Origin of the sequence: Brevibacterium ammoniilyticum (genome assembly GCF_038429965.1) — a bacterium.
Taxonomy (GTDB): Bacteria; Actinomycetota; Actinomycetes; order Actinomycetales; family Brevibacteriaceae; genus Brevibacterium; species Brevibacterium ammoniilyticum.
The window spans coordinates 1-56,614 of the sequence record NZ_BAABNP010000016.1 but is presented as its reverse complement, the minus strand read 5'-3'; the positions used below and the strand labels follow the sequence as shown (position 1 = coordinate 56,614).

Annotated in this window: 51 protein-coding genes and 1 tRNA gene (1 of these 52 cut by a window edge); 33 read left to right on the top strand and 19 right to left on the bottom strand. The window is 68.7% G+C overall.

Going from position 1 to position 56,614, the window contains the following annotated elements:
• The 3 genes from AAHA49_RS15480 to AAHA49_RS15470 form a co-directional block, all read right to left on the bottom strand.
• Positions 1–60, bottom strand: partial view of a winged helix-turn-helix domain-containing protein gene (locus AAHA49_RS15480; protein WP_342038915.1) — the 5' portion only. The gene continues 288 nt to the left of window position 1, outside the view; 60 of the gene's 348 nt are visible here — the first part of the coding sequence; it begins with the start codon at positions 58–60; the stop codon falls past the left edge of the window.
• A gap of 33 nt (positions 61–93) precedes the next feature.
• Positions 94–513, bottom strand: a complete 420-nt coding sequence (locus AAHA49_RS15475) for a hypothetical protein (RefSeq protein WP_342038914.1) — start codon at positions 511–513, stop codon at positions 94–96.
• Between the two features lie 104 nt (positions 514–617).
• The gene (locus AAHA49_RS15470; protein ID WP_342038913.1) at positions 618–1,067 is read right to left on the bottom strand and encodes a flavodoxin family protein; all 450 of its coding nucleotides are present in this window, start codon (positions 1,065–1,067) and stop codon (positions 618–620) included.
• A 63-nt stretch (positions 1,068–1,130) separates the two neighbouring features.
• On the opposite strand from AAHA49_RS15470, the gene AAHA49_RS15465 reads away from it, so the two are divergent.
• From AAHA49_RS15465 to AAHA49_RS15455, 3 genes are all read left to right on the top strand, one after another.
• Entirely contained in the window at positions 1,131–2,069 is a 939-nt protein-coding gene (locus AAHA49_RS15465; RefSeq protein ID WP_342038912.1) for a Sir2 family NAD-dependent protein deacetylase, read from the top strand.
• A complete protein-coding gene (locus AAHA49_RS15460; RefSeq protein ID WP_342038911.1) occupies positions 2,066–2,644 on the top strand; it encodes a TIGR03085 family metal-binding protein in 579 nt (192 codons plus the stop codon). The genes AAHA49_RS15465 and AAHA49_RS15460 overlap by 4 nt, the downstream gene beginning before the upstream one ends.
• Positions 2,645–2,774: 130 nt before the next feature.
• A complete protein-coding gene (locus tag AAHA49_RS15455; protein ID WP_342038910.1) occupies positions 2,775–3,191 on the top strand; it encodes a DUF4190 domain-containing protein in 417 nt (138 codons plus the stop codon).
• A 10-nt stretch (positions 3,192–3,201) separates the two neighbouring features.
• Here the strand turns inward: AAHA49_RS15455 and AAHA49_RS15450 are convergent, their stop codons facing one another.
• The 8 genes from AAHA49_RS15450 to AAHA49_RS15415 form a co-directional block, all read right to left on the bottom strand.
• Positions 3,202–4,857, bottom strand: coding sequence for a polyamine aminopropyltransferase (locus AAHA49_RS15450; protein ID WP_342038909.1), 1,656 nt, complete (start codon positions 4,855–4,857; stop codon positions 3,202–3,204).
• 24 nt (positions 4,858–4,881) lie between these two features.
• Positions 4,882–5,307 (bottom strand): DUF350 domain-containing protein, encoded by a 426-nt coding sequence (locus AAHA49_RS15445; RefSeq protein WP_259801404.1) that lies wholly within the window; start codon positions 5,305–5,307, stop codon positions 4,882–4,884.
• Positions 5,308–5,385: 78 nt separating this feature from the next.
• The gene (locus tag AAHA49_RS15440) at positions 5,386–5,991 is read right to left on the bottom strand and encodes a hypothetical protein (RefSeq protein ID WP_342038908.1); all 606 of its coding nucleotides are present in this window, start codon (positions 5,989–5,991) and stop codon (positions 5,386–5,388) included.
• Positions 5,991–6,557 (bottom strand): DUF2617 family protein, encoded by a 567-nt coding sequence (locus tag AAHA49_RS15435; protein WP_342038907.1) that lies wholly within the window; start codon positions 6,555–6,557, stop codon positions 5,991–5,993. Before AAHA49_RS15435 ends, AAHA49_RS15440 begins: the two co-directional genes overlap by 1 nt.
• Positions 6,557–7,174 carry a DUF4178 domain-containing protein gene (locus AAHA49_RS15430; protein WP_342038906.1) on the bottom strand — a complete coding sequence of 206 codons (618 nt, stop codon included), beginning with the start codon at positions 7,172–7,174 and terminating at the stop codon, positions 6,557–6,559. The genes AAHA49_RS15435 and AAHA49_RS15430 overlap by 1 nt, the downstream gene beginning before the upstream one ends.
• Before the next feature lie 31 nt (positions 7,175–7,205).
• Entirely contained in the window at positions 7,206–8,276 is a 1,071-nt protein-coding gene (locus AAHA49_RS15425; protein ID WP_342038905.1) for a GNAT family N-acetyltransferase, read from the bottom strand.
• A gap of 74 nt (positions 8,277–8,350) precedes the next feature.
• A complete protein-coding gene (locus AAHA49_RS15420) occupies positions 8,351–8,596 on the bottom strand; it encodes a hypothetical protein (RefSeq protein WP_342038904.1) in 246 nt (81 codons plus the stop codon).
• The gene (locus AAHA49_RS15415; RefSeq protein ID WP_342038903.1) at positions 8,596–9,258 is read right to left on the bottom strand and encodes a DUF1707 SHOCT-like domain-containing protein; all 663 of its coding nucleotides are present in this window, start codon (positions 9,256–9,258) and stop codon (positions 8,596–8,598) included. Before AAHA49_RS15415 ends, AAHA49_RS15420 begins: the two co-directional genes overlap by 1 nt.
• A 77-nt stretch (positions 9,259–9,335) precedes the next feature.
• Here AAHA49_RS15415 and AAHA49_RS15410 point away from each other — a divergent pair, with 77 nt between their 5' ends.
• Genes AAHA49_RS15410 through AAHA49_RS15400 form a run of 3 tightly spaced genes read left to right on the top strand, consistent with a single transcriptional unit; the run spans position 9,336 to position 14,054 of the window.
• A complete protein-coding gene (locus tag AAHA49_RS15410; RefSeq protein ID WP_342038902.1) occupies positions 9,336–13,124 on the top strand; it encodes a DNA polymerase III subunit gamma and tau in 3,789 nt (1,262 codons plus the stop codon).
• 5 nt (positions 13,125–13,129) lie between these two features.
• Positions 13,130–13,726 (top strand): recombination mediator RecR, encoded by a 597-nt coding sequence (gene recR / locus AAHA49_RS15405; protein WP_342038921.1) that lies wholly within the window; start codon positions 13,130–13,132, stop codon positions 13,724–13,726.
• A 46-nt stretch (positions 13,727–13,772) separates the two neighbouring features.
• On the top strand, positions 13,773–14,054 hold the full coding sequence (locus tag AAHA49_RS15400) for a hypothetical protein (protein ID WP_342038901.1): 282 nt from the start codon (positions 13,773–13,775) through the stop codon (positions 14,052–14,054).
• A 219-nt stretch (positions 14,055–14,273) separates the two neighbouring features.
• Here AAHA49_RS15400 and srmL read toward each other — a convergent pair whose 3' ends face one another.
• A complete protein-coding gene (gene srmL, locus AAHA49_RS15395; protein ID WP_342038900.1) occupies positions 14,274–15,392 on the bottom strand; it encodes a PheS-related mystery ligase SrmL in 1,119 nt (372 codons plus the stop codon).
• 542 nt (positions 15,393–15,934) lie between these two features.
• Between srmL and AAHA49_RS15390 the strand changes: the two genes are divergently transcribed.
• From AAHA49_RS15390 to AAHA49_RS15340, 11 genes are all read left to right on the top strand, one after another.
• Positions 15,935–17,254, top strand: a complete 1,320-nt coding sequence (locus AAHA49_RS15390; RefSeq protein ID WP_339393249.1) for an aspartate kinase — start codon at positions 15,935–15,937, stop codon at positions 17,252–17,254.
• Entirely contained in the window at positions 17,251–18,303 is a 1,053-nt protein-coding gene (locus AAHA49_RS15385; RefSeq protein WP_342038899.1) for an aspartate-semialdehyde dehydrogenase, read from the top strand. Before AAHA49_RS15390 ends, AAHA49_RS15385 begins: the two co-directional genes overlap by 4 nt.
• Positions 18,304–18,473: 170 nt before the next feature.
• Positions 18,474–19,493: a metal ABC transporter solute-binding protein, Zn/Mn family gene (locus tag AAHA49_RS15380; RefSeq protein WP_342038898.1), complete on the top strand. Its 1,020-nt coding sequence runs from the start codon at positions 18,474–18,476 to the stop codon at positions 19,491–19,493.
• Positions 19,493–20,422 (top strand): metal ABC transporter ATP-binding protein, encoded by a 930-nt coding sequence (locus AAHA49_RS15375; RefSeq protein ID WP_342038897.1) that lies wholly within the window; start codon positions 19,493–19,495, stop codon positions 20,420–20,422. The genes AAHA49_RS15380 and AAHA49_RS15375 overlap by 1 nt, the downstream gene beginning before the upstream one ends.
• The gene (locus tag AAHA49_RS15370; RefSeq protein WP_339393253.1) at positions 20,422–21,327 is read left to right on the top strand and encodes a metal ABC transporter permease; all 906 of its coding nucleotides are present in this window, start codon (positions 20,422–20,424) and stop codon (positions 21,325–21,327) included. The genes AAHA49_RS15375 and AAHA49_RS15370 overlap by 1 nt, the downstream gene beginning before the upstream one ends.
• Positions 21,328–21,390: 63 nt before the next feature.
• Positions 21,391–22,293, top strand: coding sequence for a metallophosphoesterase (locus AAHA49_RS15365; RefSeq protein ID WP_342038896.1), 903 nt, complete (start codon positions 21,391–21,393; stop codon positions 22,291–22,293).
• Positions 22,294–22,348: 55 nt separating this feature from the next.
• Positions 22,349–24,730, top strand: a complete 2,382-nt coding sequence (locus AAHA49_RS15360; protein ID WP_342038895.1) for a transglycosylase domain-containing protein — start codon at positions 22,349–22,351, stop codon at positions 24,728–24,730.
• A gap of 270 nt (positions 24,731–25,000) precedes the next feature.
• Positions 25,001–25,156 (top strand): Sp36 family protein, encoded by a 156-nt coding sequence (sp36, locus tag AAHA49_RS15355; RefSeq protein ID WP_096158366.1) that lies wholly within the window; start codon positions 25,001–25,003, stop codon positions 25,154–25,156.
• Positions 25,157–25,228: 72 nt separating this feature from the next.
• Entirely contained in the window at positions 25,229–25,702 is a 474-nt protein-coding gene (locus AAHA49_RS15350) for a RidA family protein (RefSeq protein WP_342038894.1), read from the top strand.
• On the top strand, positions 25,692–26,666 hold the full coding sequence (locus tag AAHA49_RS15345) for an NUDIX hydrolase (protein WP_342038893.1): 975 nt from the start codon (positions 25,692–25,694) through the stop codon (positions 26,664–26,666). Before AAHA49_RS15350 ends, AAHA49_RS15345 begins: the two co-directional genes overlap by 11 nt.
• The gene (locus tag AAHA49_RS15340; protein WP_342038892.1) at positions 26,663–27,427 is read left to right on the top strand and encodes an MBL fold metallo-hydrolase; all 765 of its coding nucleotides are present in this window, start codon (positions 26,663–26,665) and stop codon (positions 27,425–27,427) included. The genes AAHA49_RS15345 and AAHA49_RS15340 overlap by 4 nt, the downstream gene beginning before the upstream one ends.
• Before the next feature lie 106 nt (positions 27,428–27,533).
• Here AAHA49_RS15340 and AAHA49_RS15335 read toward each other — a convergent pair whose 3' ends face one another.
• Positions 27,534–28,211 (bottom strand): Crp/Fnr family transcriptional regulator, encoded by a 678-nt coding sequence (locus AAHA49_RS15335; RefSeq protein ID WP_040342444.1) that lies wholly within the window; start codon positions 28,209–28,211, stop codon positions 27,534–27,536.
• 199 nt (positions 28,212–28,410) lie between these two features.
• Here AAHA49_RS15335 and nth point away from each other — a divergent pair, with 199 nt between their 5' ends.
• Together nth and AAHA49_RS15325 are read left to right on the top strand one after the other, a co-directional pair.
• Positions 28,411–29,151 (top strand): endonuclease III, encoded by a 741-nt coding sequence (gene nth / locus AAHA49_RS15330; RefSeq protein ID WP_425286527.1) that lies wholly within the window; start codon positions 28,411–28,413, stop codon positions 29,149–29,151.
• The gene (locus AAHA49_RS15325; RefSeq protein WP_342038891.1) at positions 29,148–29,969 is read left to right on the top strand and encodes an NUDIX hydrolase; all 822 of its coding nucleotides are present in this window, start codon (positions 29,148–29,150) and stop codon (positions 29,967–29,969) included. The genes nth and AAHA49_RS15325 overlap by 4 nt, the downstream gene beginning before the upstream one ends.
• A gap of 77 nt (positions 29,970–30,046) precedes the next feature.
• On the opposite strand, the gene AAHA49_RS15320 is transcribed toward AAHA49_RS15325, so the two are convergent.
• Together AAHA49_RS15320 and acs are read right to left on the bottom strand one after the other, a co-directional pair.
• Positions 30,047–30,454: a phage holin family protein gene (locus AAHA49_RS15320; RefSeq protein WP_339393263.1), complete on the bottom strand. Its 408-nt coding sequence runs from the start codon at positions 30,452–30,454 to the stop codon at positions 30,047–30,049.
• A gap of 93 nt (positions 30,455–30,547) precedes the next feature.
• Positions 30,548–32,482: an acetate--CoA ligase gene (gene acs / locus AAHA49_RS15315; RefSeq protein ID WP_342038890.1), complete on the bottom strand. Its 1,935-nt coding sequence runs from the start codon at positions 32,480–32,482 to the stop codon at positions 30,548–30,550.
• Positions 32,483–33,054: 572 nt separating this feature from the next.
• On the opposite strand from acs, the gene AAHA49_RS15310 reads away from it, so the two are divergent.
• The 6 genes from AAHA49_RS15310 to AAHA49_RS15285 all read left to right on the top strand — a co-directional run bounded on the left by AAHA49_RS15310 (position 33,055) and on the right by AAHA49_RS15285 (position 40,056).
• Positions 33,055–35,766: a hypothetical protein gene (locus AAHA49_RS15310; RefSeq protein ID WP_339393265.1), complete on the top strand. Its 2,712-nt coding sequence runs from the start codon at positions 33,055–33,057 to the stop codon at positions 35,764–35,766.
• A 229-nt stretch (positions 35,767–35,995) separates the two neighbouring features.
• Positions 35,996–37,003, top strand: coding sequence for a septum site-determining protein Ssd (ssd, locus tag AAHA49_RS15305; RefSeq protein WP_339393266.1), 1,008 nt, complete (start codon positions 35,996–35,998; stop codon positions 37,001–37,003).
• Positions 37,000–38,169, top strand: coding sequence for a TadA family conjugal transfer-associated ATPase (locus AAHA49_RS15300; protein ID WP_339393267.1), 1,170 nt, complete (start codon positions 37,000–37,002; stop codon positions 38,167–38,169). The genes ssd and AAHA49_RS15300 overlap by 4 nt, the downstream gene beginning before the upstream one ends.
• Positions 38,166–38,843 (top strand): type II secretion system F family protein, encoded by a 678-nt coding sequence (locus AAHA49_RS15295; RefSeq protein WP_339393268.1) that lies wholly within the window; start codon positions 38,166–38,168, stop codon positions 38,841–38,843. The genes AAHA49_RS15300 and AAHA49_RS15295 overlap by 4 nt, the downstream gene beginning before the upstream one ends.
• Entirely contained in the window at positions 38,807–39,409 is a 603-nt protein-coding gene (locus AAHA49_RS15290; protein WP_342038889.1) for a type II secretion system F family protein, read from the top strand. The genes AAHA49_RS15295 and AAHA49_RS15290 overlap by 37 nt, the downstream gene beginning before the upstream one ends.
• Before the next feature lie 35 nt (positions 39,410–39,444).
• On the top strand, positions 39,445–40,056 hold the full coding sequence (locus AAHA49_RS15285) for a GNAT family N-acetyltransferase (RefSeq protein ID WP_339393270.1): 612 nt from the start codon (positions 39,445–39,447) through the stop codon (positions 40,054–40,056).
• 315 nt (positions 40,057–40,371) lie between these two features.
• On the opposite strand, the gene AAHA49_RS15280 is transcribed toward AAHA49_RS15285, so the two are convergent.
• On the bottom strand, positions 40,372–41,697 hold the full coding sequence (locus AAHA49_RS15280) for a D-serine ammonia-lyase (RefSeq protein ID WP_339393271.1): 1,326 nt from the start codon (positions 41,695–41,697) through the stop codon (positions 40,372–40,374).
• 321 nt (positions 41,698–42,018) lie between these two features.
• Here AAHA49_RS15280 and AAHA49_RS15275 point away from each other — a divergent pair, with 321 nt between their 5' ends.
• The 3 genes from AAHA49_RS15275 to AAHA49_RS15265 are packed head-to-tail and all read left to right on the top strand — an operon-like array spanning position 42,019 to position 42,972.
• On the top strand, positions 42,019–42,267 hold the full coding sequence (locus tag AAHA49_RS15275; protein ID WP_339393272.1) for a DUF4244 domain-containing protein: 249 nt from the start codon (positions 42,019–42,021) through the stop codon (positions 42,265–42,267).
• 1 nt (position 42,268) lies between these two features.
• Positions 42,269–42,658 carry a TadE family type IV pilus minor pilin gene (locus AAHA49_RS15270; RefSeq protein ID WP_339393273.1) on the top strand — a complete coding sequence of 130 codons (390 nt, stop codon included), beginning with the start codon at positions 42,269–42,271 and terminating at the stop codon, positions 42,656–42,658.
• Positions 42,655–42,972: an Rv3654c family TadE-like protein gene (locus tag AAHA49_RS15265; protein ID WP_339393274.1), complete on the top strand. Its 318-nt coding sequence runs from the start codon at positions 42,655–42,657 to the stop codon at positions 42,970–42,972. Before AAHA49_RS15270 ends, AAHA49_RS15265 begins: the two co-directional genes overlap by 4 nt.
• A gap of 8 nt (positions 42,973–42,980) precedes the next feature.
• Here the strand turns inward: AAHA49_RS15265 and AAHA49_RS15260 are convergent, their stop codons facing one another.
• On the bottom strand, positions 42,981–45,257 hold the full coding sequence (locus AAHA49_RS15260) for a DEAD/DEAH box helicase (protein ID WP_339393275.1): 2,277 nt from the start codon (positions 45,255–45,257) through the stop codon (positions 42,981–42,983).
• 41 nt (positions 45,258–45,298) lie between these two features.
• On the opposite strand from AAHA49_RS15260, the gene AAHA49_RS15255 reads away from it, so the two are divergent.
• Both AAHA49_RS15255 and topA read left to right on the top strand, forming a co-directional pair.
• Positions 45,299–47,035, top strand: a complete 1,737-nt coding sequence (locus AAHA49_RS15255; RefSeq protein WP_339393276.1) for a methyltransferase — start codon at positions 45,299–45,301, stop codon at positions 47,033–47,035.
• A gap of 165 nt (positions 47,036–47,200) precedes the next feature.
• Positions 47,201–49,954 (top strand): type I DNA topoisomerase, encoded by a 2,754-nt coding sequence (gene topA / locus AAHA49_RS15250; RefSeq protein WP_339393277.1) that lies wholly within the window; start codon positions 47,201–47,203, stop codon positions 49,952–49,954.
• 189 nt (positions 49,955–50,143) lie between these two features.
• Here the strand turns inward: topA and AAHA49_RS15245 are convergent, their stop codons facing one another.
• The gene (locus AAHA49_RS15245) at positions 50,144–50,878 is read right to left on the bottom strand and encodes a lipoate--protein ligase family protein (RefSeq protein WP_422614443.1); all 735 of its coding nucleotides are present in this window, start codon (positions 50,876–50,878) and stop codon (positions 50,144–50,146) included.
• Between the two features lie 183 nt (positions 50,879–51,061).
• Between AAHA49_RS15245 and tmk the strand changes: the two genes are divergently transcribed.
• Together tmk and AAHA49_RS15235 are read left to right on the top strand one after the other, a co-directional pair.
• A complete protein-coding gene (gene tmk / locus AAHA49_RS15240; protein WP_342038888.1) occupies positions 51,062–53,776 on the top strand; it encodes a dTMP kinase in 2,715 nt (904 codons plus the stop codon).
• A complete protein-coding gene (locus AAHA49_RS15235; RefSeq protein WP_339393279.1) occupies positions 53,773–54,930 on the top strand; it encodes a DNA polymerase III subunit delta' in 1,158 nt (385 codons plus the stop codon). Before tmk ends, AAHA49_RS15235 begins: the two co-directional genes overlap by 4 nt.
• A 75-nt stretch (positions 54,931–55,005) precedes the next feature.
• Here the strand turns inward: AAHA49_RS15235 and AAHA49_RS15230 are convergent, their stop codons facing one another.
• Entirely contained in the window at positions 55,006–56,124 is a 1,119-nt protein-coding gene (locus tag AAHA49_RS15230; RefSeq protein WP_339393281.1) for a M20/M25/M40 family metallo-hydrolase, read from the bottom strand.
• Positions 56,125–56,376: 252 nt separating this feature from the next.
• Between AAHA49_RS15230 and AAHA49_RS15225 the strand changes: the two genes are divergently transcribed.
• Positions 56,377–56,449 (top strand) — tRNA-Thr (locus AAHA49_RS15225).
• Positions 56,450–56,614 lie beyond the last annotated feature (165 nt).

Here is a 56,614-nt window from a genome sequence, read left to right as displayed (position 1 = left end):
GCCGAGGTGGGGGATCGTCTCATCCGCATCGTCCGTCGATGGGGCGGGGGTGGCATTCATCGTTGACTCCTGTCTCACTCGTGCACACTGGCCTCAGCGGCGCAGGCCGAGGAGAGCGAAGACCAGCGAGGCCGCCCAGATGACTCCGGCCGCGGCGAAGGTGACCCACGAACCCGGGGACATCGAATCGGCGACGACGCCGGCGATGAACGCGAGGGCAGTGACCGGCAGCCATGTGACGAGGAGGAACGTCGAACGGCGGCTCCAGCTCAGCGCCGAGGTGAGGTAGACGACGAACGCGGGGATCATCCATGCCGCAGCGGCGCCGAGGATGACGAGCTGCGTCGTCGGATCGTCGATGACGGCCATCGCGAAGAGGCCGATCGAGGCAGCGGTGCTGGTGACGATGAGGAGGATGACGAGCGGCCATGCGTCGGTGCTGCGGGCCTGCTTCTGGGTCGAATCGATCTGCGCGAGGAGGTCGGTGGCTTGCTGCGGGGTGGGCGTGGTCATGGCTGCTCCTTCGGAGGGATCCTGGGAAAGCTCGCTTCCGGGGTGGAAGTGATTTCAGCCTACCAACTACTTTCCATATTGGAAAGTACTTTCGCAAAACTTTATCACAGCGCCGAGGCGGCCACCGTCGCCGCGAGCTCCGTGGCCGTCTCGAGGTCGGCCTCGGTGACCTCTCCCGTGCGGATGAGCGGGTCGAAGACGAGCGACCAGCCCAGCCCCGTCGTGATCTGACCCATCGCCGTCTCAGCCCCCGTCGTGTCATAGCCGCCGTGGATCCAATAGGAGAACGGACGTCCCGCGGTCGGCTCGCGCACCGCGTAGTACGTGGTGTCGAAGAAGTGCTTGAGCGCCCCGGAGATGTAGCCGAAGTTCACCGTCGTCCCGAGCACGTAGGCATCGGCGGCGAGCACATCGTCGACCGTGGCCTCAAGGGCGGGCCGGATGACGACGTCGACCTCGCCGAGCTCGGGCAGGCGCAGACCCGCCTCGGCCGCCTCGGCGATTCTCTTCGTGGCAGGCGACGGAGAGTGATGAACGAGCAGTACGCTGACCATGGGACCACCCTAGACCCGGGCCCTGGGAAGGGGTGGCGCGCACACGGCCGACCGGGGGAGCCCATGAGCGAGGAACCAGAGGAGACCATGGCAGTCATCGTCGATCCGCTGCGCGGCCGGACCCGGCCCGTGGCCAGCCACCCCGACGCCGAGATCATCGACGTCCTCACCGGGGACCACGACGCCTCCGACTGGGCGGTGCTCACCGGGGCAGGCATGAGCACGGACTCCGGGATCCCCGACTACCGCGGGCCCGACGCCGCCCCGCGGCAGCCGATGACGATCCAGACCTTCCTCTCCACGCCCGAACAGCGCGCCCGCTACTGGGCCCGGTCCTGGGTGGGCTGGCCCCGGATGCGGTGGGCGAAGCCGAATGCCGGACACCTCGCCCTGGCCTCCCTGCCGGTCGCGGGCATCATCACCCAGAACGTCGATGGCCTCCATCAGGCCGCTGCCGAGGAGGTCGGCAGTCCCAGCCCCGTCGTCGACCTCCACGGCAGCCTCGACCGGGTCGTGTGCCTGAGGAACGGCCACACCTTCGACCGCGACTGGGTGCAGGAGCAGCTGACCGCACTCAACCCGGACTTCGCGGCCCTGACCGGTCTCGACCCCATCGACGTCGAGACCGCCCCCGACGGCGACGTCGACCTCGAGGAGACCGCGCACTTCCGTGTCCTCGACTGTCCGATCTGCGGGGGACTGCTCAAACCCGACGTCGTCTACTTCGGTGACGCCGTCCCGCCGGCCCGGGTGGACGCGGCGAACCGGATCTGCGAGGCGGCCTCCGGGCTCGTCGTCCTCGGCTCCTCCCTCGCGGTGCTCTCGGGCCTGCGCTTCGTCCGCGCCAGCGCCAAGGCCGGCAAGCCCGTCGTCATCGTCACCGACGGCCCCACCAGGGGGGATGATCTCGCAACCTATCGTTCGACCTCCCGGGTCGGGGACTTCCTCGCCCAGTGGGCGTCCAGAGGAATCCAAGGCGACACTGAGAGACTGCTCCCATGACCAGTCTTGCTCGCACCGAACGACTGCGCCTCGTCGCCGCTGCCCGCGCCGCCGGTGAGGACGCCCCGACACTCTGCGAAGGATGGACGACCCGGGACCTCGCGACCCACCTCGTCATCCGCGAACGCGAACCCGTCGCCGCCCTCGGCATCGCGCTGCCCGCGTTCGCCGCACGCCTGGCGGACAAGGAACGCGACTACGCGTCGCTGCCGTATTCGGAGCTGCTCGGGCTCGTCGGCGCCCCACCGAAGTGGACGCCCGGAGCGTGGCCCGGGGTGGGCGCGGTGATGAACACGACCGAGTACCTCGTCCACCACGAGGACATCCGCCGTGCCCAGCTCGAATGGTTCCCCCGTCGTTTGAGCCGGAAGGACAACGAGACCGTGTGGGCGCAGTGCCGAATGGCGCTCGTGCCGGCAGCGGCGAAGGCGAAGGGCCGCACCGAGATCGTCAGCCCGGGCTTCGGCCGGCACGCCGCCGGACGCGGGGAGACGACGACGGTGACCGGTGAGCCCGTGGAGATCCTGCTCTGGCTCCTCGGCCGGAGAGACCACGCCCTCGTCGACGTGCGCTGAGCGCAACGTGCGCTGAGCACGGTCGGGGTGGGGTAAACCCCCGCCGAGGTCGATGGTTACGTCCATTCCGCTCGCTCGTGCCGATTCCTAGGCTGAGGGCATCAGCCGGATCACAGAGAAGGGCACGACGATGAGCACTCCACTCGCACCGCAGGACAACCAGCACACAGGCCAGCGCGCAGGCCGGCCGCAGTTCGACCGACCGCAGTTCGACCAGCACAGGGACCATTACACCGGCCCGCAGCCGCTCTACGCACCGCAGACCCAGATGCAGTCCCGCACGAACGAGGATCCCGGGAAGGTGCTCGGCATCATCTCGCTCGTCGCCACGCTCTCGACGTTCCTCGGCTTCAACTTCCTCGGCCCCGCCGTCGGCATCGTCACCGGCTACATGGCCCGCCGCGCCTCGAAGGAGGGCGGCTTCGGTGACAACGAGATGGGCAAATGGGGATTCATCCTCGGCATCGTCTTCATCGGCATCGCCGTCGTCGGTGCGATCCTCGGCATCTCGATCAGCGCGATCGCCGCGATGATGGGCTACTTCTGAGCGGTCCGGCTCAATAGCCGACCCACGCCCCGCGCTCCTGATCGAGGACGCGCGGGCGCAGGAGCGTCGAGGGTTCGACCGTGCCGACGGAGGCGCGGTTGCGGTCGGGAGGGAACGTCGTCGAGGCGGCGAGCACCTCGGCGGTGGCGAACTTCAGCCCCGACGGAGCGTCGGCGGGCATCGTCACGACGGGCCCGCCGTCCTTCGTCGTCGTCACGGCTGGGTCACCCGGAGCAGCGGCGAGGAAATACCCCCAGTCGCCGAAGCTCGGCACATCGACGTGGTAGGGCGTGGTCGTCATTCCCGCCTCGGCGACGGCCTCCCCGATGCCCCAGTACGCGGCCGGGGCGAAGTACGGTGAGCCTGCCTGGACGACGAGGCGGGCGCCGGGGGCCATGACCTGCCGGATGAGTCCGTAGAACTCGATGCTGTAGAGCTTCGAGGTCGCGACGTCGTCGGGGTCGGGCAGGTCGGCGATGATCGCATCGTAGGCCGGGTGCTTGGCCTCCCGCAGCCAGGTGAACGCGTCGGCGGCGATCGTTCTCACCCGCGGATCGTCGAGCGAGTCCTTGTTGAACTCCGTGAAGCGCTCCGAGGTGCGGGCGAGTTCGAGGATCCGGGGGTCGAGGTCGACGAGAGTGACCGATTCGACGTCGGGGTACTTGAGGATCTCCCGCACCGCGAGCCCATCCCCGCCGCCGAGGACGAGGACGTTGCGCTTCGAGCCGTTCATCAGTGGTGTGACCAGTGATTCGTGATACCGGTACTCGTCGGCCGAGGCGAACTGGAGGTCCCCGTTGAGATAGAGGCGGGTGTCGCCGGTCAGCGGTGCCTCGGTGACGACGATCTCCTGATAGTCGGTGCGCTCGGAGATGACGATGGGGTCGCGGTAGAGGCGCTGCCGGGCGGTGACCTCGATGTCGTCGGTGAAGACCCAGACCACGGTGAGCCCTGAGACGATGAGGACGAGGAGGCCTGCGAGGATGACCTGCGTGCGACGGCGCACCTCGGCGCGGAAGAGCCAGAGGACGATGAGGATGCCGACGACGGTGTTCGTGATCCCCACCGCGAGCGCCCCGCGGGTGAGCCCGAAGACGGGCAGGAGGACGAACGGGAACGCGAGCCCGCCGACGAGCCCGCCCACATAGTCGGCGGCGAAGAGGTCGGCGACCGCGCTCGAGGCCCGTTGGGCGCGGATGCGCTGGACGAGTTCCATGAGCAGGGGGATCTCCGCGCCGATGAGCGCGCCGATGACGAACGCGAGGGCGACCATCGCGACGGTGTAGACGTCGGCGAAGGCGAAGGCGAGATAGAGGAGGATGACGGAGAGTCCGCCGATGACGCCCAGGGCCGCCTCGATGAGGGCGAAGGCGACGGCCGCGAAATGCGTCAGCCGCTTCGTCGCGAGCGACCCGATGCCCATCGCGAAGACCATGACGGCGAGCACGATCGAGGCCTGGACGATCGTGTCGCCGAGCAGGTACGAGCCCAGGGCGACGAGCGCGAGCTCGTAGACCATGCCGCAGCTCGCGCAGATGAAGACGGCGAGGAGGACGAAGAAGCGGGCAGGTCCGGGGCTGAGCGGAAGCGACAGGGGCGCGCTCGCGGTCACAGCGCCGGGTTCGGTGGGCGCGGGCCCGGGTTCGGTGGGCACCGGCGCGGTCACAGTGCGAGGCTCACAGTGCGGGGCTCACAGCAGTGCGGCCGCCATGATGCCGGCGATGCCGATGTGGGCGGACGCGTTGACCCACACCTCGGGGTGGAGCTGGTCGGAGTGGACGATGTCCCCGCGCTTGCCCGGGGTGAGCGCGTCGATGAGGAGGAAGCTCACGGCCATGAGGGCGATGCCGATGAGACCGAAGATCAGGGTGGTGAGGATGCCGGCGACGAGGTCGTCCGCGCTCGCCCGGATCGCGGCGATGACGATGATCGCGACGCCGATGAGGTCCGAGGCGACGAGCACCGCGGCATTGCGCGACTTCTGCTCCCAGAGGACGATGTGGAGTTTGCCGGGGGTGAGGAGGTCGACGACGAAGTAGCCGACGAACATGAGGACGACGCCGCTCACCGCGTAGGAGAGGACGACCCCGATCTCAATGAGGAGTTGTATCAACATGACTGCCTTTCCTGGTGCTGGTCGTCCGCCTGGTCATGTGCGCTCGGGCCGCGCTGTTCGCTCGAGTCCTGTCATCGCTCATTTGCCCGACCCCGGTCCGCCGCCGCGGAAGCCCGAGCCGTCCCCGTAGTTCGAGCCGGTCCCGCCGCTACCGCCGCCGAAGAAGAACGGGAAGAAGAAGAATCCGCCACCGCCGGAACGGGAGGTGTCGCAGCCGACGTAGTCGTAGCTGTCGCCGTTCTTCTCGTAGTCGCCGGCGTTCGGGGCCGAGACGTACTGTCCGTTCTCGAGGTTGTAGTCCCCGCAGTCGGCGTTGCCCGAACCTCCCGAGCAGCTCTGGATGAGCAGCCCGATGAGGAGGAGGACGACGACGAGGGCGACGATCGTCCCGCACCCGAACTTCCGACCCGACCGGCCCGAGCCGCCGCCCGGACGACCGGGTCCGCCTGGGCCGCCGGGACCATTCGGTCCACGCCCGCCGGAACCGTTGTTCCACGGCCCGCCGGGACCTCCCGGGCCGCCGGGTCCACCGGGACCTCCCGGTCCTCCGGGGCGGCCCGGTCCTCCGGGGCGGTTGCCGCCGGGGCCACCAGGTCTGCCGGGGCCGTTCGGTCCACCTCGGCGATGTTCGGCGTCGAAGTCGAAGCTGCCGCCGCCCATCGAGATGTTCGGATCGTTCGACATCACAGCCCACCCCTCGCCGAGGCGGCTGTGAGTCGGCTCGTGCTGTGGACGATCTCGTGGTGCTGGGGGTAGGCGTGCCACGTCTGCCAGCACACCTCACCGGGGCCCGCCGAGATGAGCGCGAGTGCGGTGAGCGCATCCGGGTCACCGGGGAACCCGACGAGGAGATGACGGTCGTGGGAGCGGACCGAGTCGAGCGCCTCGGCGAGGCGGGAGCGGAACGTCGCGGGATCGGCCGACCGGTGGGCGCGGAACTCATGCCGACTCAGCCCGGCCCAGGCGCCGGTCGTGCTCACCGTCTCGTCCCACCGGGGAGTCTCGGTGGGGACGGTGTCACCGGTCTCGGGCAGGCACGCGAAGGTCTCGATGAGGAGGTCGCGGTCCGCCTCGGCGAGGACGACCTGGTGGGAGGACCCGATGACGTGGAGTTCGAGGCGCAGACCGGGGAGGGCGAGGTCGACGATCTCCGTGGCCAGGGGCGCGATGCGGGGGCGGGACAGGGAGAAGCGGAGCTCCGCGGAGCTCGTGTCGGCGAAGGCGACGTCGAGGGGAAGGGCGAGGCTCATCAGCTGCTCGAGTAGATCGTGAAGGAGCCGACGGGGATCGACTCTCCCGTGCTCACTTCCCAGCGGCCGTGGTCGAAGCGCTCGAAGGCGAGCATCTTCCCGTTCGGGGCTTCGTAGTCGACGTAGTCGAGGCCGCCCTTCTCATTCAGTCCCGTCGTGCCCTCGGAGCGGTAGGAGGCGGTGCCGTGCTCGACGATCGAGTAGTCGGTGCCGTCGATCGTGATCGACTTGCTCGTCGGTTCGATGTCGAGGTCGGGGCGGTCGCGCCAGCGGGAGACCTGCAGGTCCGGGTCGTGTTCGACGGTCAGCCACAGGCGGGTCGCGGAGTCGTCGGACTGGAAGAAGTGCTCGGCCCAGTCGTAGCCGCCCTCGGAGATGCGCAGGGTGCCGCGGACGAAGAACTTCTCATTGCCGAACTCGAGGAGGTCGCCGGCCTTGATCTGGGCAGGGTCCCCGCCGGTGTTCTGATCGGCGGCGAACGGGTCGCGGGGAGTCGCAGGGGCCGCCTGGGCCTCCCTCTCCCGTTTCGCCTTCGCGGCCCGGCCGCGCACGATGAGGATCGTCACGAGCGCGACGACGACGAATACGACGATCATGATGATGACGTTGGAGGACACGGTAGCCTGCTTCGCTTCGTTGCCGGTGCGGTCACTGGTCAGTGTAGTCGAGAACGGGGCCTTCGAGGGCGGTCATCGTGTCGGCGACGACGAAGCCGAGATCCTCGTTGAGGGCAAGCATCGCTGTGTTGTCGACGGCGGTGTAGGTCTGCAGCCAGCGGGACCCGTCGGCCTCGGGAACGTCGTGGAGTTGACGCATGTTCGCGACCTTGAGCGCACGGCCGATGCCGTGGCCGCGATGGGCGCGATCGACGAGGGTGTCCTCCTGGATCGCGATCGTCGGATCGTGCCGGGAGACCATGATCTCCGTGTAGCCGACGGCAAGCGGCGCGGACTCGGCGCCGGATTCGGCCGCGTCGATCTGCGCCATCGAACTCACGAGCACCCACCCCTGCTCGTCCATCCGCTCCTCGTGCGTGCGGATCGCCGCGACGTCGGCATGGTGGTCGGGGCGGGTGAGGTCGCCCAAGGGGACGTCCTCGTCCATCTGCGTCCGCAGCCTCGCCCACGCCTCGACGAGGTCCTCCGGGCACATCCCGATCCACGAGGTGATCGTCCAGTCGGGGTCCGGTCGCACCGTCGTCGGATCGGCCGGACCGACCGGCGGGGTGGGGGTGCGCGGGCGTTTGTACCGGTTCGCATCGGCGTCGAGGTAGGCGGGCAGGTCGAGGAGGAGACGCTGCTCCCGGTTGCCCACATGCATGCCCCGCGCCTCGGCGAAGGCGATGCCCGCAGGCGTGTACGTCTCGGTCTGGACGACCTCGGCGGGGGAGTCGCGGAGGATCAGGTCGACCGCCTCGGCGAGGGCCGTGCCGTGACGCGTGCGTCGGTGCGGTGAGAGGACGGTGAGTTCGACGTCGGCGGGGGAGTCGGTGATGAGGGTGACCTCCGCGGCCGCGACGGCCTCCTCGCCGAGGTGGGCGATGAGTGCGATGTCCGTCTTGTCCCGGCGGGGCAGGGCGAACTGGGTGAGCATCGCCTCCTCGCTCAGCCACCAGGGTGCGGTGCGGTCGGCACCGTAGCCTTCGCGCATCACCGCATGCCACTGCTTGAGGCCGCGGACATCATCGGACGTCACACGGGTGATCCGGAGCTCGGCCATGGAAGCAGTGCATCACGCACCGACCCGGTTTTCAAGATGTGCGATCGTCGGGGTCGTCGGTCCCGGCGTTCGGTTCAGCGCTTGGGATCCCCGCCGAGGTGGTCGTCCCCGTCGTCCTGGTCGGGTCCCTCGTCAGGGTCGTCGCGGGGGTCGCGGTCGGGGCGGGGGCCGGGGTCGGAGTCGGGGTCGTGCTTGGGCAGGCGGGAGCCGATGTGCATGCCCGGTTTCGTCATCACCGTGTAGACGAGGAAGAACCCGATGGTGAAGACGACGATGATCGCGAGGGTGAGGAAGATGATCGCCCCGAGTCCGGGAGGCATCACTTGGCCATTCGCCGGCGATCGAAGTAGTTCGCGAAGCGGGCGCGGAACGAGCCCATGCCCACCGAGCCGCTGACGATGACGGTGGGAGCGCCGCCCGCGGGCACGGCGCTGACGGCCGAACGCACGCTGCCCCACGACTTCGAGAGCTCGGCGACGTCGACGCCCCAGTCGTCGGGGACCACGACGACGACGGTGCCGGCGCCGGCGATGACGTCGATGTCGATGGTCTTCAGATCGGTCTCGACCTCGAGGAAGTTGAGTTCGATCGTCGACATCGAGGGTTCGCAGCGGATGTAGGGCGGGACGTTCCACCGGCCGCGGCGGTGCTCGGACTCCCAGCCGGCCTTGACGACGAGCGGGTCGATGGGGTTCCAGCCGCGGGCCTGCTGGGCGGGAGGCAGGCTGCGGACCACCTCGGCGCGCGGGCGGTAGCGGTCCGAGGGCAGGTCCGTGGTCAGGTCGGCGAGAACGGCGTCGAGGTCGACGGGATACTTCGCCTTCTGCACGGCCTCCATCCGCTCGTCGAGTTCGTCGACGGTGATGCGGCCATCGCCGACGGCTTCGCGGAGCAGCTCGATCGCCTCGTCGCGCTCCTTGTGTCCGATGCGGAACGTGCGGGCGGGATCGGAGTCCTCGGGTCGGGGTTCGGCGTCGCTCATACCGCCTATCGTGCCCGAAACGAGTGTGCGGTCACAACGACCTGTGTCGTGTCATGGGGTGGCATTAGGCTAGGGGCGTGTCCACCGCACTGTACAGACGATACCGCCCAGAGACCTTCGACGAGGTCATCGGTCAAGAGCATGTGACCGAGCCGCTCAAGGCCGCGATCGAACGTGGTCGCATCAACCATGCCTACCTGTTCTCCGGGCCCCGCGGCTGCGGCAAGACCACCTCGGCGCGCATCCTCGCCCGGTGCCTCAACTGCGAGAAGGGACCCACGCCGGTCCCCTGCGGGGAGTGCCCGAGCTGCCTCGACCTCGCCAACGGCGGACCCGGCTCGCTCGATGTCGTCGAGATCGACGCGGCCAGCCACAACGGCGTCGACGACGCCCGTGACCTGCGTGAACGCGCGATCTACGCGCCGGCCCGCGACCGTTACAAGGTGTTCATCCTCGATGAGGCGCACATGGTCACCTCGCAGGGCTTCAACGCTCTGCTCAAGATCGTCGAAGAGCCCCCGCCGCACATCAAGTTCATCTTCGCGACGACCGAACCCGAGAAGGTCATCGGCACGATCCGTTCGCGCACCCACCATTATCCGTTCCGGCTCGTCCCGCCCGAGGCGCTGGGCAACTACCTCGAAGAGCTGTGCCGGCGTGAGGACGTCCAGGTCGACAAGGGCGTGCTCCCGCTCGTCGTGCGCGCCGGCGGGGGATCGGTCCGCGACACCCTCTCCGTGCTCGATCAGCTCATCGCCGGTTCGGGTCCCGGCGGCGTCGATTACGCCACGGCCGTGGCCCTGCTCGGCTACACCCCGGATTCTCTGCTCAGCGACATCGTCGATGCGTTCTCCGCCGGCGACGGTGCCGGGGTCTACCGTGCGATCGAGCGGGTCATCGAATCCGGGCAGGATCCGCGGCGTTTCGTCGAGGACCTCCTCGAGCGGATGCGCGACCTCATCGTCATCCATGCCGCCCCCGAGGCGGCGCACGCCTTCCTGCCGGAGGTTCCCCCGGATCGCCTCGAGCGCCTCACCCTGCAGGCGCGCGGATTCGGTCAGGCCGAACTCTCCCGGGCCGCCGACATCCTCAATCAGGGGCTGACGGAGATGTCGGGGGCGACCTCGCCGAGGCTGCAGCTCGAACTCATCGCCGCCCGGATACTCCTGCCCGCTTCGGGTCGCAGTCGCGACGCCGTGCTCAGCCGCGTCGAGCGGATGGAGCGGCGCATCGGCATGTCCGCCTCCGGGTCGGGCGGTACGGTGCCGGCGCAGGCCGGTCCCGAGGCGACGGGGGATGGGTCTACGGGTGCTGGGTCTATGAACGCTGGGCAGACGAGTGCTAGTCAGGGTAGCGGCGCTGGTCAGAGTGCCGTTCAGCATGGTGGCGCGGGGTCGCAGGGCTCGGCGCAGCCGTCGCCGCAGTCCGCGCAGGCCGGCGGACCGTCGTCGATGGGCGCGCAGGCGCCGGCCGGTGGGCAGTCGTCGGTTCCCGATGACTTCGACGAACTCACGGCGATCGCGGCCGCCGCCGAATCGATGCTCAACGACACCCCTGCCGCAGAAACTCGGGGTGCGGTTCAGTCCGGCGGTCCGCAGGTTGGCACAGGACAGCAGCCTGATGGCCGATCCGGTGGTGCTCAGCAGGGCGAGCCTTCGTCGGGCGAAACCTCATCGCGCGATTCCCTGCCGCGCGAATCTCGGCCCGATTCCGAATCCGGCCCATCGCGGCACGATTCCTCGCAGCGAGAAGCCCGGCCTGCTCCCGAGTCCGGCGGTGCCCAGCAGCAGAGGCACGCGGGACCCGAACGAGATTCCCGGCACGAGGCAGGCCCGCGACCGGAGACGGGCTCGGGGCCAGCACAGTCGTCCAGTCAGCTCTCGGATCAGCGCGCTGGCGATCGTGCCGACGGCAGCCGAGCCGACGACAGTCACGCCGGTGACGGCCGTGGCCACGCTGACGGCCGCGCACGTGGTGCAGCGGACGTTCGTACCGGGGCACCGAATCAGACGCGCACCGAGGAATCGCCCTTGGCGCAGGCTGCGCAGCGCGGCAACGGGAACGGGTCGTCCGATTCCCGTGACCGCAGTACCGGACCTCAGACTTCGACCGCGGCCGACGAGCCCACCTCGACGGCTGCAACGGCATCGTCTGCCGCAGCGTCATCCTCAACCGAGGGCGCGAACACCGGCGGCACGGACGGTGCAGGGGCCGGTGCAGGCGCCGGCGGAATCGGTGGCGAGATCGAAGCGATCCGCCGAGCCTGGCCGAACATCCTCGCAGCCGTCGAGAAGCGCAGCCGTCTGACCAGGGCGATCATCGCGGCGAATGCGATTCCGCAGTCGTTCTCCGACGGGGTCGTCTACCTCGGCTTCAACAATGCCGGGTCCGTGCAGGGCTTCCAGCAGCGGGACCATGCGGCGAAGCTCGCCATGGCGATCAACGACGTCCTCGGCATCGAGGCGCGCATCGACATCGGCGATGTCGGACGCATCGGCGGCAACTCGGGCGGACCTGTGGCCTCTGGCAGTTCGGCACCCTCAGGGGGTCAGGGATCACCGGTGTCGCAGCAGAACCGGGGACCGGGGTCGGACTTCCGGCGCCCGAGTCCCGAAGAGGTCGCCGCGGTCGTCGGCACCCGAGAAGTCGACAAGCCGCAGGTCGATCGGGAGAAGTTCTGGGAGACCGGCGACGCACCCCAGGGTCCCTGGTCCTCCGACGACGAGGAGGGAGAAACAGCCCCGCGCCCCGAACCGGCGGACGATTCTGCCCTGACCGCATCGACTCCCGATGAAACCGAGGTCGAAACCGACAGGGACGTTGCACAGGGCGTAGACGGCGAGGCTACGGGCGTCGATGGCGTGGCATCGAGCGTCCCCGATGCGGCCTCGAACGTTGAGGACGCGTCTGCACGCGAGCGCGCGGACATGCCGACGGCGGCTGGCAGTGAACCAGTATTCGTCGGTGACTCTGACGATGCCGGTCAAGGCGTCGACGGCTCGGGCGACACTCACCGGAATGCGGATTCCGCTGCGTCGAGCGACGACGACCTCGTCGTGCCCGACCTCTCCGATGAGGACTTCTTCGGACCATCGACCGGAAGCGGCCCCGCGACGGCCTCCGAACCACCGGCATCGCAGCGGGACGCCTCCGACTCGGTTCCGGCGCATGATGCACGGTCGACAGATGCCGAGTCGACAGATCTCCAGTCGACGATGGGACAGGCGCCGCAGTCAGCTGAGTCGGGGTCTGCGATCGACGGCTCGACTCGTCACGCGGACGAGGTTGACGATGAGCCGATGGAGTATGTCCAGCCGCGGTGGGAAGAGCCCGTCTGGCATGACGCTCCGCAGCAGTCCGGCCCGACGGGCGGGGAGACGGATTCGACGAGCGCCGGCAGCGGCGCGGTCGACGTCGGCGCCGTCGTCGTCCCACCGCCTGAGGACGACGATCTCGACTACCTCGGCGCATATGCCGATCCCGACGCCGACTTCACCGGTCAGGGCGGTGCCGCACCCGGAGCAGGTCGGGCCGACGTCGCACCCGGCAGCGATGGCGCGTCGAACCGGACGGGGAACCAGCCCTCGAATCAGACTGCGGGTGGTGGCGCGAAGCCGTTCAAATCGCGGTTCGCCGCGATCGCCGAACGCCACGGCATGGACACGGGAGCCTACTCGGCCCCGAGCGCGCCGCCGCGGAACCCGGCACCGGCGCCCGCCTCGGCGAGTGAGGCCCCCGGTTCGGGGCAGGTCGAGGACGAGTATGATCCGGAGACGGACCTCGACATCACCGACGCACCACAGGTCGGCGTCGCCGTGATCGCCAAGGTCCTCGGCGGAGAGATCATCGATGAAAGAGACGTATGAGCGCAGTGTATGAAGGTGCCCTTCAGGACCTCGTCGAGGAATTCGGCAAGCTCCCGGGCATCGGGCCGAAATCGGCTCAACGACTCGCGTTCCACATCCTCCAGGCCGACTCCGGTGATGTGAACGCGTTGGCTCAGGCTCTGAGCAACGTCAAGAAGCGTGTGCGCTTCTGTGAGATCTGCGGCAACGTCTCCGAAGAGGCCGAGTGCACCGTCTGTCAGGACCCGCGCCGGGACCGGACGATGATCTGCGTCGTCGAAGAGCCCAAGGACGTCGTCGCCATCGAACGCACCCGTGAGTACCGGGGTCTCTACCACGTCCTCGGTGGGGCGATCGACCCGATGGCCGGCATCGGCCCCGACAATCTGCGGATCAAGGAGCTCATGCCCCGCCTGCAGAACGGGGAGGTCACCGAGATCGTCATCGCCACCGACCCCAACCTCGAGGGGGAGGCCACCGCGACGTACCTCGTGCGGCTGCTCAGCACCCTCGGGGTGACCGTCACCCGTCTCGCCTCCGGACTGCCGGTGGGCGGTGACCTCGAATACGCCGACGAGGTCACTCTCGGTCGGGCGTTCTCCGGTCGACGCGAGATCGACTGAGCACAGATCAGCTGAGCAGAGATCGACCGAGCAGATGAGGACGCCGATGGATCGCACGAGAACCTCGAGGACGGACAGGCGGAAGTCGGCGCGCATCTCGCGTTGGCAGACCATCATCGCGATCGTGCTCGTCGTCTGCGGGTGGATCGTCGCCGCAGTCTTCGTGCGCCTCGCCCTCGACTGGTCCGACTCCCAACCGTATGAGGGTCAGACGACCGAGCAGCGCTACCTCATCATCGCCGCAATCGGCATCGGCATCGGGCTGAGCAGTACGGTCGGTGCGGGCCTGTGGTGGTGGACCATGAGACGCCTCGGGCGCAGGCGCTGAGCCGACCTCGGCCACGCGCAGCATAAGTCCGAGTGGCTCATTTGATGCCGGCCGATCTCGGCGAGGGGCAAGTCGTCTGCCATCTCGACGCACTCCTCTACCAGCGGGAAGTGGTGCAGAGGCGGGCGATTGCCCGTCGTGAGCGCCGTGGGGTCGGACTTCGAGTGAGAGGGGAGCATCGGCATGCGCGGGTGAGATCATGACTCTGTCTCAGCGTTCTCAGATCAGCTCCATCACCGGGCCCTCATGCACAGCCTCGTAGATCACGTTACGAATCTCGTTGGCCTCATCCGAGGTCAGGGTGCGATCGACGGGGCGCAACATGATTCGGACCAGGAGATTGACCTGTCCTTCCAGAGTGCCGAGCCTAGAGCGAGCGGCCTCGGGCAAGGCCTCGTGTGGTGTGCGGCTGAGAACCTCGAGAGACTCGATCACGTCGGCCTTGTCTTCGAGGACGACGCGGATGCGATCACCAAGTGTCTCTTCGTCCTCGTCTGCATTCACAACGACGGAGATGTCGCGTCGTGCCGCAGGCAGAAGTGAAACGTGCTGCCATGGATCCAGGTTGAGCATCTGGGTTGCTATACGAGGATCTTCTGCTCGAAGGTAGCGGATGTCGGGGATGCCCTTGCGCAGCATCAGTGCACGTTCAAGGCCCATCCCGAGAGCCAGGCCGGACCATCGTTCGGGGTCGAGGCCCGAACCGCGCAACACCTCGGGATGGATGCGGCCGCACTCGGCGAGTTCAAGCCATTCGCCATCGTGGAGCACGTCGATCTGTCGGCCACCGACGGTGTACGGGTGCGCCACGTCTGTTGTTCTCCACTGCGCATCCGGGAGGACCGCCTCGACCAGGTGGCCGATCATCGTGAGCATGTCCTCGTCGCCGGTATCCGGAGTGCTGCGGATGCGCCACAGGTCAACCTGGTGCGGTTCCCCCACGTGGGTGCGATCGACGGCGTCACGACGGTAGACGAGGCCGGGAGCCACGAGTAACTCATCCACCCGGGGCATTCCCGCATAGTCCTCAAGGACGCGCGGGAGCTCGGCACTCATATGACTGCGGAGCATCACGGCGGGGCTGATGTAACGGGTGTACCGGCGAGCCCGAGTGACATCACCTTGGTCGTAGCCGAGGCGATCGTAGTTGTTCCGAACAGGAACGACCGGCGAGCTGCGCACATACCGAACGGAGGTGTCCCACTCGGGCTGCAGACGGTCGATGACTGTCTGCAGGAGAGTCTGGATGGCGTGACGTCCCTGTTCGGGATCGGTGAGGTCGCGCACGTTGAGAGCGCGATAGAGCTGGTCGGAAGTCAGATAGTCGGTGTGCGACATGAGGAGGTCTCCAAGATGATGGCAGGCGGGTGAAGGAAGAGAAGCTTCCCCCGGCCGAGGCTGCGGAGACCTGCTGCGCTACGACTGCGCGTCAAAGACCCCGCGACCGTATCCCGGCCGGGGGTCTTGAAATCGCTGCTGAGTCGGCATGGCACCAGCGTAACTGCGTGACCAGCCACCCGCAAGGAACGTCAACAACCTCCTGGCCAGCAACAACAAGCCGGCGCCTCGCTCAAGCCGACCGCCGCTTTTCGACGCGAGGAACTCTCGAAAAGTGGCGTCCGGCTTGCACGAGGTCGCCGAGGCGGCGGCCGCATCGAAAAGTGGCGGCCGGCTTGAACGAGGGCACGAGACACACCCCCGCAACCGTGAGACAGGTGTCTGTATGACGGGCACCCCCTCGGCCGCCGAGGCCCACCTCCTACAATGGATGGGACGCCGGTCCGCCGACGCCGCCTGCACAGTGAGCACCACCGCAGGCTTCGGCACTGCGAGAGCACACGACCGGCACTGTCCGCATACGCGACCAGGAAGAGACTTCAGTGAGCATAGTCGTCCAGAAGTTCGGCGGGTCCTCCGTCGCCGACGCCGAATCCGTCAAACGGGTGGCCCAGCGCATCGTCGAATACCGGCAGGCCGGGCATGAGGTCGTCGTCGTGGTCTCCGCCATGGGTGACAGCACGGACGATCTCATCGACCTCGCCCAGCAGGTCTCCCCGCTGCCACCGGCCCGCGAACTCGACATGCTGCTCACCGCCGGTGAGCGGATCTCGATGGCCGTGCTCGCCATGGCGATCGCCAACCTCGGCTTCGAAGCCCAGTCGTTCACCGGCTCCCAGGCCGGCGTCATCACCGACGAGCAGTTCGGCAAGGCCCGGATCATCGACGTCACCCCCGGCCGCATCCGCTCAGCCCTCGACGACGGAAACATCGCCATCGTCGCCGGCTTCCAGGGTGTGAGCCAGACCGCGAAGAACATCACGACGCTCGGCCGCGGTGGCTCGGACACCACCGCCGTCGCACTCGCCGCAGCCCTCGGCGCCGACGTCTGCGAGATCTACACCGACGTCGACGGCGTCTTCACTGCCGACCCCCGCATCGTCTCGACGGCGCGCAAGATCGACGAGATCGGCTTCGAGGAGATGATGGAGATGGCGGCCTCCGGCGCCAAGGTCCTCATGCTCCGCTGCGTCGAATACGCTCGGCGCTACAACGTCCCGGTCCATGTGCGCTCGTCCTTCTCCCGCAAACAGGGCACCTGGGTGACCGACTCGGCCATCCCCGAAGCATTTCTGCCCGCACGCAGTGCGAAGGCAGCGGAATCAGAAACGGAGTCCACCATGGAACAGGCAATCATCTCCGGAGTCGCCCACGACCGCTCCGAGGCCAAGGTCACGATCGTCGGCGTCCCCGACATCCCCGGCAAGGCCGCCGAGATCTTCAAGACGATCGCGGCCCAGGAGATCGACATCGACATGATCGTCCAGAACATCTCCACCCGCGAACCGGGCAAGACCGACATCTCCTTCACCCTGCCGAAGACCGACGGTTCGAAGGCCATCGAGGCCCTCGACTCGGCGAAGGCGAAGATCGGCTTCGACCAGGTCCGTTACGACGACCAGATCGGCAAGCTCTCCGTCGTCGGCGCCGGCATGCGCTCCCACCCGGGCGTGACCGCCACGCTCTTCGAAGCGCTCAGCGACGCCCAGGTCAACATCGACATGATCTCCACCTCGGAGATCCGCATCAGCGTCGTCACCCGGGCAGACCTGCTCGACGACGCCGTCCGTGCCGCCCACGCGGCCTACGGACTCGACACAGAGGACAACGAAGCAGTGGTCTACGGAGGGACAGGACGATGAGCGTTTCAATCGGAGTGGTCGGAGCCACCGGCCAGGTCGGCGGCGTCATGCTCGACCTCCTCGCCGAGGATCCCGGCTTCGAGATCGAGAACCTGCGCCTCTTCGCCTCGGCGCGCTCGGCCGGCAAGGTCGTCGAATTCCAGGGCCGTGAGATCGTCGTCGAGGATGCCGCCGAGGCGGATCCGAGCGGACTCGACATCGCCCTGTTCTCCGCCGGTGGGGCGACCTCGCGTGCCCAGGCCGAACGGTTCGCTGCGGCCGGGGTCATCGTCGTCGACAACTCCTCGGCGTGGCGTTCGGACCCCGAGGTTCCGCTCGTCGTCAGCGAGGTCAACCCCGAGGCGCTCGACACCGTGCCCAAGGGCATCATCGCCAACCCCAACTGCACGACGATGGCGGCCATGCCCGTGCTCAAGGCCCTCGACGCCGAGGCGGGACTGACCCGCCTCATCGTCTCGACCTACCAGGCCGTGTCCGGGTCGGGGCTGAGCGGCGTCGAGGAGCTCGCCTCCCAGATCGAAGCCGGTATCGCCGATGCCCGGGCGCTCACCCGCGACGGATCCGCCGTCGACCTGCCCGCACCGGACAACTACGTCGAACCCATCGCCTTCAACGTCCTGCCCCTGGCCGGCAGCATCGTCGACGACGGTGAGTCCGAGACCGACGAGGAGAAGAAGCTGCGCAACGAGAGCCGGAAGATCCTCGGACTCCCGGACCTCCTCGTCGCCGGCACCTGCGTGCGCGTTCCCGTCTTCACCGGGCACAGCCTGAGCATCCACGCCGAGTTCGGCTCCGACATCAGCCCCGAGAGGGCCACGGAGATCCTCGCCGAGGCGCCCGGCGTCGTCCTCGACGAAGTGCCCACCCCGCTCAAGGCCGCCGGCACCGACCCCAGCTACGTCGGACGCATCCGCGCCGACCAGTCGGCACCCGCAGGCAAGGGGCTCGTCCTCTTCGTCTCCAACGACAACCTGCGCAAGGGGGCAGCACTCAACACCGTGCAGATCGCGGCCCTGCTCGCACAGAAGCTCGAGGCGCAGGCCGCCTGAGCGCGGGCAGAGCGCAGCGCAGAGCAGCACGCTGAGCGCTGAGCAACCTGAGCGCAGGGTCGCCTGCACCTATAAACAGGTTGCTATATATAAATATTTATATTAGTGGCGGGCCTTTCGGCTGAGTAGGGTGATCGAGGAGATCACCGACTCGAGCAGAAAGGCCCGCCATGCGTGTGCCCCGACCGTCCCTCGCCTTCGGGGCAGCCGCGGCCCTGAGCCTCGTGCTCACCGGGTGCACCGGTCCCACCGCCTCGGGGTCGGCCGAACTCTCGATCGTCACCTCGACGAACGTCTACGCCGACATCATCTCCCAGGTCGCCGGGGACACCGCGAAGGTCACCGCGATCATCGACGACCCCAACCAGGACCCGCACGCGTACGAGGCGACGACGCGGGACCGGCTCAGACTCACCAAGGCCGACCTCGTCGTCATCAACGGCGGCGGCTATGACTCCTTCATGACGACGATGCTCGAGGCCTCGGACGCGAAGCCCGAGGTCATCGACGTCGCCGCGATCTCCGGGCTGCCCGGCTCCGAAGACGCCGGCGCGGACGCGCACGGAGGCAAGGACGACCAGGGCCACGGAGACGACCACAGCCACGAGGGCGACCACGAAGGCGCGGCGGGCGACCACGCCGGGCACGACCACGGCGAGTTCAACGAACATCTCTGGTACTCCGTGCCGACGATGGGCAGGCTCGTCGACGACGTCGCCGACCACCTCGGCGAGGCGATGCCCGAGCAGACAGCGAAGATCACCGCCGACGCGAAGGCCTACAAAGGTGAGCTTAAGGGACTCGAGGAGGCCATCGGGTCGGTGAAGGCCGCACACGGCGGAGAGAAGGTCGCGACGACCGAACCCGTGCCGCTGTGGCTCTTCGACGACATGGGGCTGGAGAACATCACGAGCCCCGAGTTCCTCGCCGCCGTCGAGGAGGGCAACGACGTTCCGCCGCTCGCGCTGCGGGACGCCGACGCCCAGATCAGCTCCGGTGAAGCGGTGCTGCTGGCCTACAACACCCAGGCCGCAGGCCCGCATGCCGAACAGCTGCGAGCCACCGCCGAGGCATCGGGGGTCCCGGTCGTCGACCTCGCGGAGACGATGCCCGCGGATGAGCAGTACACGGAGTGGATGGGCGGCAGCATCGACCGGATCGCCACGGCACTGAAAGGGCACGCACACTGATGGACGCCACGACGGACACCGCCACGACTGACACCGCGGCACCGCTGACCGCGACGCAGCCCGACGACTCGCCCCAGCCCGGCCAGGCGCCGGTCATCGAACTGCGGGACGCGCAGCTGCGCTTCGGCGACCGCGTCCTCTGGCACGACCTCGACCTGCAGGTCGCCCCGGGTGAGTTCCTCGCCGTCCTCGGCCCCAATGGCACGGGCAAGACCTCGCTGCTCAAGGTCCTCCTCGGGCAGCATCACCTCTTCGCCGGCACCGCCGAGATCGACGGCAGACCCATCCATGCGGGCAACCCCGCCATCGGCTACATCCCGCAGCAGCGCGGCATCGACCTGCACACGCCGATGCGCGGGCGCGACATCGTGCGCATGGGCATCGACGGGTACCGCTGGGGTCCCGGCTGGCCGTCGCGGCGGCGACGCCAGCACGTCGACGAGCTCCTCGCCGCCGTCGGCGCGAGCTCCTACGCCGATGCTCCCGCCGGAACCCTCTCCGGCGGTGAACTCCAGCGACTGCGCGTCGCCCAGGCACTCGCGAGCAACCCGAAGGTGCTGCTCTGCGACGAACCCCTCCTCTCTCTCGACATGCGTCACCAGCAGGTCGTCGCCGCCCTCATCGACGAGCAACGACGTGCCCGCGATGCCGCCGTCCTCTTCGTCACCCATGAGATCAACCCGATCCTGCCCTACGTCGACCGGATCCTCTACATCGTCGGCGGCCATTTCCTCATCGGCACCCCCGCCGAGGTGATGACGACGGAATCGCTCACCCGTCTCTACGGTTCCCCGGTCGAGGTCGTCCGGGTGGGTGGGCGCCTCATCGTCGTCGGCGGTGAGGACGAATGCACCGATCACCACGTCCACCACGGCCGCGACGCCCACGCCGATGCTGCGCCCACCGATCCGGAACGAGGTGCCATCTGATGTCGGCCGCAGAGATCTTCGGCAGCCTGTTCACCTTCGAAGACTACGGCGAACTCGTCGCCCTGCTCACGAACTCCCTCATCGCCGCGGGCCTCCTCGGCGTCGTCGGCGGGCTCATCAGCGTCTTCGTCATGGCCCGGGACATCCCGTTCGCCGTGCACGGAGTCTCCGAACTCTCCTTCGCCGGGGCGGCGTTCGCCCTCCTCGTCGGCTTCGACGTCGTCACCGGGTCGATCGTCGGCTCCATCCTCGCGGCCCTCATCATCGGCGTCGGCGGGGCCAGAGCTTCGGAGAAGAACGCGATCATCGGCGTCCTCATGCCCTTCGGGCTCGGGCTCGCGATCCTCTTCCTCGCCCTCTACGACGGACGTTCGGCGAGCAAGTTCGGCCTCCTCACCGGGCAGATCGTCGCAATCACCCCCGCCCAGATCACGACCCTGGTCGTCTGCGCGTTCATCGTCCTCATCGTGCTCGCGATCGTGTGGCGGCCGCTGCTCTTCGCCAGTCTCGACCCGGAGGTCGCCCGCGCCAAGGGCGTGCCCGTCTCGGTGCTCACGATCGTCTTCATGCTCGTCCTCGGCCTCGCCGTGGCGCTGAGCGTCCAGATCGTCGGGGTGCTCCTCGTCCTCGCCCTCCTCATCACCCCGGCCGCCGCGGCCACCCAGGTCTCGGCCTCGCCGCTGTGGGTGCCGATCCTCAGCGTGATCTTCGCCGTCACCGCCTCGGTGGGCGGAATCCTCATCGCGCTGGGATCACCCGTCGTGCCCATCAGCCCGTTCGTCACGACGATCTCCTTCCTCATCTACCTCGTCTGCCGGGTCATCGGCCACCGTCGGCTGTCCTCCCTCCACCGGCATCGGGCGGCCCGGGCCGAGCACCAACAGCAGCCCACCGCTACGTCATGATTGAGGCTGACGACAAGGCAGGTTGGTGCATCGGCGCTCCCGGCACCGACTAAACTGGGTCGAATGAAGAAACGCGCACTCGCCGCCGGCGCCCTCGCCGTGCCAGCCGCAGCCGGCATCTGGGCGGCGGGCATCGAACCCCACCTCTTCGCGATCCGCCGGCACACGCTGCCGGTGCTGCCGGCAGGCCATGAGCCCATCCGCGTCCTCCACGTCGCCGACCTCCACCTCACCTCGTGGCAGAAGCATCGTGCCGCGTGGGTGAGCGGACTCACCCGGCTCGAACCCGATCTCGTCGTCAACACCGGCGACAACCTCTCGGCCGACATCGTCCCCGAGGTCCTCGACGTCTTCGACGGCCTCCTCGACGTCCCCGGCGTCTTCGTCCTCGGGTCGAACGACTTCTTCTCCCCGCAGGCGAAGAACCCCGCGAAGTATCTGCGCTCGCCCTCGCAGGTCAAGCACCGGACGACGCCCGACCTCGACGTCGACGGCCTCATCCGCGGTTTCACCGACCGCGGGTGGGTCTTCCTCGACAACGCCGAGACGCAATTGACCATCAACGGGACCAGGATCGACTTCTCCGGCCTCGGGGACGCCCACATCGATCGCGACCGGATCCGCTGGAGCGAGGACGGCGACCTCGTCCATCCGCGGTTCGACTCCGCAGCCGACCTCAAGGTGGGCGTCACGCATGCGCCGTATTCGCGCACCCTGGAGGCGTTCGCCTCGGCGGGGGCGGATCTCATCATGGCCGGGCACACGCACGGTGGGCAGATCCGGGTGCCGTTCTGGGGTGCCCCTGTGACGAACTGCGATCTCGATCGGACACGCGCACGCGGCGTGTTCGGCTACCGGGAATCGCTCGTCGAGATCTCCGCCGGACTCGGATTCTCACCGTTCTCACCTGTGCGTTTCGCCGCTCGCCCCGAGGTGGCCCTGCTCACCCTGGTGCCGAGGGGCTAGCGCTTTCACCGTTCTCTGAGACGACGCTCAACTCGAGTTGGTTAAACTTGGTTTCATGGTGTCTCCTGAGTCAAATCCCGAACCGACCAAGATGGCAGCCTTCCTCCAGTTCGTCGCGGTCAGCGCGGTGGCTGGAATCGTGGCTGCCGGACTTGCCATCCCCGGAGTCGGTGTCGCCACAGCCAGCGCGAACAGCGCGGTCGAGATCTTCAACGCCCTTCCCGCGACCCTGGAGGAGCGCGACCTCGGCGAGAAGTCGACGATGCTCGCCGCCGACGGGTCGAAGATCGCGGACTTCTACTGGCAGAACCGCGTCGAGGTGCCTCTCGACCAGATCTCACAGGAGATGCAGGACGCCACGATCTCCGTCGAGGACTACCGGTTCTTCGAGCACGGCGGGATCGACCTGGAGGGCATCGCCCGTGCAGCGGTGCACAATATGGTCTCCTCGACGACGCAGGGCGGATCGACGCTGACTCAGCAGTACGTGAAGAACGTGCTGGCGGAGAACGCCAATGCGGAGGCGAACAAGGAAGGCGTCGAGGCAGCCAAGGAATCCGAGGGAACGGCCGGTTACGCGCGCAAGCTGCGTGAGGCCAAACTCGCCGTAGCGGTGGAGAAGAAGTACGACAAGAAGGAGATCCTCAACCGCTACCTCAACATCAACAACTACTCGGGGTCGCCCAACGTCTACGGCGTGCAGGCCGCGGCCTACCGGTATTGGGGCATCGACGCGAAGGATCTCAACATCCAGCAGTCGGCGATGCTCGCCGGCATCGTCCAGAACCCGGCCGCGTTCAACCCCGAGCGCTTCCCCGACGCCACGCTCAAGCGCCGCAACACCGTGCTCGGGCAGATGCTCAAGTACGGTCACATCACCCAGAAGCAGTACGACGAGGCGATCAAGACCGGCCTCGACCTCAAGATCAACCGGACGCCCAACGGCTGCTCGGCAGCGGACAACGGTGCGGGATTCTTCTGCAACTACGTCGTCAACGTCATCAAGAACGATGAGACGTTCGGCAAGACCGTCGAGGACCGCATCGCGACCCTGCAGCGCGGCGGTCTGACGATCAAGACCAGCCTCAATCCCGACATCCAGAAGGTCGCGGACAAAGAGGTCAAGAAGCGCGTGCCCGTCGGTGACCCCTCGGGTGCCGGCCATGCCCTCGTGACGGTCGAGCCCGGTACGGGTGAGGTCGTCGCCATGGCCCAGAACCGTGAGTACACGGAGGGCGAGGTCAGCAAGAAGGACAAGAACAAGAAGACGAACATCAACTACACCGTCGACAAGAAGCACAACGGCGGCAACGGGTTCCAGGTCGGATCGACATGGAAGCCCTTCGTGCTGGCCACGTGGCTGAAATCGGGCAGAAGCCTCAACGCCACGGTGAATGCGACGAAGCGGAACTTCCCTGCGAGTTCGTGGAAGTACAGCGGCTGTCCGAACATGGGCGGCGACTGGGACCCGAACAATGCCGGCGACGGTTCGGGCAACGGGTCGATGACCGTGCTCAATGCCACGAAGAACTCGGTCAACACCGGGTACGCGGCGATCGGCAACCAGCTCAACATGTGCAAGATCATGGACACGGCCACGGATCTGGGCATCCGCTACGGCAGCGGAGAGAAGCTGGACACCGCCGACAGCAAGGGCTTCATCCAGGCGCTCTCGCCGTCGTCGATTCTCGGTACGACCGAGACGACGCCGATCGCCATGGCTGCGGCGTTCGCGACGTTCGCCAACGACGGGGAGTTCTGCGGACCGCGGCCGATCACGGAGATCAAGGACCGCAACGGCAAGAAGATGGACGTTCCCGGCGAGGCCTGCAAACAGGTCCTCGACAAGCAGGTGGCGCGCGGTGTCGCGTACGCCCTGACGCAGACGTTCAACGGCGGTACGACGAGCGGTCTGGGCATCGGCGTGCCGGCCGGCGCGAAGACCGGTACGACCAACTTCGAGGTCGGCCACACCTGGCTGCTCGGCTTCACCAAGACCCTGTCGACGGCCGTGTGGACCGGTGACCCGCGAGGCACCCGCGACTGGCGCCGCAACGGCAAGGGCAAGGTCAGCGGATCGATCTACGGTGCGACGATCTCCGGTAAGACCTGGCAGGCGTACATGAGCAAGGCCGTGAAGTTCACCAAGGGCAACACCGGCTTCCCGAAGCCGAGCTCGAAGTACTTCCAGGGCGGCGGCTCCGGCGGCAGCGGCGGTTCCTCCTCGACCGACACCAATCGCGGAGGCGGCGGTGGCGGCAACGGCGGCGGAGGATCCTCCAACGGCGGCGGAGGATCCTCCAACGGCGGCGGAGGATCCTCCAACGGCGGTGGTGTCGGCGGCGGCAACGGCGGTGGCGGCGACGGCGGCAATGGCGGCGGCGGAGACAACGGCGGCGGTGGGGGAGACGAAGCTCCCGGCCTCGGCGGGAACTGACCGCACGCCGAACAGCTCGCGCTGACAGTCTCGGACCGAGGTGAACGCCTCGGACCGACAGACTCGGACCGACAATCGGGGCGGAACGATCTTCGGAATCGTTCCGCCCCGACTGCATTCAGCGCTCGGCCACCCGACACCGACAGCCCGTCGCCACGCGTCGCCCATCTCCGCTAGTGTGGGATCGGGCAGCCGCCGACGCTCCACCGTGGGCCGGTGCTGCCATCCCGCCCGGTTCCGCCGGGCGCCGACGACCGAAGTAGGAGAGACATGACCAAGTGGGAATACGTCACCGTTCCGCTCATCGTTCACGCGACGAAGCAGATCCTCGATCAGTGGGGTGAGGACGGCTACGAACTCGTCCAGGTCGTCCCGGGACCCGACAACAACGGCCTCGTTGCCTACCTCAAGCGCCCCAAGGCCTGAGGCTCGGGGCCGGATCGGCCCCTGCACCCGCAGCACCTCACCTACCACGACTCTCGTCGAAGGAGACCACCCATGTCGACCGTTCTCGACCGCATCAACGAACTCGGCCTCGAACTGCCGAAGGTCGCAGCCCCCGCCGGCGTCTACGTTCCCGCCCTGCGCACCGGCAACTACGTCTACACCTCCGGTCAGCTGCCGGTCGTCGACGGTGCCCTGCCGACGACGGGCCACCTCGGCGCTGAGGTCGACGTCGACACCGGATACCAGCTGGCCAGGATCGCCGGACTCAACGCGCTCGCAGCCATTGCCTCGGTGATCGGGGACCTCGACAGGATCGTGCGCGTCGTCAAGGTCACCGGCTTCGTCAACTCCACCGACGACTTCACCCAGCAGCCGGCGGTGATCAACGGCGTCTCCGAGCTCTACGGGGAGATCTTCGGCGACAAGGGCCAACACGCCCGCAGCGCCGTGGGCGTGAACACCCTGCCGCTGGGCACGCCCGTCGAGGTCGAGGTCGTCGTCGAGGTCGAGGACGATGCCGCTTAGCGGACGCTCCCTTCCGGTCTCGGACGAACTGACCTGGCTGCTCGACCTCTGGCGTTCGGAGGGGCGGCAACCGGTTCCCGAACCTCCGCGACCCGCCTCGGCGATCATCCTCGTCAGGGACACCCGTGCGGGGCTCGAGACGTTCGTGACCCGTCAGCTCGACGCCCGCGGCGTCGAGGACCGCAACCGCTGGGCCTACCCGGTTGGGGACCTGCGGCCCAGCGACCTGCGCAAACTGCCCGTCACCGGATGGAAGTCGTCGCGCTGTGCGATGACGCTGAGCATCGAGAACAAGTCCCGGGCGCTCCAGCAGTTCTCGGCGGCCGCCCGGGTCGCGTTCGCCTCGACGGGGGTGCTGCTGGCCGAGAACGTCGACCACGACCTCGTCGCCACCCCGCAGACCGAATGGCAGTCGACCCGCTACCGCCTCCTGTCGAACGAGGTGTCGTGGTCCCAGGTCCTGCGTGAGCGCGACCTGCGCCTGCGACCGGACCTCCTCAAGCCGTGGCTGCGGTGGATCAACACGGCCACCCAGCTCCACCGCTTCGACACCACGTACTTCCTGGCGGCCGTGCCCTTCGGTCAGGACGTCGACTTCCTGTCCTCGAACGAGAGCTCCGGCGGGTGGAAGCGGCCGGAGGAGATCCTCGCCGACGCCGAGGACGACCCCAACCGGATCAGTGCGAGCACTCGGCTCATCGTCGAGAGCCTGCTCACCGTGCCCACCGTCGGTGCCGCGATGGCCCAGGTCCGCGACGTCCACCCGCTGCGTCCGGAGATCGTCGACGAGGACGGGCAGTGGCGGCTCGTCATCCATCCGCGCCGCGACTTCCACCGGAAGGGCACGCTGCGCGACCGCGATGTGGCCGTGGGGGACGATGAAGACGACGATCGCACCGGGCTGATGAGCCTGGGCGCCGACGACGATGACGACACTGTGGACGAGGACACCGACGACTCATGAGGATCCGCGCGAACAATCCCTCCCCGATGACCCTGACCGGGACGAACACGTACGTACTCGCCTCCCGGGATGACTCCGCGGCCGTGCTCATCGACCCGGGTCCGGAACTCGCGGAACATCGTGAGAACTTCCTCGCCGAGGTGGGGGAGAGGCGGCTTGCCGCCATCGTCCTCACCCACCAGCATGCCGATCACTCCGAGATGCTCGGCAGCATCGACCAGTGGGCTCCGGACGTGCCCGTCTACGCCGTGCTCGACCGATTCGCCCGCCACACTCCGCCGGTGTCCGACGGGAACCGCATCGTCTTCGGCGATGATCCGACCGATGTCCTCGAGGTCGTCGCCACACCCGGGCACACGAGCGACAGCATCAGCCTCATCCACGACGGAACCCTTTACAGCGGGGACACGATCCTCGGCGAGGGGACGACGATCGTGACCTACCCGGAGGGGTCGCTCGGGGACTACCTGGACAGTCTCGATCGGCTGCGGGAGCTCTGCGATGCCGGGGCGTTCACCCGGATCGAACCGGCCCACGGGCCGACGATCGAGTCACCCGCCGAGGTGATCGACCACTACCGCAGCCACCGCCGTGAGCGCATCGCCCAGGTCCAGGCGGCACTCGACCAGGGCGCGCGCACGGCGGCCGAGGTCTGCGACATCGTCTACCACGACGTCGACCCCCGAGTCCGCGGGGCCGCCGAGCAGATCGTCCGCGCACAGTTGGCCTACCTCGGCGCGCTCTCACCCGACGACGTATAGGGTCAGGGCACCCGGCAGCACAGACGTGCTAGCCCCGCCCGACCATATGCGACAGTCACTGTCGGGGCGTTCCTCGTGTGGTCGGCAGCGAGCCTGCCGTGTGCGGTCAGCGGGCGCGGTTGCGCATGCGCTCCATGTCGAGGATGACGACCGAGCGGGCCTCGAGGCGGATGAAACCGCGGGCGGCGAAGTCGGCGAGTGCCTTGTTCACGGTCTCGCGGGAGGCGCCGACGAGCTGTGCCAGCTCCTCCTGGGTGAGGTCGTGGGCGACGAGGACGCCGTCGGGTGCCGGCTTCGAGAAGCGGGCGGCGAGGTCGAGCAGAGCCTTGGCGACACGACCGGGGACATCGGAGAACACGAGGTCGCCGACGGTCTCATTCGTCCGACGCAGACGCTGCGCGAGGGCCTTGAGGAGGTTGAGTCCCGCCTGCGGGCGGTCCTTGAGCCAGGTGGTGAGGTCTTCGTGCTTGAGGCTGAGGAGCTCGGACTGCGAGACCGCGGTGACGGAGGAGGAGCGCGGGCCCGGATCGAAGAGGCTGAGCTCGCCGATGATCTCACCCGGACCGACGACGGAGAGGAGGTTCTCACGGCCGTCGGAGGACTCGCGGCCGATCTTGAGCTTTCCGGTGGAGACGATGTAGAGCTCGTCACCGGCGTCGCCCTCGTGGAAGAGCACGGTTCCCCGGCGGAGGCTCCGCGGCTTCATGAACTTCATCAATGCGCTCGTCGATTCGTCGTCGAGCCCGGCGAAAAGCGTGGCGCCCCTGACAACTTCAATATCCACAGTGTCCTCCTTGTGATGGTCTCCACACATAAATCTACCTGCTCAAGGGTACCTGTACCACCGACTACGCGCGGGTTGCGGGAATTGGAGTCTCCTGGTGTCGTTTCCTCGACGCTCGCCGAGGTGGGTCCCGGTTGCGTTCGCACGCTGTGAGCCGGACAACTGCGGTGACGGCTCCCGCGGATTAGAATCGGCAGTTGTGTTGACGGTGGCAGAGAAGAGCGCGCGGAAGTTCGCGAAGGAAACCCCTCTGGGGAAGAAGCGGCGTGCGCGCAGGATCAACCGGATCCTCGCCGAGGTGTACCCCAACGCGAAGTGCGAACTCGACTTCGAGACCCCGTTCCAGCTGCTCATCGCCACCGTGCTCTCCGCGCAGACGACCGACATCCGGGTCAACGCCACCACGCCGGGACTCTTCGCCGCGTTCCCCGACGCGCACGCGCTTGCGGTCGCCAACCTCGGCGAGGTCGAAGAGCTCATCCGCTCGACCGGGTTCTACCGGGCGAAGGCCCGCAACATCGTCAAGCTCGCCAACGACCTCGTCGAGAACTACGACGGTGAGGTGCCGCAGACGATGGAGGAACTCGTCAAGCTCGCCGGGGTGGGGCGCAAGACCGCCAACGTCGTCCTCGGCAACGCCTTCGACACGCCGGGGATCACGGTCGACACACACATGGGGCGGCTGGCCAGGCGGTTCGGGTGGACGAAGGAGACGGACCCGGTCAAGGCCGAGGAGGACATCGCCGCGCTCTTCCCGACGAAGGACCTCACCCTGCTCTCGCACCGGGTGATCTTCCACGGTCGCCGCATCTGCCACTCCCGGAAGCCCGCGTGCGGGGCCTGCCCGCTGATGACGCTCTGCCCGTCGTTCGGCATCGGCGAACTCGACCCGGACAAGGCCCGGGCGATGTTCAAGTACGAGATGGCGCCCTTGGCATGAGCGACTTCCTCGACGGGCTCGCAGGCGGCGGCAAGCACGCTGGACAGGAACCGACACCCGACGGGTCGGTCACCGGCGGCCCAGAGCAGGGTGAAACTGGTCAGGGCGGGTCGGGTCAGGGCGAGCGCACCGACGACACCGAGTTGCGGGACCAGCTCTCCCGGCTGGCCGCCTCGACGGGATCACCGCTGTGGCTGCGCCGGGCGAAGGCACCCGGGGACGCCGTCGTGAGAGACGCCGCGGTTCTCATGCTCTTCGGCCGCGGCGGCACCCCGCGCACCGACGCCGGTCGAGCCGCCCTGCCCCACCTCGAGGCCAAAGGCGTCGCCGACGTCGACATCGTCCTCCTGCAGAGGGCGAGCACCTTGCGCCTCCACCCGGGACAGGTCGCGTTCCCCGGTGGGGGACGCGATCCCGAGGACGACTCGATGGTCGCCGCAGCTCTGCGCGAGGCCGAGGAGGAGGCCGGGATCGTGCCCGCCAGCGTCGACGTCCTCGGTGAGCTCGAACCCCTCTACATCCCGGTGAGCAAGTTCCAGGTCACCCCCGTCGTCGGGTACTGGGCGGTGCCCGGTGTCGTCACCGTCATGGACGAAGCCGAATCGTACTCCGTCTACCGGGTCGCGATCGCCGACCTCGTCGCCCCCGCCAATCGCGGCAGCTTCTCCCGCCCGGATCTTGCGATCACGACCCCGGCCTTCGACGTCGGCGTGCTCAAGGTGTGGGGCTTCACGGCAGGCATCCTCGACTTCGCCCTCGACGAACTCGGCTGGGCGCTCGACTGGGACCGGACAGCGCCCATCGCCATCGACTTCTGAGCGCTGGGGACGCCGGGGATGCGAAAGGCGCCGAGCCCCGCGAAGGGACTCGGCGCCTGAGCTGTCGATGCTGGTGGTCAGTACCTCGGTCCCGACGGGTTGGTCAGGGCCCGCTTGACCGCGGCGATGATCGACTGCGCCGAGGCGATCGCACCACCGGGCACCGGGTTGCCCTTCTTCAGTATCGGCACCGCGATGAGCACGAGGATGACCGCGATGACCGCGAGGATGCCGAAGATGATGAGGAAGCTCGCCCACCACGGCCAGCCGAGACCCTCACGGAACGCGGCAGCGCCCGCGAAGATCACCATGAACGAGCCCAGGAACAGGAAGAACAGGGCCGCGAGCGCCAGCGCCGAACCGATCCCCAGGTTCTTCGCCCCGGCGGTGGCCTCGGCCTTCGCCAGCGCGAGCTCCTCCTCGGCGATCGCCTTGGAATCGTCGCCGATGTCCTTGATCAGTTCGCTGATCGACCTCTCGGCCATGAGTGCTCCTATCGACAGAACGGGGTGACAAGTCTTCCTCAAGAGTAGTCCGAACGTTCCCCCTCACCAAAGACGTGCGGACTCAGTGTCGGGTCACGACTTCGCCACCGACGCTTCGATGAGTTCCATCACCGAGGAATCGGCGAGAGTCGTCGAATCTCCGACCGCACGGTTCTCCGCGACGTCTTTAAGCAGCCGGCGCATGATCTTGCCCGAGCGCGTCTTCGGCAGTTCGGAGACGATGTGCACCCGCTTCGGCTTCGCGATCGGGCCGATCTCCTTGCCGACGTGCTGACGCAGCTCCTCTGCGACCTCGGGGGAGTTCTCGACCCCGTCGACGACGATGACGAAGGCGATGACCGCCTGCCCCGAGGTGTCGTCGGCGGCACCGACGACGGCCGCCTCGGCGACGGAGGGATGGGCGACGAGCGCGGACTCGATCTCCGCGGTGGACAGGCGGTGACCGGAGACGTTCATGACGTCGTCGACGCGGCCGAGGAACCAGATGTCGCCGTCCTCGTCGCGACGGGCGCCGTCACCGGCGAAGTACGTGTCCTCGAACCGGGACCAGTAGGTCTCCTTGAAGCGCTCGGGATCCTTCCAGATCCCGCGCAGCATCGACGGCCACGGCTGGCGGATGACGAGGAGACCGCCCTCGGGACCGGCCGGGTGCTCCCCGGTCTCGTCGACGACGTCGACGGAGATCCCGGGGATCGGCCGCTGCGCCGAACCAGGCTTCGTCGCGAGCACGCCGGGCAGCGGGGCGATCATATGGGACCCGGTCTCCGTCTGCCACCACGTGTCGACGATGGGGCACCGTCCGCCGCCGATGACGCGGTGGTACCAGCGCCAGGCCTCGGGATTGATCGGCTCGCCGACGCTGCCGAGCAGGCGCAGGCTGGTCAGGTCGTACTTCGCGGGGATGTCCTCGCCCCACTTCATGAACGTCCGGATCGCCGTCGGTGCCGCGTAGAGGGTCGTCACCTTGTTCTTCTCGACGATCTCCCACCAACGACCCTGGTCAGGGGTGTCGGGGGTGCCTTCGTAGATGACCTGTGTCATGCCGGCGGCCAAGGGACCGTAGGCGACGTAGGAGTGTCCGGTGACCCAGCCGACGTCGGCGGTGCACCAGAAGACGTCGGTCTCCGGCTTCGCATCGAAGACGGCCTTCATCGTGTAGAGGACCTGCGTGAGGTAGCCGCCGGAGGTGTGGAGGATGCCCTTGGGCTTGCCCGTGGTGCCGGAGGTGTAGAGGATGAACAGCGGGTTCTCGGCGTCGAAGAACTCAGCCTCATGCTCGGGGCTGGCATTGTCGACGGTGTCGTGCCACCACTGGTCCCGGCCTTCGGTCATGTCGACGTCCTGCCCGGTGCGGCGGACGACGAGGACGGACTCGACGGGGGTGTCCCCGTGGGAGAGCGCTTCGTCAACGGCCGGCTTGAGGCTCGTCTCCTTGCCGCGGCGGTAGCTGCCGTCGGCGGTGATGACGACGCGGGCTTCGGCGTCGATGATCCGCGAGCGCAGGGCGTCGGCGGAGAAACCACCGAAGACGACGGAATGGGCGGCGCCGAGGCGGGCGCACGCGAGCATCGAGATCACCGCTTCGGGGATCATCGGCAGGTAGATGGCCACCCGATCCCCGGCCTCGACGCCGAGCTCGGTGAGCATGTTCGCCGCCTTCGACACCTCGGCGAGGAGCTCTGCATAGGTCAGCGACCGAGAGTCACCGGGCTCGCCTTCGAAGTTGATGGCCACCCGATCGCCGTTGCCGGCGAGGACGTGCCGGTCGAGGCAGTTGTACGCGACGTTGAGCTTGCCGTCGGCGAACCACTTCGCAAACGGCGGGTTCGACCAGTCGAGCACCTCGGTGAAATCCTCGTTCCAGTCGACGAGATCACGGGACTGCTCGGCCCAGAAACCCTCGAAATCGGCTGCACCGCGCTCGTACGCGTCTTCTTTGACATTGGCGGCGGCCGCGAACTCCGGTGGCGGGGCGAAGGTCTCGGTCGCCTCGGTGCTGTCGGTCATGTTTCCCTCCGGCTTCTTTGGTGGAACGAAGATTCCCTCCGACTGTATACCCGGACAGGTGACGCCGGTCACCCTCGTTCACCCCAGTGGCGGGGGCGTGCGGGGGTAGTCATCGCGGGCCCCGTGTGCTATTGCCGCTGGGTGTGCGGCCGGGGGTTCGGATCGGGCAGCGCCGAGGTTTCGGCCGGGGAACGCCGAGGATTCGGCCCGGGAGCGCCGAGGTTTCGGCCCGGGACAAGGCAACTGGCGGTGAGGATTGCGTGCACAGGAGCGCCGAGGTCTGCGAGGATGGCCATAGGTCTGCCGGCATGGTCCCGCAGACAGGACAGTGTCCCTACGATCGACTGGAGCCCGCGATGAGTTCGCCGCACCATCCCACGCCGCAGTGGCGTGACCAGCCCGGACCGAACAGCCAGCCGCCCGCCGGTGGACCCGGCCCCTACGGTGGAGGCCCCTATGGCGGAGGCCAGGGCGCGTACGGTCCTGGCCCCGGTCAGCCGAGCCCGCAGGGTCCAGGACCTCAGGGGCCGGGAGCGCAGGGACCGGGACCCCAGGGACCCGGGGGAGCGCCGATGTCCGGACCCAGCGGTCAGTACGGCCAGGGGCAGTACGGTTCTGCGCCCGGCGGTCAGTACGGCCAGGGCCAGTACGGGTCGGGGCCCGCACAGCAGTACGGCTCCGGGCCGGGCCAACAGTACGGGTCCGGACCGGGACAGTACGGTTCAGGACCTGGACCCTACGGTTCGGGACAGTTCGGTCCGGGCGGACCGGTGCCGCAGCGACCGCGGCGCACAGGGCCCGGTCTGCTGGGGCCGTTGACCCTGCGCGATCTCTTCCTCCTCTTCGCCGGGCTGCTGGCACTCATCGTGCTCTTCGTGCCCTACAAGACCTACGACATCATCTCCATCCCACTGTGGGCGTGGAACATCGATTCGATGGGCACGTTCGTCTTCATCGTCCTCACGATCCTGCTCATCGTCGCCGCGGTGCTCGTCAACAAGCTGGGCAGCGGCAGCATGCGCGTCGGTTCGCTCGGGCTCGACCAGTTCATCTCGGTCCTCGCCTCGATCGCCTTCGCCTACGCGTTCGTCCAGCTCGTCACCTCGGTGCCGTACTGGAGCGTGGGAGCGTACCTGGCCTTCTTCGCCGCACTCATCGCCTTCTTCGCCGGTGTCTTCACGATGCTGCCGTTCTTCGCCGGTGAGTTCGCCAACCGCGCCGAGGTGCCCGCCCATGCCAAGGCCCGCCCGGTGACCAAGTCCGCTCAGCATCCTGCTCCGCAGGCCAATGTGCCCGGCGGCTTCGGTGATGCGTCCATGCAGTCCGGTCACCCGGGTTCCCAGGGACAGTTCGGCCAGGGCCAGCCGGGCCAGGGACAGTTCGGCCAGGGACAACCGGGTCCGGGACAGTCCCAGGGTTCCGGCCAGGGTCAGTTCGGCTCCGCGCAGTTCGGTGCCCCGCAGGGCGGGTTCGGTCAGTCGGATCAGGGCCAGCCCGGTTTCGGCGGCTCCGCGGAAACGCAGGCGCCGTACGCAGGCGGCCAGCCGAACCTCAACAGCGGTGACGCCGGTCAGCAGCAGTCCGGCTACGCACCCGAGCAGTCCGGCTACGCACCCCAGAATGCTCCTGCCGAGCAGTCCGGTGCCGGACGACACTCCTATCCCGCGACCGAGGCCAACACCTACGACGGTGCCGGCGCCCGCCCCGATGCGTCGTTCGCCCCGCCGGCCGAGGATCGGTCGTCGGGCATGGACGACGCCTCCGGGCAGTCGGTGCAGAGCACCGGGTCGGGACAGACCTACCTCGGCGATCAGCATCCGCGCGATCCCAAGCATTCGCAGAGCGAACCGACGCAGACCTTCGGGCTCGGCACCGAACAGTGGCAGTCGGAGGAATCCGCGCCGACCGATTCCGACGTTGCGCCCTCGTCCACTGAGGCAGCCGGCGCACCGGCGGCACCGAGTGCGCCGGAGTCGTCCCGTGCGCCGGAATCCCGGGAGGCGGACTCTGCACAGACCCAGGGAGGGGGCCGACACTCCGCGCCCGCGCCTGCGGACGGTCAGCCGTTCGACCGCACCCGATCGGGCGAGGACTCCGACGCACCCGGTGACACCCGATCGACCGAGGACTCCCGCTCCGGCGATGACACAAGGTCGGCCGATGACACGGTGGCGATCAGCAAGACCGTCGTCGACGGTGCGTCCGTGACCGAGGGGGAGACGATCATCTCGGTCTCCGAACGTCGTCGGGGCCGTCACGCCGCCCCGGACACCCCGGCCAATGACACCTCGTCCGATAGTTCGTCGTCCGACGGCACCTCGCGTGCTGACGCGGTCTCGAGCGGCGATCCGCGACCTGATGTGCGCAGCGGCTCGGGTTCGAGCAGCGACTCGGGCATGGTCGCCTCCTCGACCGTGACCTCCGCCGACGAACCCGGACCGGGACCCCTCGGAATCTTCGAGGGCGGAACCAAGTCGGCAACGACGGACGACGAGTCCGCCTCGGCGTCATCGGAATCGGGCTCCGACAGGGACTCGACCGCGGACTCCGCTCCGACCGACAGGGACTCCGTCGCTGCTGCAGACACGATTTCTGCGGCTGACACGAGCCCTACCGCTGAGACCAGTTCCGACTCCGCGGACTCGAGGGATCGCGACTGGGCGGCGAGCACCGCTGCCGACGGTGCCCGGGAGAGCAATATCCGCTCGACCGAGGCGACGGTCGTCACCGCCGACGGGGTCATCGACGACGACCCCGGCGCCGACCCGACGGGCACGGACACCGCGGCCGCTGAGTCGCGTCGCGAGGACTCCGACCGGTCCGCGGCCGTGAACGAGAACGGCGCGAGCGAGAACTCGGTGAGCGAGGAGACCGTCAAGGTCGAGGCCGTCGGTTCCCCCGAGAACGGCGAGGAGACGACCGAGAGGACGACTCCGCCGGACTCCGACGAACCGACCCAGTACGTTCCCATGGCGAACTACCGGGACTCGTCGGAGCGCGGCGACTCCTCGGATCAGGCACGCACCGGAGGCGCGGATGGGCAGCGCTCGGATTCGGCGGACTCCCCGGAGACCTCCGAGGAGAAGGCCGTCATCCAGGCGTTCTGGTTCGCGGTTCCCGAACCGCGGGAGGCCGTCGACGCGAAGACGGGGATGCCCGTGTTCACGATCTACCCCGGCGACTGGTTCCTTGCGCTCGAGGACAAGGGCTCGTCCTTCACGGTCCGCGACTCCGACGGCAAGGAAGGCGTGCTGCGCAACCTCGACGGCATCCAGCGCGGCTGACTCGTGTGCTGAGCCTGTGGACGCCGCAGCCAGCTGAGGTTGCGGCGGACACCGCGCCGACACCGACCTGAGCGCAGCCGACCGGTTCTCACCGGGAGCGACGCACGACCGACCGGACGAAGGGCGGTTCCTGTGACTTGAGTGCACAGGAACCGCCCTTTCGCATCCCTGTCCACAGGCGCCGTCTCGGCCCTGGTCTCCGCTGGGCCCGCGGGGGCACTGTGGGCCCATGCAGATCGCACTCATCACCGACCTCGGCGCCATCACGGAGGAATGCGCCCGTGTCGCCGAAAGCATCGGCATCGACCTCAAGGTCCTCCCACCCGATTCGGGCGGCTGGCAGAACGCCTCGCTCATCCTCCTCGGCGAGGACGTCCACGAGATCCCCGCCGCCGAAGGCACCGACCGGATCCTTGTCGTCCTCGACGGCGACGAGACCGCCTCGGCGTGGAGGAAGGCGGCGAGCCTCGGCGTCGAACAGCTCGCGATGCTCCCCTCGGCCGCGGAATGGCTGAGCCAGCGGATCATCGCCGCCGTCGAACCCCCGGTCGCCCCAGGCGTCACCGTCGGAGTCGTCGCCGGCTGCGGCGGCGCCGGTGCCTCGGTGCTCGCGTGCGCGCTCGCCCGCCGGGCCGGCGGCGATGTGCCCACGGTCCTCGTCGACGCCGATCCCCTCGGGGGAGGTCTCGACCTCGTCCTCGGCGCCGAACAGGTGCCCGGCCCCCGCTGGTCGGACCTCAGCGCCTCCCGCGGACAGCTGCGACCCTCCGTGCTGCGTCAGGCGCTGCCCGTCCACGACGGTCTCGCGATCCTCTCGTGGGGACGCGACGACACCCTCGACCTCGACCCTGAGGTCTTCGACGACGTGCTCTCCGCAGCCGGTCAGGCCTTCGACCTCGTCATCGTCGACCTGCCCCGCCATGCCCCACCGCAGTGGACACGCCGTTGCCATCACGTCCTCCTCGTCGCCCCCGCCCGCGTCCGTTCGGCCGTCGCCGCCTCCCAGGTCGCCAAACGGCTCTCCCACTCCCACCCCGACGTCCGCCTCGTCGTCCGCGAGACCGGGGCGGGGGGACTCGACGCGGACCTGCTCGCCGACTCGATCGGCCTCGGTCTGGCCGGCAGCATCCGCGACGACCGGGGCCTGTCTGCCGCCGTCGACCGCGGGGAGGGCATTCCCGGCGGCGCCCGCCTCGGCCGCCTCGTCGACCGCCTGCTCGGGGAGTGGGTGGGATGAGCGAATGGCTCGACGCGTCCCTCGTCGCCGAGGTGCGCAAGACCCTCCTCGACAACCCGGGCCCCGTGACCACGGCCGCCGTCGCCGAGGCGGTCCAATGCACCGGCCGGGTGCTCGGTTCCGCGGCCCTCCTCGACCTCGTCACCAGGCTCTCCGCGCAGCTCTCCGGCGCCGGACCCCTCCAGGCGGTCCTCGAAGTGCCGGGGACGACCGACGTCTTCGTCAACGGTCCCCGGGAGGTCTTCGCCGACACCGGCACCGGTCCGACCCGGCTCGACCTCTCCCTCGGCTCCGAGGACGAGGTGCGTTCCCTCGCCGTCCGGCTGGCCGCTCTCGGCGGGCGACGGCTGGACGATTCGAGCCCGTTCGTCGACGTCCGCCTGCCCGACGGAGTGCGGATGAACGCGATCGTCCCGCCGATCTCCGGGGAGCATACGACGATCTCCTTCCGCGTGCCCCGACGCAGCGGGTTCAGCATCTCCGACCTCCGGGCCGACGGCTTCATCCCCGCCGAGGTGTCCGACCTGCTCACCGCGGCCGTGGAGTCCCGGGCGAACATCCTCATCTCCGGCGGAACGGGCACCGGGAAGACCGTCCTCCTCGGCGCACTCCTCGGCCTCGTCGACCCGGCCCACCGGATCGTCGTCGTCGAGGACTCCCGGGAGCTCATCATCGGCCACGGCCACGTCGTCCAGCTCGCCGCCCGGCAGGCCAACGTCGAAGGCGGCGGCGAGGTCACCCTGACTGACCTCGTCCGCAACGCCCTGCGGATGCGCCCCGACCGCCTCGTCGTCGGGGAGTGCCGCGGACCCGAGGTCCGGGACATGCTCACCGCGCTCAACACCGGTCATGAGGGCGGGTGTGCGACGATCCACGCGAACACCGCCGAGGCGGTCCCCAGCCGCCTCGCCGCCCTCGGAGCGCTGGCCGGGATGAGTCCGCAGGCCGTGCATTCGCAGTTCGCCACCGCGATCGACCTCGTCATTCACCTGCGGCGGGTGGGGACCGATCGGGGACTGACGGAACTGGCGATCCCGACCCGGGACACCGGGGAGTCGCTGACGATGGAACCCGTGTGGGGGCGGGCCTCCCCGCTGACCGGTGGGGAATTCAACCGGCGTGCGCTCGCCCGCCTCGAAGCCGTGCTCGAGCAGAGGGCGCCATGACCGTCGTCCTCGCCGTCCTCATCGCCGCGGGCATTCTCCTCGCCGCCCCGCCCGATCCCGTGTCCCGTCTGCGGGAGCTGCTCTCCGGTGCCCGCGAGGGCCGCGGACGCGCACGACGGCAGCGGCCGCGGGCACGCGATGACGAAGCCGAACGGCTGTGGGCGATCGGGGCCGTGGAGAACTGTGCGCACCTGCTCAAGGTCGGTATGACTCCGCAGGCGGTGATGGCGACGCTGAGCAGGCAGGATGATCGTCTGCAGCCGATCTCCCGGGCGATCGCCCTGGGTGAGGAGCCGGGGCAGGCGATCGCGTCCCGTGGGCAGTCCCTGCCGCCGGCGGCCGCCGAGGTGTTCGCCGGCATGGCGTCGGTGTGGACTGTCTCGGAGCGGTCGGGAGCTCCGGCCGCGGACATGATCCTCCGGTATGCGGCCGCCCGCCGCGATGCTCTCGACGCCGACCGGGAGCGTCGAATCGCCATGGCCGGCCCCCGCGCGACCGTTCGGGTGCTCAGCTGGCTTCCCCTCATCGGGATGGGCCTGGGCCTGCTCATCGGGGTGCGGCCCCTCGACCTCGTCTCCGGACTGCCCGGGCAGCTGAGCATCGGCGGTGGGCTCGTCCTCTACCTGCTCGGGAGATGGTGGATGAGGCGGATGATGATGCGGGCGGAGCGCTGACCATGGCCGCGCTCATCGTCGGCCTCCTCGTCGGTGCGGCGGTCCTGCTGTGGGCAGGACAGTCCTCGACCCGGCTGCGCAGCCTGCTCGGGCAGGAACCGGAGGTGTGTGGTTCGCCCGGGGCCGCCTCGGTGCGGGCGGGGGTGACCGATGAGGAACTCGCGTTCGATCTCGACCTCGTCGCGATCTGCCTCACCGCGGGTCTGCCGATCCCCGTGGCGCTCACCCTCACCGCCGAGGCGACCGGCGACCGGTCGGGGCTGCTGCGGATCGCGAGGGCGAAGACGATCGGGGGAGAGGATCTCGCCGAGGACGACCGGCTGCGACCCGTCCTCGACGTGTTCGTCTTCTCCGAGCACACCGGTGTCGGTCCCGCACCGCTCATCGAATCCGTCGCCGGGGAGCTGCGCGCGGCCTCCCGGAGGCGGCGTCAGGAGGCGGCAGCGGCACTGGGCGTGCGTCTCGTCATCCCGCTCGGGGTGTGCATCCTGCCCGCGTTCCTCCTGCTCTCCGTCGTCCCCGTCGTCATCTCCCTGCTCACCGACCTCACGACCGTGTTCTCCTGAGTGGAGGGCTCGGCTGCGGTTGATAGGGTCGGGCCATGTCTGCTGCGACACCGACTTCCGTGACACCGTTCCAACGACTCACCGACGTCGACGAAGCCGAGCGCTACGCCGAGAACCTCTTCGTCGGCACCTCCGTGCGGTTGCGCCCCCTCCAGTCCGTTGACCTTCCCTACCTCGAGCAGTGGTGGTTCGACCCCTCGATCGTCGTCCTCCAGAACAGCACCGTGCTGCCGCGTCCCGAAGGCGGTGTGTCCGAGCAGTTCACGCAGTGGAGTGCGAACACCGACTCGAGTTCTGTGGGCCTGAGCATCGAACTGCTCGAGACCGAGGAGTTCGTCGGACACGTCACCCTTTTCGGACGCGACACGATCAATCAGTCGGCGACGCTGGCGATCATCCTCGGACCGGAGTTCCACGGGCACGGCTTCGGAGCCGACGCCGTGCGCCTGGCGCTGCGCTACGGGTTCCTCCAGCTTGGCCTCAACCGCATCGAACTGCGCACCTGGGCGTTCAACACCCGCGGCATCGCTGCGTACTCGAAGGCCGGCTTCGTCGAGGAGGGCAGGCGGCGCGAAGCGGTGTTCTTCAACGGTCGTCGCCACGACGAGGTGATCATGGCGGTGCTCAGGGACGACTGGGCCGGTTGAGGACCTGAGCGGACTCCTGCACGCACTCCTGTCGAGTGCCGCGGGGCTCATGTGCATCGACCCTGTGGACGCTCAGCCGATATCAACAGCCTCGGGTCCGCCCCTCGACCCGGTCCGTGTGCCTCCTCCGCAGTGGAGGACCGTTCGCAGATCGCGCACGGTCACCTCTTCGAGGAGGAGAGCATGAGCACTGACACCTTGACGACGGAGTACGCGATCACCACTCTCGCAGCGAGCGGAGCCCTGCGCTCTCCTGAGGGATCGTAGGAGCAGTGCGATGGTCGCGGGCCGACGCCGGTAACTGGTGCGTGCTGCTCAGGTGAGTGCGAGGGCTCCGAGGTCGGTGCGTGCCTCGGCAAGGTAGTGGCGGCGTTCCTGGGCGGGCACCATGGCGCCCCCGGTCAGCCACACGAGGTGCTTCGTCGACTCGTCCATCGGCCAGGGCGGGACAGAGACGGTTCCCCGCCACGGGACGGTGAGGCCGGCGGTCGCCGAGGGTTCGGCCTCGATGCCCTCGGTGTCGGCGAGGACGGCGACCCCGGCAGAGATGATGTCGTCGCTGACGCCGGCGAACCCTGAGATCAGCGGTCCGATACGGGGACCGATGAAGCGGGAGGGACGGGCCACGGCCAGACCGTCGGCGTTCGTCCGACCGCTCAGTCTGATGTCCTGGACGCTGATATCGCTGTGGAGCCCGGTGCGCACGCCGAGGAACATCGCGGGCGCGGTCGCGGGTTCGACGAAGACGCAGTGGACGTTGTCGCCGAAGAGACGTTTGAGGCCGTAGGTGACCCCACCGGGGCCGCCGCCGATCCCGCACGGCAGGTAGACGACGAGCTGGTGGTCGGCATCGATGGGTTCGCCGAGGGCTGCGAACTGGTCGCGAAGGCGCAGGGCGGCCACGGAGTAGCCGGCGAAGAGGCTCACGGAGTCCTCGTCGTCGACGAAGTGCGCCCGTAGATCCGCTGCCGCGCTCTCCCGCCCGGCGGAGACCGCGGCGACGAAGTCGCCGGAGTGTTCGATGACCTCGACGCCGTGGGAGCGCAGCTTCACCTTCTTCCACTCCCTGGCGTCGGCGGACATGTGGACCGTGCACGCGAAGCCGAGGCTCGCACCGAGGATCCCGATCGAGAGACCGAGGTTCCCCGTCGATCCGACGACGATCTTGTGCTCAGCAGCCTGTGCACGGAACGCGTCGCCGGAGTACGTGCGGGCATCCTGCGGATCGAGGCCGGCCTCGGCGGCGATCGTCTCGGCATGTTCGAGGACCTCGTGGAAGCCGCCGCGGGCTTTGATCGAGCCGCTCACCGGCAGGGTGTCGTCGCGTTTGAGCCAGAGCCTGCCGGGCAGGGTCTGGCCGAGGCGGCCGTCGAGGTCCGCCTGGGCTGCGGGGGCGGCGACGAGCGGGGATTCGATGACGCCGGTTCCGGTCTCGGGGAACGTCGAAGCGAACCACGGGGCGAAGCGGTCGAACCGGGCAGCCGCGTCGTCCATGACCTGGGGGTCGACGTCGATGCTGTCCAGCACCGATGCGCTCGGCGGCAGCTCGGGGCGGAACCATGTCGTCTGGCCGCCAGCGGCGAGATCGGCGACGACCTCGTCATCGGCGAAGTCACTGCCCTGCAGAGCGCCTGTGGTCATAGTGTCGTCCTTCCCGGAGTCCTCGATCCCTGCCGTCACCGTCCCCATTGTCCGTCATCGGAGAGTCCCGCGGTGTGACTGCCTGCTGGTTCGGGGATCAGGTCTGCCGGTGCGAGGATCTGCTGGGTCGCAGGCCGCGGCAGGCGAGGTGCACTCGTGTGCAGCCGACTGTGGACGGCGCCCTCACTCATGCTCCCGGGGCCTGTGGAGGCTCGACCGGTATCCACAGGCTCTCATTCGACTCTCGACACCGAACGCGGGGCGCGCCCACGCTGGAGGCCCTCACGCACAGCGTGCGGTTCCGATTCCGAGGAGGAGAACATGAGCACAGACACCCCGACCGACACCACCGCGGTGACCGAGAACGCTGCACCGGGCGACGGAGCAGACCCGCCGAACGCGATCGAACCCGATTGGGGCCCGGACACGGGAGCGACGACCGCCGAGTACGCGATCACCACGTTGGCCGCCTGCGGCTTCGCCGCCCTGCTCGTCGTCATCCTCAAGTCCGAACCGATCAAGGAACTCGTCACCGGCGTCATCCAGACGGCCCTCGGCCTCGGGAGCTGAGATGCGCTCCCGCGAGCACGACGGCGCAGAGCCGGGGGACAGAGGGACTGCGACGGCGGAGTTCGCCGTCGTGCTGCCGGCCCTCGTGCTGCTCATCGTCGTGCTCGTCGGGGCCGCAGGCATCGGCTTCGCTCAGCTGCGGGCCTTCGACGCAGCCCGCTCGGCCGCCCGGGAGATCGCCAGAGGCGAACCGCGGGCCGCCGTCGTCGATGAGGCGAAGAAGCATGCGGGCAAGGCTGCGACAGTGCGCGTGGGCACCGACGGCGGCTACGCGAGAGTCACGGTCACGATCCGTCTGCCCGAGGCGATCTTCTTCCTCGACGAGGTCGAAGCGGCAGCGACCGCGCGCACCGAAGGAGGACGCTCGGATGAGGGAGGCGATCCGGGATGACGAACATCGTCATCGGACTGTGTGCGCTCATCCTGTCCCTCGTCACCGCGATCGGGGCGCTCTCACAGGCCTTCGCCGCGCACAGCACGGCACAGGCGGCCGCGGATCTCGCAGCACTTGCCGCTGCGGACGCGGTGCGGGGAACGGCGCCCGGCGACCCGTGCGAGATCGCGAAGGAGGTGAGCAGACGCAACGGAGCCACGATGCGCGACTGTCGTGCCTCGGCATCCGAGCAGAGCGCCTTCGTCGAAGTCTCCGTCGACATCCCCGGCCCGCTGCCGGCAGTCAAGGAGAAGGCCGTCGCCGGGAAGTGAGAACGCGCTCACCCGAGGACGGTGCGCAGCAGCCGCAGGGCCGCCTCCTTGTCCAGGGGTTCGTTGCCGTTGCCGCACTTCGGTGACTGCACGCACGACGGGCACCCGTCGACGCATTCGCAGGCCGCGATCGCATCCCGGGTGGCGCCGAGCCATTCCTCGATGACCTCGCTGCCGCGTTCGGCGAAACCGGCGCCGCCGGGCAGCCCGTCGTAGACGAACACCGTGGCCATGCCGGTGTCCGCATGCAGTGCCGTCGAGACCCCGCCGATGTCCCAGCGGTCGCAGCCGGCGAAGAGCGGCAGCAGCCCGATCGAGGCGTGCTCGGCGGCATGGACGGCTCCGGGCAGGTCCGGGCGGAGGATCTCCGCGGCTTCGAGGAGGGACTGCGGAACGGTCCACCACACGGCCGAGGTGCGCAGGGTCCTCTCCGGCAGGTCGAGATCATGTTCGGCGATGATCGCCCCGCCCCGCTTCGCCCGCATCCGGTAGGCGACGACATGATCGGTGACATCGACGGTGCCACTGGCCACGCTCACCCCCGACGGCAGAGTGCGCTGGGCTGCGGTGTCGACGATGGCGATCTCAGTGGTCGAGCGCGGCTGCGTCGTGTAGTCGACGTCCGCCCGTTCGACCAGGGCGATGCGCTCCTCGAGGTCGAGGTCGGCGACGAGGAAGTCCGTGCCTTGATGGGTGTAGACGGCTCCCGGATGCGCGCCCGTATGCGCCCCCGACTCGTCGACCGTGCCGAGCAGGGTGCCGGTGGAGGCTTCGACGAGCCGGAAGAGTCCGCCCCCGCCACCGCGGATGTCCGAGAGCTCGGTGGCCGGTTCGTCCTTCGCCCAGAACCACCCGGTCGGTCGGGACCGCAGCAGTCTGCGGTCGACGAGGTCGGCGACCACCTCGGCGGCATTGTCGGGGAAGTGGACGAGATCGGCGGGAGTGAGCGGCACCTCGGCCGCGGCCGCACACAGGTGTCCGCCGAGCACATGAGGGTTGCCGGGATTGATGACCCCGGCGTCGACGGGGGCGTCGAAGATGACCTCGGGATGGTGGACGACGTAGATGTCGAGCGGATCGTCGCGGGCGATGAAGACCGCCATCCAGCGCTGCCCGGCACGCCCGGCCCGACCGGCCTGCTGCCACAGGGAGGCCAGCGTGCCCGGCCAGCCGGAGATGATGACGAGGTCGAGACCGGAGATGTCGACGCCGAGCTCGAGCGCATTCGTCGACGCCACGGCCAGCAGCTGCCCCGAACGCAGCGACGACTCGAGCATCCGCCGCTCCTCGGCCAGGTACCCGCCCCGATAGGCCGCGACCTTGCCGGTCAGCGACTCGTCGACCCGACCCACCTGCTCGCGCACGGTCGCAGCGAGGGTCTCCGTGCCGCGGCGGGAGGCGATGAAGGTGATCGACCGGTAGCCGGCGCACATCGCATCGGTGATGACGTCGGCGGCTTCGGCCATGCCCCCGCGACGATCCCCGGCAGCCGAGAGCGGCGGCTCCCACAATGCGAAGCTGCCGGCGGCGCGTGGGGAGGCGTCCTCGGTCACCGGGTGGGCGGGCCGTCCGGTGAGCCGGGCGAAGGCGATATCGGGTTCGGCCATCGTCGCTGACGCCCCGATGACGACCGGATGCGCCCCGTAGTGGGCGGCGATGCGCAGCAGCCTGCGGAGGATGAGGGCGACGTGGGAGCCGAAGACTCCCCGGTACCGGTGCGCTTCGTCGACGACGATGTAGCGCAGCGATTTGAACAGGCGGGCGAACCGTTCGTGCTGCGGCAGGATCGAGCGGTGGAGCATGTCGGGGTTGGTGAAGATGATGTTCGCATGCCGTCTCGCCCAGTCCTTGGCCGCCTGCGACGTGTCACCGTCGTAGGCGGCGGGACGGACCCCGCGCACAATGAGCTTCTCGAGCTTCGTCAGCTGATCGGCCGCGAGCGCCTTCGTCGGGGCGATGTAGATCGCCGAGGCGGTGCGCAGACCGTCCCGGGTCGCCTGGATCGATTCGATCACCGGCAGCCAGAATCCCAACGACTTGCCCGACGCGGTGGGGGTCGCGATGACGACGTCCTCGCCGTCGCGGGCGGCCTGGGCCGCCTCGACCTGGTGGCGCCACGGTGTGTCGACCCCGATCGCATGGGTCGCTTGCCGCAGCTCCTCATCGACCCAGTCGGGCCAATCCGCGTCCTCCTCGACGCGCTGCGGGATGTCGCGAAGATGGACGATCCGATCATCGCGGACACCGAATCCCGAGACGATGTCGTGAAGAGCGGAGGAGGACATGGATCGATTATCTCCCACCGGCCTCTGGCTAGGATTCAACTGTGACCGATCAGACGCGAGAACTCACCGACGCCCAGTTCGCCGCCGCCGAAGCGCTCGGCGCCCGGCTCTATGCCGCCGGGTACACCGAACCGTACCTGCGGCAGTTCTGGGGCGGACCCGTCTCCGATGCGCTCGCCCGCAACAATTCCGCCCCGGCCCTCCATCACTGCCGCCGGGTCCTCGATGAGCGAGTTCGCGAAGTGCTCGGTGCCGGCGGAACCGCAGGCATCCGCGTCACCGCAGACACCGGCGTCACCGCCTCCGACCCTCAGTTCCCCGAACTCAGCGCCGAGGAACGACTCGCCGCCATCGCCGTGACCTTCTGGCTCAAGGAGGCACTGCCGGCCGTCGTCCTCGCCGCGGCCTTGGGCGATGATTCCTATGCCGCGGCCCGCGACCTCGGCCTCGTCGAGGAGGTGCGCCCCGACGGCGTCAACCTCAGGGCCCGCGCCCCGTTCGCCCTCACCCCCTACGACCTGCCCGTCGGCGTCCCGCGCGGTCTGCGCCCCGGCGATGAGAACCTCTACCTCGTCGCCGACCACGGCACCCTGACCTCGCCCGAGGTCCTCGACGGCGACTTCGTCCTCGGCCTCGGCGGTGCCGGCCGCACGCTCGTCACCCTCACCCCTCGGGAACATGTGAGCGTGGCCTGCGACATCGGCACCGGCTGCGGCATCCAGGCCCTCCTGCTCGCCCGCCACGCCGACCGCGTCATCGCCACCGACATCTCCGCCCGGGCCCTGCACCTGACCGCGCTGAGCGCCGGCCTGGCCGGCGTGCGCACGATCGAGCTGCGGCAGGGCTCGCTGCTCGACCCCATCGACGAACCCGTCGACCTGCTCGTGTCCAACCCGCCGTTCGTCATCACACCCCGCACCACCGCCGCCGAGGCGGTCATCCCCGACTTCGAGTACCGTGACGGCGGCATGAGCGGGGACCGCCTCGTCCGTGAGCTCTTCGCCGCCGTCCCCGGCGTGCTCGCCCCCGGAGGTCGAGCCGTGTGCCTGGGCAACTGGGAGACGACCGCCGATTCGGCCGACGGGCCGGAGGTCTGGGTGGAGGACCCAGAGACCTCGGTGCTCGTCATCGAACGCGAAGCCCTCGACCCGGTCGCCTACGCCGAGACGTGGATCCGCGACGGCGGCATCCCGCGGGCGAGTGCCGACTGGGATGCCGCGACCGCGGAATGGCTCGACGACTTCGCCTCCCGCAACGTCACCGGAATCGTCTTCGGCTACGTCCTCCTGCACCGGGCAGATAACGATTCCTCATCGCTTTCGCCCGCCGAGGCGGAACCCCGCCCCGATGCCCGGCCCGCGGTGCGCGAGAGGGTGAGGATCACCTCGGCGACGGCGACCAATCCCCACGGAATCAGCGCCTTCCTCACCACGGTCGAGGCCCTGCGCACGTGGCTCGCGGCCACCGGCGACGAGGAGTTCGCGACGACCGCGTTCACCCGCTCACCCGACCTCGTCGAGCACCGCCACCACGTGCCGGGGGAGTCCGACCCGAGCTCGATCACGCTCGAGCAGGGCATCGGCTTCGGGCAGGTCTTCGACCTCGACACCGCGCTCGCCGGCTTCGTCTCCGTCGCCGACGGAACGCTGACCCTGCGCCAGACGGCCGCGGCACTGGCCCAGCTCCTCGACGTCGATCCCACCGCGCTGGAAGCCCAGCTCACTGCGCAGGTGAGAACCCTCGTCGCCGCCGGTGCGCTGCTGCCGGGCGACTCCTGAGCGGGCCTCCTCCCGGTCTCCCCGCCGAGGCGGCGGGACCGATGCGCTTGCGTGGCCCGATGAAGATGGCAAGCGAACAACAGTGTTACATTGGGCCGGATCGTCCAATCCGTCGATCATCTCAGCGCCGCAGACGGCGCAGCGCCATGGAAGGAATGAGTGAACGTGGCCACAACCGAGAAGAAGCCCCGTCGTCTCGTCATCGTCGAGTCCCCGACGAAGGCGCGCACGATCGTGGGGTACCTCGGCGACGGTTATGACGTCGAAGCATCCGTCGGACACATCCGCGATCTGCCGACGCCTTCGGAGCTGCCGGCCGACATGAAGAAGGGGCCCTACGGCAAGTTCGCCGTCGACGTCGACAACGGCTTCGACCCCTACTACCGCGTCGACCCCGGCAAGAAGAAGAAGGTCACCGAACTCAAGCGCCTGCTCAAGGACGCCGACGAACTCTATCTGGCAACGGATGAGGACCGCGAGGGCGAAGCCATCGCGTGGCACCTGCTCGAGGTGCTCAAGCCGAAGATCCCCGTCAAGCGCATGGTCTTCCACGAGATCACCCCCGAGGCGATCGCCCGGGCGCTCGAGAACACCCGCGAGATCGACATCGACCTGGTCGACGCCCAGGAGACCCGCCGGGTCCTCGACCGCCTCTACGGCTATGAGGTCTCCCCGGTGCTGTGGCGCAAGATCCGTGCGGGACTCTCCGCCGGCCGCGTCCAGTCGGTGGCGACCCGCCTCGTCGTCGAACGCGAACGTGAGCGCATGGCCTTCGTCTCCGCCGACTACTGGGATCTCGACATCGACCTCGGTCTGCCCGACGGGTCGAACCCGTTCGCGGCGAACCTCACCACCCTCGACGGCTCCCGCGTGGCCAGCGGCCGCGACTTCGACGACAAGGGACAGCTGAAGACGAAGTCGGCGGTCGTCGTCGACCAGGCCCGCGCCGAAGAGCTCGCGACCCTGCTCTCGGGTCCGGCGAAGAACGCTCTGACCGTCACCGCCGTCGAATCCAAGCCGTACTCGCGGCGGCCCGCGGCCCCGTTCACGACGTCGACGATGCAGCAGGAGGCCGGCCGCAAGCTGCGCATGAGCGCCCGCCAGGCGATGCGCACGGCACAGTCGCTCTACGAGCACGGCTACATCACCTATATGCGCACCGACTCCTCGGCGCTGTCCGGTCAGGCCATCTCAGCCGCCCGCCGGCAGGTCACCGAACTCTACGGTCCCGAGTTCGTCCCCGAAGCGCCCCGCCAGTACTCGGGCAAGCAGAAGTCGGCGCAGGAGGCCCACGAGGCGATCCGGCCCGCCGGTGACTCGTTCCGCACCCCCGCCCAGGTCGCGAAGTCGCTCAACGGCGACGAGTTCCGGCTCTACGACCTCATCTGGAAGCGCACCGTCGCCAGTCAGATGGCCGACGCGAAGGGCAAGACCGCGACGATCCGGGTCGGTGCCGACCTCGGCGACGGCCATGAGGCGGGCTTCAGCGCCTCGGGCACCGTCATCACCTTCCGCGGCTTCCTCGCCGCCTACGAGGAGGGTCAGGACGCGAGCCGGTACGACACGAAGTCCGGCGAATCCCGCCTGCCGCAGGTCGAGGAGGGCCAGAAGCTCTCCGTCGTCTCCGTCGAAGCCGACGGTCACACCACGGCACCGCCTCCGCGCTTCACCGAGGCGAGCCTGGTCAAGCAGCTCGAGGAGCTCGGCATCGGCCGTCCCTCGACGTACGCTTCGATCATCTCCGTCATCCAGGACCGCGGCTACGTCACCTCACGCGGGAATGCGCTCGTGCCCAGTTGGCTCGCGTTCTCCGTCGTCCGCCTCCTCGAGGAGCACTTCACGGAGCTCGTCGACTACGAGTTCACCGCCGACCTCGAATCCGAGCTCGACCGGATCGCGATGGGCGAGGAGGACCGCAAGGCCTGGCTCGCACGCTTCTACTTCGGCGCCGAGGGCTACGACCGGGAAGGGCTCAAGGAGATCGTCGACGACCTCGGCGACATCGACGCCCGTGAGGTCAACACGGTTCCCATCAGCGAGGGCGTGGCGCTGCGGGTGGGCCGGTACGGTCCCTACCTCGAGGTCGCCTCGGCGGTCGAGGGCGAGGACCCCAAGCGGGTGTCCCTGCCCGACGACCTCGCCCCGGACGAGCTCACCGCAGCCAAGGCTGCCGAGCTCATCGAGACCCAGGGTGACGGTGACCGTGAACTCGGCGTCGACCCGGAGACCGGGCACACGATCGTGGCGAAGAACGGCCGGTTCGGCCCCTACGTCACCGAGGTGCTGCCGGAGCCGGAGGAGAAGCCCAAGCGCGGTGCGAAGAAGCCCAAACCGCGCACGGGTTCCCTGTTCAAGTCCATGGACGTCGGCACGATCGACCTCGAGACCGCGCTCAAGCTCCTCAGCCTGCCCCGCATCGTCGGCCAGGACGAGGAGGGCACGGACATCACGGTGCAGAACGGCCGCTACGGCCCGTACCTGAAGAAGGGCACGGATTCGCGGTCGCTGACCGATGAGGAGCAGATCTTCACGATCACCCTCGACGAGGCCCTGGCGATCTACGCCCAGCCCAAGCAGCGGGGCGGACGGACGGCGAAGCCGCCGCTCAAGGAGCTCGGCGAGGACCCGGAGACGAAGAAGCCGATGGTCGTCAAGGACGGTCGCTTCGGTCCCTACGTCACCGACGGGGAGACGAACGCGACCCTGCGCAAGGACGACGACGTCGAGACGATCACGCCTGCCCGCGGGGCCGAACTCCTCGCGGAGAAGCGTGCGAAGGGACCGGCGAAGAAGAAGGCACCGGCCAAGAAGGCGCCCGCGAAGAAGACGTCGGCGAAGAAGACCACTGCGGCCAAGACCACGGCTGCGAAGAAGACGACGGCTGCGAAGAAGACGACGGCGAAGCCGAAGACTCCCTGAGGATCGGCGTGTGCGCCCACGCTGCGGCGATTGTCCGCCCACTCGCGGGTGAACCTCGCCCGGGTCTCACCCGCGAGTGGGCGCTCAATCCTGGGCGCGCCGGCAAAAGGGCGCAGGAACCCGAGGGATCAGGTGCGGAGCAGTGTGCTCAGCGGTGTGATCGGGGCAGGTCGCCGTCGGCGCTGATGCTCACAGCACGTGCTTGGCAGCCTGCTCGGGCAGGGCGGTGAGCTCCTCGGGGGTCGGTGAACTCGGCGTGAGCGTGTGTGCACGGCCGTAGTAGGAGGCGAACGCCTCGGCGACGGCATCCACGGTGATCTCCGGATGGATCTCGCTGATCGCCCCACCCGTGGCCGGATCCCAGTCGACCCCGAGGGCGGCTTCGACGTCGGTGAGCACGGCCCGGATCGGGTCGGGGTCGGTGACGACGACCGAGGACGAGAACAGCCATGCCCCGGAGACGACGCGCTGCGCGGTGCCGATGGCCTTGATCCGCCCGGCGACGTTGACGCTGTACTCGCCCGGGCAGTATTCGCCGGGGATCTCGCCGAGGCGGGCGTCGACACCCAGGCTCCGCAGCACCTGCGCGTAGTCGGCTCCGAAGGAGCTGAAGCGCTTCGTCGTGTCGGTGATGAAGGAATCGCTGGGTTCGATGTGGTCGATGACGAGGGACCCGGGATGGTAGGCGGCGGCGCGGCCGCCGAGACTGCGCAGGGCCGGGGTGAACCCGTGGGCGCGAGCGGCCTCGACAGCGGCGGGGAACCCGGGGAGGAAGCGGTCCCTGGCCCCGAAGGCGAGCGTCGGGGCAGGACGGTAGAGGCGCAGGGTCGGACCTCTGCGACCGGTCTTGACGGAATCGAGGAGGACACGCGCGAAGGCGAGTTCGTCGATCGCCGACATGCCCGCTGAGTCGACGAGGTCCATCGTCGGGGTCTGGGGTGAGCTCTCAACTGCCACGGCTCCAGAGTAGAGGATGGGCGTACGCGAAACCGGGTGGCGGGCGGACAGGCGAGGCCTTCCAAGAGATATGTCAGAAGCTGCGGATAGGGTAGTGGCGTGAGCATGTTGACGACTACAGGACATCGACTTCCCGGCGCTCCTGGCCGGTTGGTCACCGAAACCGCGGTCTGGGGCGCTCTCATCGTCCTCGCTGCGATCAGCTACGTCGTGGCCGGCACCAGCGGGTACCTCACGACCGTCAGCGGTCGCGGGTTCACGATGATCGGGGAGATGATCGGGGCCGGCGAGTTCGACAACCAGGCCGGCAGCCTCTCCCTCCTCATCGTCTTCGTCCTCGCCGGTGCCGGGCTCTTCATCCCGGCCAAGGTCTTCGCCCGCCGCGGTCCCGCCGTGCGCAAGCTCGCCCTGAGCCTGTCCACCGTCGCCGAGGCTGTCCTCCTCATCGTCCTCAGCCTCGCCCCGAGCGCGTGGCTGAGCTGGGTGGCGGCCCTCGTCCTCGGTGCTGTCGTCGGCCTGCTCATGAGCCTGACCCCGTTCACGAACGAGAAGCCGTGGCGCCGTGTCGGGGTGCCCGCCACCGTGCTCCTCTTCCTCGCCTGCTCGTTCCAGATCATGGGCGGTGCGGCCGCGGGCACACAGGCGCTGGGCTGGATGAGTCTGCTCGTCGGCGTCGCCCTCGTCATCGGTGCCGTGATGATCTACCTCACCCCCGAACGCGCCCTCCACGCGGAGACGGCGACGACCGGGGCCTTCCCGATCGCGAAGGCCCGCGTGGCCAGGCCCCCGGCGTCGATCGAGAAGCCGTGGGTGCCGATCGCGCTCTTCGGGGTCCTCGGCGCCGCGTTCATCCTCGCCCAGCCCACCGCCGTCGAGCACAGCTTCGGTCAGGCCGGGTACGCGCTCATCCTCGTCGTCGCCCTCCTCGGCTGGGCGATCGGCTTCGAGATGGGACCGACGTTCGCCCCCGGCATGTCCCGGCCCCGCGTCTCCGCGTTCGCCCTCGCCGTCTCCGGGCTCCTCCTCGTCGCCACCGGTGCGATCGACGAACTCTCCGGCAAGGTCGTGCTCACCGGGGTCGTCGCGTTCCTCGTCGGCATCGGCGTGCGCTCACAGGTCTACGACTTCTCCCGCCGCATCGGCGCCGTCGGCGGCGGTCTCATCGCGCTGCTCATCAACGCCGTGAACATCACCGTCGACCCGATCGGCACCGCCCCGATCTGGGCGCTGCCCCCGGCCGACGTCGCCTTCGTCCTCATCGGGCTCGCAGCCCTCGTCGCCGGCATCGTCGGACTCTTCGTCTTCGACCCGCACGGCATGCAGGGACTGTCCGTCGACATCGTCCACGGCTTCCGCCCCCACGCGCAGTCCGAGGATGCGAGCAAGGACGGCGTCGGCGCACTCGCCGACCGCTTCGGTCCCGGATTCTTCATCGCCATCGAAGGCGGCGACGGTTCGGGCAAGAGCACCCAGATCGCCCGCCTCTCCCGAGCGCTGGCCGACGAAGGCTACAGCGTCGAATCGACGCGTGAACCCGGCGGCACCGAGCTCGGCCGGCAGATCCGGTCCGTGCTCTTCGACTCCGACCCCCCGAGCCCCCGCACCGAGGCGCTCCTCTTCGCCGCCGACCGCGCCCACCATGTCGCCTCCCTCGTCGACCCGGGTCTCGACGCGGGCAGCATCGTCATCACCGACCGCTACATCGACTCGACGGTCGCCTACCAGGCCGCCGGCCGCGAATTCGATCCGACGACGATCCTCGCGCTCAGCCGCTGGGCGACCGAGGGCCTCATCCCGCACCTGACGATCGTCCTCGACATCGACCCTGAGGTCGCCGCTGAGCGGATGAGCGCCCGCGGAGAGAACAACTACCTCGACGAGGAGAACCAGCCGTTCCACCAGCGGGTGCGCCAGACCTACCTCTCCCGCGCGCAGAAGGACCCGGAGCGCTACATCGTCCTCGACGCCGCCGTGCCCGCTGATCAGCTCTCCGCTGAGATCCTCACCGCCGTCCATGCCCGCCTCCCGCACACCCTGACCAAGGGACGTTCCCTCGCCGAGGCGGACCGGGCGTCCCAGCCCACCCGCCGGTCCGCCGCGGAGCCGGTGCCTCCGGTCGCCGAAGCGGAACCGCAGACGGATGTCGTATCCGAGGAGTCCGAGACCATCGTCTTCGGGACGCCTGGCCCGGTCGATGGCGCCGCCCCGCTCACCGGTGCCTCCGCCGAGGCGGCCGGTCGCGAGTCGAGTGCGACCCCAGCTGCGAGCACCGGTGAGCTCGAGGATGACGACGAGCCGCGAGCGCGTTTCATTCCGGTCTCTGATGAGCGCATCACTCCGAGCGCGGGACCCGATGCCGATGATGACGGGGACGCGACCGATCGTGTTGACCTCGGCGCCGACCTCAGGGACGAGGAGGACAACGAGGCTGTTGTCGTCGAACGTGAGGAGATCGAGGAGGACTCGACGACCGCTGCGCCGGATGCTGCCTCTGCCGATGACGGAGCCGCGTCCGATGACACTCCGATCGAGGACGACTCGGTGTCCGAGAACTCCGCGGAGGAGGCCGCGACGACGGTTCTGCCGGCTGGACGATTCACTCCGAGCGCACCGATGACCGACGAGGACGACCCCGATGAGGCGCCGACGACGGTCATCGACACTTCGGGTGCCGAAGGCTCGGCGGACGACGCCTCGGCGGCAGGCGAAGCCGAGACCACGGTGCTGCCGGCCCGCAGCGCCCGGCAGATGAGCCGCGAGCGGCTGCAGGCGCAGGCCGAGATCGAACGCCAAGCCCGTGAGCGGGTCCGCCGGCAGCGTGAGCGCAACCGGAGCCGGGGACGCGGACCGGAGGGGACGCGGTGAGCGTCTTCGACGAACTCGTCGGCCAGGACGACGTCGTCCGTCAGCTCGAGTACGCGCTCCACTCGCCCGGGGCGATGACGCACGCATGGCTGTTCACGGGCCCTCCCGGGTCAGGGCGGTCGAATGCCGCCCGCGCCTTCGCGGCCGCGCTCATCTCCGGCGGTGAGGCACCCAACGAGGTCACCGACCGGGTGCTCAAAGGCCACCACGAGTCGCTGACGATCATGTCGACGCAGAAGTCCGTCATCGCCATCGACGAGGTGCGCGAACTCGTCGGCCGGGCGCAGTCCGCGCCGGTGAACTCGCCGTGGCGGGTCGTCATCATCGAAGACGCCGACCGGATGACCGAACGCACTGCCAACGTCCTGCTCAAGGCGATCGAGGAACCGCCGCCGGCGACCGTGTGGCTGCTCTGCGCGCCGAGCCCGATCGACGTGCTTACGACGATCCGCTCCCGGTGCCGTCCGGTGCGGTTGCGGATCCCTTCGCGCGAAGCGGTCGCGAGTCTCCTCATCGACCGCGACCACGTCGATCCCGAACGTGCGAGGTGGGCGGCCGCGGTGGCCCAGAACCACATCGGGCGTGCGAAGTACATGGCGCTGAGCGAGTCGGCCGCCGACGAGCGACGGAAGATCCTCAAGATCCCCGGTCAGCTCACCTCGGTGGGGGCGACGATCCGCTTGGCCGGTCGCATCGTCGAGGAGGCCGCGGAGACGGCGAAGGCACGCGTCGAGGAGCGCAACGCGAAGGAGCGCAGCGACCTCATGGACACGCTGGGCATCGCCGGAGAGAAGACGATCCCGCCGACGGCTCGGGCGCAGATCCGCAAGCTCGAGGAGGAGCAGAAGCGGCGGTCGGTGCGTGCCCGCAACGACGAACTCGACCGGATCTTCCTCGAGCTCATGAGCCTCTACCGGGACATCCTCATGTTCCAGCTGGGCATGCGCGATGGGTGGATCAACGCCGGTGAGGACGATCTCATCGCCGAGCAGGGCAACAAGGACACAGCGGACACGACGCTGCTGCGCATCGATGCGATCGCCGAGGCGCGGCGGCGTCTGCAGACGAACATGTCTCCGGTGCTCATCGTCGAATCGGCGTTCGTCCTGCTCTCGAACCCGTGGCTCGCGCAGAACCGCGACGGCGCCGCCTGAGTGCACCGGCGGTGTCTTGAAGCAGTCCGAGCGCTGAGGCCGGCCGAGCGCTGAGGTCAGCGGGGTGCGGGGTGCTCAGTCTTCGTCGAGGAGTTCGCCGACGAGGGCGGCGGTGAGTTCAACGCGGCGGGGTATCCACACCTGAAGGGCGTGTTCGGTCCGGGCGTGGGATCCGCCGCCCACGGTGCCCAGCCCGTCGAGGGTCGGGGTGCCGACTCCTGCCGTGAAGTTCCCGTCCGAGCCCCCGCCGACGGCGACCGAACGCAGCGGCGGATGACCGAGGCCTGCCGCCAGGCGCTGGGCGCGGGCGTAGAGGCCCATCGCCATCTCCTCTTCGAGCGGTGCCCGGTTGATGCCGCCGCGCAGGTGGAGCTTCGCTCCGGCCACGGTCGGGGTCAGGGAGCGCAGCTCCGCGTCGATGCGCTCCTGTTCGTAAATGGTGGCCGCGCGGGAGTCGATGCCGACGACCGCCTCGGCGGGGACGGTGTTCGTCGTCGATCCGCTGCGCATGACGGTGGGTACGACGGAGGTGCCGACGGCGGGGGAGTGGAGGGCGGCGATGCTCACGACCTGGTTGGCGATCTCGACGGTCGCGTTGATGCCCTTCTCGGGTTCGACTCCGGCGTGGGCGGCGAGGCCGTCGACTTCGAGTTGGTAGATGGCGACGCCTTTGCGGGCGATCTTGACCGAGCCGTCGGGGGCGCCGCTTTCGAAGACGAGGGCGGCCTTGGCGCCGCGGGCTTCGTTCTCGATGATCTCGCGTGAACCCGGGGAACCGAGTTCCTCGTCGGAGGTGATGAGGACGCTCACCCCGTCGAGGCTGCCGCGTTCGGCGCGCAGCTGGGCCATGGCGTAGAGGGCGATGAGGATGCCGCCCTTCATGTCGTCGGCGCCCGGGCCGCGGACGACGCCGTCGGCGGCGGAGAACGGGAACGACTTCAGCGTTCCGGTCGGCCAGACGGTGTCGTGGTGGCCAATGAGGACGACTTCGCGGTCGCCGGTGCCGAAGCGCCAGAGCAGGTGCGGGTGCCCGTCGGTCTCGATGACGTGCGGGGCGGCGCCGAGGAGGCCGGTGCCGATACGGGAGATGAGGCGGGCGCTGCGGGCCAGCGACTCCGGGTCGTGGGAGAACGATTCGCATTCGATGAGCGCTCGGAAATCGCTCATGAACTCGGTGGAATCGAACTCTCTCACGGATGCGGTCCTCTCGGCAGGGTGGTGGTGTCCTCCCAAGGTTAGCGGGTCCGGGCGGTGTGACACGTGTCGCACCCGCGCTGACCAGGGAACGAGGCGGTTCGCCGAGGTGCGGGGAGGGGATCCGTTCGGTCGGTGAACGTGCTGGTGAGCGTACCGTGGAGGTTATCGGTGGGCCCCGGAGGCGTCCCCGCGGGGACGCGATCGCCGTTTTGACCGGTGGCGCACCCATTGGCTAGAGTTGGTGCGGTTGCCGCCTTAGCTCAGTCGGCAGAGCGATTCACTCGTAATGAATAGGTCGCGGGTTCGATTCCCGCAGGCGGCTCGGTGACCAGGCCGGATACTCAGGTATCCGGCCTTTGTCATATCCGGATGACACGATTACGACACGCATTAGGGGTTATAGGGGGTTACAGGACAAAAAGTGTGTCTTTCCCGGGCGCGTCACCCGCTTCGTCCTCCCCACCCCTTCTGGATCCCGATGCCGTCT

Bases quoted from the DNA above. Each gene is read 5' to 3' on its own strand.
- AAHA49_RS15340 (WP_342038892.1), top strand. From the start codon at position 26,663: ATGAGGATCCGCGCGAACAATCCCTCCCCGATGACCCTGACCGGGACG.
- AAHA49_RS15350 (WP_342038894.1), top strand. From the start codon at position 25,229: ATGTCGACCGTTCTCGACCGCATCAACGAACTCGGCCTCGAACTGCCG.
- AAHA49_RS15365 (WP_342038896.1), top strand. From the start codon at position 21,391: ATGAAGAAACGCGCACTCGCCGCCGGCGCCCTCGCCGTGCCAGCCGCA.
- AAHA49_RS15300 (WP_339393267.1), top strand. From the start codon at position 37,000: ATGAGCGAATGGCTCGACGCGTCCCTCGTCGCCGAGGTGCGCAAGACC.
- acs (WP_342038890.1), bottom strand. From the start codon at position 32,482: ATGACCGACAGCACCGAGGCGACCGAGACCTTCGCCCCGCCACCGGAG.
- AAHA49_RS15440 (WP_342038908.1), bottom strand. From the start codon at position 5,991: ATGTCGAACGATCCGAACATCTCGATGGGCGGCGGCAGCTTCGACTTC.
- AAHA49_RS15310 (WP_339393265.1), top strand. From the start codon at position 33,055: ATGTCCGGACCCAGCGGTCAGTACGGCCAGGGGCAGTACGGTTCTGCG.
- AAHA49_RS15265 (WP_339393274.1), top strand. From the start codon at position 42,655: ATGACGAACATCGTCATCGGACTGTGTGCGCTCATCCTGTCCCTCGTC.
- AAHA49_RS15270 (WP_339393273.1), top strand. From the start codon at position 42,269: ATGCGCTCCCGCGAGCACGACGGCGCAGAGCCGGGGGACAGAGGGACT.
- AAHA49_RS15445 (WP_259801404.1), bottom strand. From the start codon at position 5,307: ATGTTGATACAACTCCTCATTGAGATCGGGGTCGTCCTCTCCTACGCG.
- AAHA49_RS15385 (WP_342038899.1), top strand. From the start codon at position 17,251: ATGAGCGTTTCAATCGGAGTGGTCGGAGCCACCGGCCAGGTCGGCGGC.
- AAHA49_RS15460 (WP_342038911.1), top strand. From the start codon at position 2,066: ATGACCAGTCTTGCTCGCACCGAACGACTGCGCCTCGTCGCCGCTGCC.
- AAHA49_RS15360 (WP_342038895.1), top strand. From the start codon at position 22,349: ATGGTGTCTCCTGAGTCAAATCCCGAACCGACCAAGATGGCAGCCTTC.
- AAHA49_RS15325 (WP_342038891.1), top strand. From the start codon at position 29,148: ATGAGCGACTTCCTCGACGGGCTCGCAGGCGGCGGCAAGCACGCTGGA.
- AAHA49_RS15370 (WP_339393253.1), top strand. From the start codon at position 20,422: ATGTCGGCCGCAGAGATCTTCGGCAGCCTGTTCACCTTCGAAGACTAC.
- AAHA49_RS15435 (WP_342038907.1), bottom strand. From the start codon at position 6,557: ATGAGCCTCGCCCTTCCCCTCGACGTCGCCTTCGCCGACACGAGCTCC.
- AAHA49_RS15420 (WP_342038904.1), bottom strand. From the start codon at position 8,596: ATGCCTCCCGGACTCGGGGCGATCATCTTCCTCACCCTCGCGATCATC.
- sp36 (WP_096158366.1), top strand. From the start codon at position 25,001: ATGACCAAGTGGGAATACGTCACCGTTCCGCTCATCGTTCACGCGACG.
- AAHA49_RS15280 (WP_339393271.1), bottom strand. From the start codon at position 41,697: ATGACCACAGGCGCTCTGCAGGGCAGTGACTTCGCCGATGACGAGGTC.
- AAHA49_RS15455 (WP_342038910.1), top strand. From the start codon at position 2,775: ATGAGCACTCCACTCGCACCGCAGGACAACCAGCACACAGGCCAGCGC.
- AAHA49_RS15425 (WP_342038905.1), bottom strand. From the start codon at position 8,276: ATGGCCGAGCTCCGGATCACCCGTGTGACGTCCGATGATGTCCGCGGC.
- AAHA49_RS15345 (WP_342038893.1), top strand. From the start codon at position 25,692: ATGCCGCTTAGCGGACGCTCCCTTCCGGTCTCGGACGAACTGACCTGG.
- AAHA49_RS15475 (WP_342038914.1), bottom strand. From the start codon at position 513: ATGACCACGCCCACCCCGCAGCAAGCCACCGACCTCCTCGCGCAGATC.
- AAHA49_RS15375 (WP_342038897.1), top strand. From the start codon at position 19,493: ATGGACGCCACGACGGACACCGCCACGACTGACACCGCGGCACCGCTG.
- AAHA49_RS15415 (WP_342038903.1), bottom strand. From the start codon at position 9,258: ATGAGCGACGCCGAACCCCGACCCGAGGACTCCGATCCCGCCCGCACG.
- ssd (WP_339393266.1), top strand. From the start codon at position 35,996: ATGCAGATCGCACTCATCACCGACCTCGGCGCCATCACGGAGGAATGC.
- srmL (WP_342038900.1), bottom strand. From the start codon at position 15,392: ATGTCGCACACCGACTATCTGACTTCCGACCAGCTCTATCGCGCTCTC.
- AAHA49_RS15400 (WP_342038901.1), top strand. From the start codon at position 13,773: ATGGATCGCACGAGAACCTCGAGGACGGACAGGCGGAAGTCGGCGCGC.
- AAHA49_RS15295 (WP_339393268.1), top strand. From the start codon at position 38,166: ATGACCGTCGTCCTCGCCGTCCTCATCGCCGCGGGCATTCTCCTCGCC.
- AAHA49_RS15260 (WP_339393275.1), bottom strand. From the start codon at position 45,257: ATGTCCTCCTCCGCTCTTCACGACATCGTCTCGGGATTCGGTGTCCGC.
- AAHA49_RS15320 (WP_339393263.1), bottom strand. From the start codon at position 30,454: ATGGCCGAGAGGTCGATCAGCGAACTGATCAAGGACATCGGCGACGAT.
- AAHA49_RS15275 (WP_339393272.1), top strand. From the start codon at position 42,019: ATGAGCACAGACACCCCGACCGACACCACCGCGGTGACCGAGAACGCT.
- AAHA49_RS15465 (WP_342038912.1), top strand. From the start codon at position 1,131: ATGAGCGAGGAACCAGAGGAGACCATGGCAGTCATCGTCGATCCGCTG.
- AAHA49_RS15285 (WP_339393270.1), top strand. From the start codon at position 39,445: ATGTCTGCTGCGACACCGACTTCCGTGACACCGTTCCAACGACTCACC.
- AAHA49_RS15245 (WP_422614443.1), bottom strand. From the start codon at position 50,878: ATGGACCTCGTCGACTCAGCGGGCATGTCGGCGATCGACGAACTCGCC.
- AAHA49_RS15470 (WP_342038913.1), bottom strand. From the start codon at position 1,067: ATGGTCAGCGTACTGCTCGTTCATCACTCTCCGTCGCCTGCCACGAAG.
- AAHA49_RS15380 (WP_342038898.1), top strand. From the start codon at position 18,474: ATGCGTGTGCCCCGACCGTCCCTCGCCTTCGGGGCAGCCGCGGCCCTG.